This is a genomic window from Colwellia sp. BRX10-9 (genome assembly GCF_014077405.1).
Taxonomy (GTDB): Bacteria; Pseudomonadota; Gammaproteobacteria; order Enterobacterales; family Alteromonadaceae; genus Colwellia_A.
The window spans coordinates 1-50,179 of the sequence record NZ_JACGVV010000030.1 but is presented as its reverse complement, the minus strand read 5'-3'; the positions used below and the strand labels follow the sequence as shown (position 1 = coordinate 50,179).

Sequence of the window (50,179 nt, the reverse complement as noted above, 5' to 3'; positions counted from 1 at the left end):
GATGTAGATAACTTATCAAAACAGCTCTTTCGTGGTTCGTTTTGACTGAACCCCTTGGAACTGGAGCGCATTCTAGACATTTCTCGCTGGGCGTCAACCCTTTTTTGTAATAACTTTGAAATAAATGCTTATTCGCTCGATTAACGTACAAACTGTATTTTTATTGTGGTTTAATCAAACAACTAATGCCTTTTGCTCACAAAGCTGGTGCTACAGATAGTTAATTACTGCTGTTATTTATCTTTCGAGTTATCAACCGTATTAAAGTCTTCATCTTTGTCATCACCGACGACATCTTCTAATTTTAACTTATTAACAGAGCGGATAGTCGTAAACGGCCCCGAGCAAGCATAGAAGCCAAATACGATAAGTAAAACATTCTCTGGGCTAGAAGCGATAATGACAAAGGCGAGTACAATGAGCAAAACCACAAAAAAATTAACTTTCCCCTTCCAATCGACTTCTTTAAAACTGTTGTAACGAAAGTTACTGACCATCAATAATCCTGCAAGCATAGTAATAATGCCAACAACAATGCCATAGTCTTGGCCATTTATTTGATATTCTGCACCAACCCAGACCAAACTGGCAATAACTGCCGCGGCCGCGGGGCTTGCTAAACCTTGGAAAAAGCGTGCATCAGCAATACCAACCTGCGTATTAAAACGTGCTAAACGAAGTGCTGCACAGGCAACAAAGACAAAAGCGGCTAACCAACCAAATTTTCCGTAACTCGATAACGCCCAATTATAAGCGACAAGTCCGGGGGCTATACCAAAAGAGACCATATCAGCCATACTGTCATATTCGGCACCAAATTCACTTTGTGTATTTGTCATCCGAGCAACGCGCCCATCTAAACCATCAAATATCATGGCAATGAATATTGCTACAGCTGCACTAATAAAATGACCATTCATTGAGGAAACTATGGCAAAAAAACCAGAAAAAAGTCCTGCGGTTGTTAATAGGTTAGGTAATAGGTAAATACCTTTCGAAGGAGTACTGGTATTTGTTTTTTTATCATTCATTATTGTTACAACGCTTGTTTAAAAATATATAGGTATAGTTAATCAAATCTAACATAAAAAACTATCATGGGTATATTAGAGAGTAATAGCATAATAATTCCTCGTTATAATTTGTAAAGTCCCAATTGTATTGTTATATAAAGTATTAGGATTTTTTTTTCTATAGTTAATAGGTGACCAATGAGTTTTCGTATTCTGTTATTTGGGCTGATATTTTATTTTGGCTTTTGTTCGGCGAGTGAACTAATGGTCTATCGTTGGGTAGATGAAAACAATGTTGTTCATTTTAGTCAGCATCAACCTGTTGGTGATGAGTACACCCAATTTTTAGTGTCTAATCAGTCAAGTGTAACTAGTCGCGCAGACATTATTACCAACCCGCTAGTTTCTGATGACGATGTGATCTCTCAACAAAATCAAGATAACCTCACGGCGACTATAAACAGACCTGAAAAATGTCTAGAGGCACAAGAAAATATTGCCATGTTAATGGCTTTTGATAAGGTCCAATATACGGATGAAAAAGGTAGTAAACAGATATTAACAAAAACAGAGAAACAACAGCAATTAGCGATAAACCAAAAACGCACAGAAGTTTACTGTGCGTCTTTAAGTGAAATGCCATGATACAAATTAGTTAGTGCGTAAAAACTAATTCACCGTCACTGACTTCAATACTTATCTCTGCCTTGTTTTTAAAGGCTCCTGACAATATTTTCTGAGCTAATGGGTTTTCAATTTTTTGTCTAATTACCCTTTTCAACGGTCTTGCTCCAAATAGGGGATCAAATCCAGCCAAAGAAATCAGCGCAAGTGCTTCTTGGCTAATTGATAGCTTAATATCTTGGTCTGCTAAACGATCTCTTAGACCGTCAATTTGTATTGCTGCTATTTTTTCTATCTGTTGTGATATTAATGGATGAAAAACAACTGTTTCATCAATGCGATTAATAAACTCAGGCTTAAAATGTAAACTCACTTCTGACATTACCTTAGATTTCATTTCTTCATACTGACCGTCATCAGCAAATTTTTGAATGTGATCAGAGCCAATATTAGAAGTCATAATGATAACAGTGTTTTTAAAATCAACAGTTCGCCCTTGACCATCCGTTAAACGTCCATCATCGAGCACTTGTAATAATATATTAAAAACATCACTGTGCGCTTTTTCAATTTCATCAAGAAGAATAACAGAATAAGGTTTGCGTCGAACAGCTTCAGTTAAATAGCCCCCTTCTTCATACCCTACATATCCGGGAGGAGCCCCCACTAATCGAGAAACTGAATGTTTTTCCATAAATTCAGACATATCGACACGAATAAGTGCATCTTCACTGTCAAAAAGATAATGGGCTAATGCTTTCGTAAGTTCGGTTTTACCCACACCAGTAGGACCTAAAAATAAAAACGATCCTATCGGCTGGCTTGGATCGGCAAGCCCAGCTCTTGAACGTCGGATAGCATTCGAAACACTGATAACCGCTTCGTTTTGTCCTATTACACGCTGATGCAAGTTATCCTCCATTTGCAGTAACTTATCGCATTCTTCTTCAAGCATCTTAGAAACAGGAATACCCGTTGCTCGACTTAATACATCTGCAATTTCAACTTCAGTGACTTTATTTTTTAATAACGTCATTTCTTGCATTTCTGCTTGGCTTGCTAAGTCGAGTTGTTTTTCTAATTCCGGTATTTTGCCATATTGTAATTCTGACATTTGGTTAAGATCGCCCAATCGTCGGGCAGCCTCTAAGTCAAGTCGAGCTTGTTCTAGATCTGTTTTAATAGCCTGTGTACCATGTAAAGCAGCCTTTTCGGTTTTCCAAATTTCATCTAACTCATCAAAATTAGTCTGACAAACGCTCAGATCCAATGAGATAAGTCCTAAACGTTTTTTAGAAGCCTCATCTGAATCTTTCTCTAATGCCCGTTGTTCTAATTTCAGTTGAATGATACGCCGCTCTAATCGGTCTAAGTCTTCTGGCTTAGAATCTATTTGCATACGAATACTAGAAGCCGCTTCATCGATAAGATCAATCGCTTTATCAGGTAATTGTCTATCACTGATATAACGATGTGACAAAGTAGCAGCGGCAACTATGGCTGGATCGGTAATATCAACACTATGATGAAGTTCGTAACGCTCTTTTAAACCGCGCAATATGGCAATCGTATCTTCAACACTAGGTTCTTCAATTAATATTTTTTGAAAACGACGCTCTAAGGCTGCATCCTTTTCAATATATTGACGATATTCGTCCAATGTTGTCGCGCCGACACAATGTAAATCACCACGGGCAAGTGCTGGTTTTAACATATTTCCAGCATCCATCGCGCCATCAGATTTACCTGCACCGACCATAGTATGAAGTTCATCAATAAATAAAATGACTTGCCCTTCTTCTTTGGCTAGCTCACTCAATACCGCCTTTAAACGTTCTTCAAATTCACCACGATATTTAGCGCCAGCAACCAAAGCACCCATATCCAATGACAATACCCGCTTACCTTTTAACCCTTCAGGAACTTCATGATTAATGATACGTTGTGCTAACCCTTCGGCGATGGCTGTTTTACCAACACCTGGCTGACCAATTAATACCGGATTATTTTTCGTACGACGTTGTAAAACTTGTATCGTGCGACGTATTTCATCATCTCGGCCAATAACGGGATCTAGTTTGCCCTGCTCGGCAAGCTCTGTTAGGTTCACCGTATATTTATCAAGTGCTTGTCGAACATCTTCAGCATTAGGCTCATCAACTTTTTGACCGCCACGCACATGTAATATTGCATCTTGAACACGTTGTTCACTTGCCCCAAGCGACTTTAATATTTGGCCTAGTTTTCCTTTGTCTTCAATAGCGGCAAGGATAAAAACATCAGAAGATATATACTTATCACCCATTTTTTGTGCGAACTTATCGCAGAGGTTAAGTAAGTTCCCCATAGCAGAAGAAAGTTGTACGTCGCCACCCGATCCAGAAACTTGCGCAAGTTGTTCTATAACCGTCTCGACTTGTGATCGCAGTGAAAGAACATTAATTCCTGCACTTTTCAATAAGGGTATAATGCTACTCGCGTTCTGATTTAATAGCGCTAACATGATATGCACGGGTTCTATAAATTGATGATCCCGACCTAATGCTATTGACTGTGCGTCTGAAATAGCGACTTGAAATGCTTGGGTTAATCTGTCTAAACGCATGAGGCTCTCCTGCCTAACAAAGAAAAATATTCTTTTATACCTTATAGATAAGGATATAATTGAAATTTTTCAAGGAACAAAATGAAAAGCTTTTGATTTGAAATAAGATTTAGTTTGTTTTTTAAACTTATTTTCGACAAATGATGGAAACCATTCGTCCGGTAATGGTATCTCGTCGATAAGAGTAATACTGCTGTTCATTAGAATAGGTACAATGGTTTAAATGATGAACCTTATTAATACCGAGCGTATTTAGTTGGATTCTTGCTATCATTGCTAAATTGGCTAGGTATTTACCTTTATGTTTTTCCAGCGCTAATGGTTCATTTATAGCAGTGAAAGCCGATACAAATTTTTCTGACTGACTTTCAAAGGCACACTTTACTTCTTGCCCTACTTCAAAAGCATATTCACCAATACAAGGCCCCAACCAAGCAATGATATTTTCATTATCTGTTTTCATATTATTGACGGTATTGGTAATAATATTTTTAGCTAAGGGTTTCCAACCACCATGGATCGCAGCAATTTCACTGCCGTCTATTGCAGTTAATAATATCGGTAAACAATCAGCGGTCATCACGGCTAAAGCAATATTCTTTTGCCGAGTGATTATCGCATCAGCTACTAAAGGCGTTTTTGAATAAGATTCTATGGTCACAACTTTATTACCATGAACTTGTTCAAGCCATTGAATTTTTGTATTAAGCGGTAAGTATGCGAGTAACGAAGCTCTATTTTTGTTGACATTAACCAAGTCATCACCAACATGTTCGCCCAAGTTAAATTGGCCGTATACTGAAGAATAGCTATGATTAGAGGATAACGATTTTTTTTGAGGATGGAGTCTTGTCGTAGTAAAAGCCAGTACATTTAGTACTGGCCATTCTATATTGTAGAGACTGTTATAAATAGTCGTCTGTTGCGTTGATTTTCGAATCTTCACGCAAAACATTTGTTAAATTAACCATATCCTCTGGAATAGGTGCATGCCAAGTCATTTCTTCACCCGTTATAGGGTGAAATAATGACAACATTGCCGCATGTAATGCTTGGCGCTTAAAACTACGCAGTAAATCCCGCAAATCTTCTGTCGCATTTTTAGGAGGACGTGGACGACCACCGTAATTAGGATCTCCAATCAATGGATGGGTTATATGCGCCATATGAACACGAATTTGATGTGTACGACCCGTTTCAAGACGTAATCTTAAACGTGTGTGTAAACGGAATTTTTCCATTACACGATAATGCGTTACCGATGGACGTCCAAAAGGACTAACAGCCATGTGTGTTCTTTTGGTTGAATGGCGACCTATAGGTTCATCAACCATACCACCAGCTGTCATTAGACCATTAGCAATCGCTTCATACTCACGCGTTATTTCACGCTCTTGTATAGCATCGACTAAGTTTGTTTGCGCTGCAATTGTTTTAGCAATAACCATCAAACCCGTTGTGTCTTTATCTAGTCTATGGACGATGCCGGCACGAGGGACAACATCAAGCTGTGGGCAATGATACAATAAAGCATTAAGCACCGTGCCATCAGGATTACCTGCACCTGGGTGAACTACAAAACCAGCAGGTTTATTAATAACTATAATATCGTCATCTTCATAAACAATATTTAAAGGAATATTTTGTGGTTCAAATCGCACGTCGCCTTCAACTTCAGTTGATATTTTGATCACTTCCCCGCCAAACATTTTCTCGCGTGGTATTATCAAAATAGCGCCGTTTAAAGTAACGTGACCTGCTAAGATCCATTCTTTTATGCGAGAACGAGAATATTCAGGGAACATCTCAGCTAATGTTTGGTCGAATCGTTTACCTAAACAAGTTTCAGGAACCGTATCTGTATGTTGAATTATTTCAGCCATTAAAATTTCTATTTAACTCTCTATAAATTTACTATGAATTAGCGCTGTGCAAGGCAAGTATGCTAGGTTAGAATGCCAGTGTTTATTTTACCTCTTTGCTCTATTAATTACATTAAGTAATTTGCAAAGGGCGTATATTTATTTAACTAATACCTTTAACTAAAACAAAGTAGTGATAACAAAGTCTATGCAAAATTTGACAATAAAAATGATAATACTAGTGCTTTCATTAGGGCTAGCGGCGTGTTCATCATCAAACAAAACCGACATTGAAAAAGTACCAGACAAGTCAGCACAAGCATTGTTCACCGATGCTAGAACTGCGCTTGATAGTGGCTTATATCAACGAGCTATCCAGATTTTATCAGCAATTGACTCACGCTTTCCATTTGGTCCTATCTCTCATCAAGTGCAATTAGACTTAATTTACGCTTATTATAAGAGTGGTAATTCAGCTCAAGGTATTGCTTTGGCGGATCGTTTCCTGCGTTTAAATCCTGATCATGTCAATCTTGATTATGTTTATTACATGCGAGCGTTAATCAATATTTCAACTGAAGAGAACCTTTTTCAAGAATTAGCAGGCATTGATCGTTCAGACAGAGATCCAACAGCTGCTCGCGAAGCATTCAAAGACTTTAAAACGATTTTGACTGAGCTACCACAAAGCAAATATGCCGCTGATGCACGCAAACGTATGATTGGTATAAAATCACGTTTAGCTAAGTATGAATTAACAGTAGCTCGTTTTTATATGAAACGTGATGCTTGGGCCTCAGCAGCAAATCGTGGTAAGTACATTGTTGAATACTTCTCGCCTAGCCAGGAAGTGGAACAAGCCTTAGAGATTATGATTGAGTGTTACGACAAGTTAGATTTAATGGATTTAAAAATTAATGCGAAGCAAGTCTTAGCAGCAAATTATCCAAATAATAAGTTTTTAACTCGTTAAGTTTTAACTGTTTATTAGCATTGAAATAGAAGCTATAAAAATTTGCCTTATCAATAATAAGGTTTAAATTAATAAAAAGCCCATTGAGATATAATACTCAATGGGCTTTTTTTATGATGGGATTAACTGATAAAATTAAATAGCGGCTTCATCTTCTTCACCCGTTCGGATTCTGATCACCCGCTCAACATCAGTGATAAATATTTTTCCATCACCAATTTTACCGGTTTGCGCTGTTTCTATAATAGCATTAACACAACGCTCAACTTGTTCTGTGGTGACAACAATTTCTAATTTTACTTTCGGTAAGAAATCAACCATATATTCTGCACCACGATAGAGCTCAGTGTGCCCTTTTTGTCGGCCAAAACCTTTTACTTCTGAAACAGTCATGCCTGTGATGCCAATTTCACTTAATGCTTCACGCACATCATCCATTTTAAATGGTTTGATAATTGCTTCTATTTTTTTCATTGTTGTTATCCATTAACCGCGAAATATACTTTGAATTGTACACAATTATATCAAATAAACCCAAGCGCTATATTTGTTGTAAGTCATTTAAATTTCAGATACTGAACAAACTAGCCAATACCGGTTACCTATATATTGAAGTATCACAGGTATACGTTACACTAGGATAATTTAACTTATCAAATAACTATCAAAGGAAGTTGAATGGATCCGCAATTGATCATAAATGAAATGAGAGTTTTACCTCAAATAGATGCTGTGTTTGAGATAAAACGCCGTATTGAATTTATCAAAAAAACACTTAAGGCTGCCGGACTCAAAAATTTAGTGCTAGGCATTAGTGGCGGTGTCGACTCTTCTACCTGTGGACGTCTTGCACAACTTGCTATTGATGAGCTCAATGCTGAAGAAAGAATCGCTAATAATAATTCGACATCACCCTATCAATTTATTGCGGTTCGTTTACCTTATGGCGTGCAAGCAGATGAAGAAGATGCGCAGCTCGCTTTGGATTTTATTCAACCGACACATAGTGTAATAACCAATATTTTGAATGCCGTTAATGGAATTCACATTGAAACGCTTAACGCGCTTAACCAAGCAAATATCTTATCGGCAGACGATGCAAAAATCGATTTTTCAAAAGGTAATGCCAAAGCTAGAAGCCGAATGGTAACGCAATATCATATTGCCGGTATTGTTGGCGCACTTGTTTTAGGGACAGATCATTCAGCAGAAAACATTACCGGATTTTTCACTAAATGGGGCGATGGTGCCTGTGATTTAGCGCCTTTATTTGGTTTATCTAAACGCCAAGTACGGTTATTAGCAGAAAATTTAGGTGCGCCAGACTTATTAATTAATAAAGCTCCAACCGCGGATCTTGAAGAATTGGATCCGGGAAAAACTGACGAAGATGCATTAGGTATCAGTTATGAGCAGTTAGATGATTTCTTGGAAGGCAAACCAGTAGCAGCAGAGGTGCAAGCACTTATCATTAATACTTATCAAAAAACCCAACATAAGCGATTACCTATTCCAACAATCTACGATTAACTTTAACTTGTAAGCGCTAAACTTGTAAATTTAACGTTAACAGCTATACCTAGTAATACATCTACTCTAGCCAACGGACGGCTTAATGTTATGTCATACTTATCGTTTAAAATAATGGGTTTCACTCTCATTGAAACCTTAATCACGCTAGCTATATTAATTTTTCTTACCGCTATAGCTGTTCCTACGTTTGCAGATTTAAGGATAAGAATACGTGTTGATAAAGAGATCACAGCCTTACATCGCCTATTATTATTAACAAGAAATCATGCGGTTAATCAGGAACGTTTTGTTACTGTTTGTCCACTTACCCCTTCTGATCAGTGCTCAAACGAATGGCATAAAACGCTGACTGTATTCTATGATGATAATAAGAACAAAGCGCTTGATGCCTCAAGTGCTGAAGTGATTATAAAAATAAAATCAGCCATAAAGTCAGGCGATAAATTACAGTATGCTCAAGGCAGAACAGCATTAATTTACGCACCCAGTGGACGGCTCGCAGTGTGGGGAGGTAATGGTACTTTCCGCTATTGTCCAAAATCACACAGTAATAAATCAAGAGGAATTATCATTTCAGGCGCTGGGCGGTTTTATTTATCGAGCGACCAAAATATGGATGGAGCCGATGAAAATCGTAGCGGTCGAATCATTAGCTGTCACTAATCTATGACAACAAGCGCTTTTAAAAGGTATAGAGCTTATTATCATTTCAATAATAACAAGCTCTGATATCGATAACAGCAACCTAGCGAAAGAGTGACTTAAGTGATATAACTTAATTATCTTGAAATATTCTCACACAGTTTTGAATATGATGTAATCCCCATAAGACTAACTAATTGCTCTCATGGGTATAACAAGAAATTAAGGCTTATATTATGAAGTATGATTATTTGCAATCAAACAACAAGCGACAGGGCTTTACACTCGTTGAATTGATGATAACTATCGCTATTGGGGCAACGTTAATGGCGATAGCGCTACCAAACTTCAATAGTTTTTTAGTTGAAACACGCGTCGACAATGAAATTTCTCATTTACAAAGACTACTATTAACAGCAAGAAATACCGCCATAAATGCAGAACAATCGGTTACCTTGTGCCCACTTAATGCAAGTAATAGTTGTGATACTAATTGGCAAAACGAAGTCAGTGTTTTTATTGATATAGATGGCGATAAAACTTATGAACCCGCCTCTGACGAAAGAATAGTTGCAGTAAAGGCTAAAATAAAAACTAATGACAAACTTCAGTACGGCCAAGATAGCATTATATACAGACCTACAGGCAACATCACAGGTGGCGTTAGTGCTAGCCCATTTAAATATTGTCCAAAAGACTACCCGGCCAAGTCCAGAGGTATTACAGTAACTACCTCTGGACGTTCATACGTTACCTCAGACACAGATAGCGACGGCATTGATGAAGACCGCTCAGGCAATGAAATTACTTGCAGCTAAGTCTCCTCTTTAACGAGCAGTGTTTTCATCTAATTTTTTTGAAAGAGCATTGGAAAAATCATCATTTGATTTTACACATTCTTTTACTTGATGAACTTGCTGCTTTTGCTTTGAAAAGCCAGTCGCTATTTTTTTACCAACTAACCAATCAGGATATTTTGCCAGTTTATTAGAACCAATAATGCCAAAATGAATAATGTCGTTACCGCCCATTAGTTCAACATGACATTTAATCTTAATTTTTGTCGATTTGTCTGTCGTCTTTGCCACGCTATCAATACTTATAACAAGTAGACTTACAAAAAGTAAGTTGAGCGCTAAGCAATGCTTAAATAACAATTTCATCATATTACTCCCAGCAATTGGTTGATGTTGCTGTTTTCTGACCACTATCGGTTACCGATAAGGTTAAACAAGAAGAATCATTAGTCGCTTGCGTACCTCTCGCCGTAGCTTTAAGGGTATATGTTACCCCAACTACCACAGCATCAATGCTATAAAAGCCCGAGTCTGTAATATAAGGGTCTGCAGACGCACCTAATTTTTTCATATCTGTGGTGTATGCTCGATGATCAATAAAATACTGCTCTTGCAAACTTGCTAAGCGCAACAATTCACGTTGGCCCTCGCTACGATTTGCCCTTGAAATATTATCAATATATGACGGATAAGCAATCGAAGCTAGAATACCCACTATAGCAACCGATATCATTAGCTCAAGCAAAGTAAAACCTTTAACTCGCCGCTTATTTTTACTCACTCTCATTAATTTGACTCCGTTACATAAAGGTAAATTCTTGACGTTTCTAGGCTAACGCCTAACGGAATAATTTTCCCTGCTAATAGTTTTATCGTGGCAATGACTTCTGCTTCCTCTTCATCAGGCGGACAATCGCCTTCGCAAGGTTCTTGAGGCGCTTGTGGGTCTTTAGTTATAATAATTGAAGGAGTATCAGGAATACCGGCCGCTATTTCCCATGTTCTCCAGTCATAGACAGTCGTGCCAAGCGCTAAGTCCACCGCGTATAAAATACCCGAACCATCACTTAATTCACAACTGTTAGGATCAGCAGAGACCGCGGCAGGCGTAAATGAAGTGAAGTAAGCAACGCCATTAATAACAATGGCTGAAGCCGTATTTTTCTCACCATCACCAACGAAATCCATAAACCAACCTTTTTTATTACCGACGTTTATTTCAAGTGTCTGCAGATTGTCGGCAGTTAATGCCTGGCCAAATGGGTTGTTTGTATAGTCATAAAGATCTGTCGCTAAAATAGCCGCGGGTATTGCCAATTGTGGGTGGGTAGGTGAAGCAACAAATGATGTGGTTACAATATTGGCATCTTTAATCATGAAAAATTTATCGTCAGTATCATTGGCCGCAGGTGTTGATCGGTCGCCACTCCCAATAAGTATCGCTTCGTAGGGTCTTTCCTGTTTTGTTACCACGGTTGAACTAGTACCATTAGCATCAACTGATGTAGTTTCTATCGTGTCTGAAATATACGTTCTAGCAATTGAAGGTTCGCTAAAAAAACGGCGATCTGTCGCATGAGTTGTTCCACCCAACTCAGCTAATTTAAAAGCAGTCCACGGCGATGTTCCACTAAAGGGAGCATTGCCTGGCATATCAACACGCCAAAAATTTCCACCGGTATCGCCAAAATAAAGACGATCGGTTAAGCCATCAGAATCACTGTCTAAGATAGCGAGGCTAGAAGGCACGCTATCAGTTATCTCAGTAAATTGAGTATTAGTTGCACTCGTTGCATCAGGGCTTAAACTCCATTTTAGTACACCTGTTTCTGCATCGACCATATAAACAGCTCGGCCTAAGGTATCATCTGCACCAACGGTTAAGTTATCTTTAGTTGTGTCATATCCGCCAGCGAAAAAGAGTACAGGTTTTGGTGTACCATTTTCTATATTAAGCGCTGAAAATCCTATTTTAGGTTGCGACCATGATTGTCCTAAATGGCTAAATCCTGGTGAGCTTGCATCTAGGTGCCACAATAACTTAGGTGTATCGGGGTCACTAACATCCATAGCATAATATGAAGAACCGCCACGACGTAAACCAAAAAATATCCATGCTTTATCACCACTTGTACTATCAATAGACCCATCACCATTGACATCCAGCAAGTATGAAACGGCAGGGCTGTCTATGCCGTATGATTTACCTGATGAAGTAAAGTTTTCACGTAAAGCTTTTATTTTTGAGAAAAATTCTTTAGGCATAAAAGCCCAGTTTTCATCAACCGTTTCACCGTTATCGTCAAACATATGTAAAACACCCGCATTGGTGCCAACGATTATGCGAATATCTTGATCATTACTTGCACCACCATAATTAATAACTAGTGGTTTAGAGTGCAGTGGATCACCAAAAACATCACTACGGATATCTGTGGTTGAACTATCGTTGTCTTCATCATCAACGTCAATTCCCTTGGCCCAATTGAGCATGCCATCAATGTCATCAATTTCAGTATCCAATTCACTTGCTAGCGTCGCTTCGTCACCGTAGGATGTTTCGGCATTCGTTCGTGTTAGTAGCATTAAGGCACCATTAACCCCAATATCACTGACAATAACGCGTGTAGATTTAGTACGTAACATTTCAGCTACGCCACCTTTTTTAACATCGTTACCATCTGGATTGGTATCTGTGCTCCAAAAGGTTTTGGCATTTTTTGAAATATTGCCATTATCATCAATAGCACCAGCACCCGTTCTATCGACTTGTTGGCCATCGGTCACTTTAAGTTTTTTTAAATTTCCTTGCCACCTTGCACCATGATCAGGAACGAACATCGCATAATAAACTGAATCTAAAGTTTCGGTTCTATCAAAATTATTTGAGGCAACCGAAGGAGCTGTAAAGCTAGTATTCACTTCCAAAATATTGGTTAATGCCGATTGAAGTGAAGCCAGTAAGGCACTGGGATCTTTAGCCGGGTAATATTGACCACCCCCCAATTTTGCAGCTTCACGTAATAACGCTCCCGCATCATCAATAGCATCTTGGCCAAACCCAATCGTAAAAAGTGTTGATGATTGCACATCAGGTAAGGTGCTATGTAAATCATGGGTGTGCATCCAACCCGCGAGTGCCGCTAAATAGTTATTAGTACCGTTAACGTTAAACGGTAGGCCGATATCAGGTAAGCTTTGAATATAAGTGTTAGCGGCAAGATCCCTAGTCGGCTCACCATCTGTAATCATAATCACATAAACTTCATTAGTACATGAATTAAAGGGTGATTGATAAACCCCCTCATCTTCAATAGAGGTATCTCTTGGCGGTGTATTACCACGATAAGTATTACCATCATAATTTGAATCATTATCACCAAAATCTACTGACATACCTGCAAAGTAGCGCGAAGCCTCATAAAGTGATTCACATAATGGCGTATTCGTTTCACCATCAATATCTAAATCAATAATATTTACTAATTCAGCGCGAGCTGCTGCGGTCATTTCTTGGATACCAAAAACAATTCTGCCACCATCGCGAACAAATTCGCCAGAATGGTTATAATTAAAAACTTGTAAACCAAAATCAACAGAAGGTGCCGATTCAATTAAATCAGTAACGGTATCTTGTGCTATTTCTAAACGGGTGCGATTAACCTGTTCAAGCGTTTCACTGTTTGCCCAACGCAAATAGTTGTCGGTATAAAGTGTAACAACCTCACCCGACCAAATAACATTTGAATTATTGGCGTTTGCCGTATAATAAACAGGACTTTGTTTCGAACCCTCACCATCGATGGGAAAGCCATCGGGTAAATCAACGACAGAACCGTTATTTGTTTTTATACCTGCATTAACCTCAGGGTTTGCAGGCACTAAATTAACATCATCTTCGCAGTCAATGACATCAATATTAGCGCCATTGTTATCGGGAATTTCTTGCCAGCTACCTGAGTTTCCTTGAAAGGCATATTCACGAATGTGTCCGGTATAAAAGCCAACAGATGCTAAACGTTCACGGGCAGTTGCACAGCTATTAATAGCATCAAGAAAACGACGGCTTTCACCAGGACTATCGGGAACAAGGGAAGAAGAGCCATCAATGCCACCTCGAGTAAAATAAATAAATTTATCTGATAAGGAGTTATCGCTTCCAACCGCGGGGTAAACTGTATTAGGATCATAAGGTTCATCGACTGACTCTAAACTATTCATGCTGCCAGAATTATCAAAAATAATCAGTACTTGTGGTTTATTACCGGTACGCTGTGCTGCATCACCAATATACAGTTCAATATCTTCACTATAAGCAGCAAGAGATGTAAATATCAATGCGCTACATAATAATAATTTTTTCATGATCAGTTCCCCACATTAAGTAGTTGTTGCGATACACCAGAATTAACTTCTATGGTGCTTTTGTTGGTGCGACCATACAGTCGAGTGACCTGCACTTTAAGTACATTACACTTAAATACCTGTACGGAAGAAGCTGCTCGAGAGTGGGGGCAATCGGCTGCAATCTTATACGGATTAGCCAGTGTAATTTCTGCACTGGTATTACTTGCACTACTCACTACGGGTGAGAGTGGAAATTTGGCGATTTCAGAAGCAAAAGCATTGGTTCCACTTATTTGCGTGACTTCTTTATAAATAACTTCATCAATAGTACTAACCGCTTCTTGGGTAGCAACCACTTTTTCTTCACTTGCTCCAGACATTTTCATATCAATGGTGGTATTTTGCATCAATGCAGCAGCAACGGCGGTTAAAGCAATCAAAAAAACTAGTGAAACGATTAGCACAACACCGCTTTGTTTGTGACCTAGTTTTAAATTACCAGAACAAATTAAATAACGGTTTCTTATAACTTTTATGGCCATGAGTCGACCCTCGCATTGTAAAGTGTGATGGTAGAGCTAAATAATAAACGTCGATAATTATCCCCTTTACCTTCACCATCGATAAAGTTGATAGGAAGATCACCAAGCTGATAAGTGTTAAGATTTTCATAATCTCTGTCAGGCAAGATATTTCGCGCTAAGACAAAAATCTTAACGGCAAGTATCCGTACATTACTTTCATTATCCCAGTAAGCTGTTGTCATGTTATCTGCAGAAATAAAAGCATTGACGATACCGTTGTTGGTCGTATCTACGCCATACATAAAGCGGATGTATTCAATGCCTTCAACGACCATATCAAGATTCATCACCGAAGCTTTATTTTGTAATCGACCTTGCACTAGAACCGGCACTTTATTGGTGCCTTGATTGTCTTCACGCACATAGTAAATGTGCTGCTGATATTCCCAGATCTGGCCCAAATTTAGTGTTGGTATGGCAGCGCCACCCGCAAATATCGCAGCCGTATTAGGGTTTGAAATGATATAGTAATTATCACTAGAAATATCGGCTAGCGCTGTCGTTGATGAAACAGCCCTTTTTAATTGCAATACATCAGAACCAATTTTAGCATTGGTAATACAGCCCATTAAGTTGACATTGTTGACTGTTTTCCCCCACAAGGTTCTAAAATGGCCAATAGCTGCAGGGAAACTGGCATTATTAACGCCTTCACCAATACAATCACCAGAAACTGTTGATGGTAAAGGTGAACTTACCAAGCCACTTACATCGAGGTTTCCTGATAAGTCGCCCCAAAAGCTTTGTCGTAATAAGTCATCACTGAGTAAGCTAATCGCATACCTGCCATTTTCTTGTAACTCTCCATAACTGGTGGTCTCAACAGTGGTCGTTTTCATACCAACAAAAACACTTAATATGCCTAGCAGCAACATTAAACCTACCGCAAGCGATATAAATATTTCGATTAAACTAAAACCTCGTTGAGCATTAACCATTATCATCTCTTACTAAACAAAATCAATATTATCTATAATTCGAAGCATTAACATCACGATGAACGTTAACAGTGATTGCTTTGCTTGCCTTAATATATAAAAGCTTCAACCGTAACTTGTCGACGTTTACTGGTACTTGTACCACAGGCGTTGGCCAATGTTGCAGCTGCAGAACTATTGTTATCGGCATCATAACCATCAGCCGTTGCGACTCTGCCCTGCCAGCTGATCACAACAGTAACTGCATTTTTATTATGATCAATACAACCGACAGCACCAACTAAGCCACCAGTATTTTTACCACCAGCAGTAACATCAGCGCCCATAAGTTTGACTTCCCATTCATACAAATCATTGGTGGTCATTTGTGCACTTGTACACAAAGAAGCAACTGAATTACACCTAACGTCAGCGTCAGGCGGAGTATTCAATGCTGCGCCATAAACACCTTGATAACTCTCTAAAGTAAGAATATCAGAATCATTACTGCGCATTCGTTCGATAATATCTTGAGCTAACGCTGAGGCTACTGAGCGTTGCATCGCATCAAAACTGCCTTTCTTAGCTGACGCCTGCATGGCAACCGCACCAAAAATACCCGTCACTAAAATAACTAAAGCGACTAAAACCTCTATTAGTGTCATGCCCTTTTGTACTTGGGCTGGTTTTCTTTTAGGATAACTCGTCCTAAGTGTGCTGTTACCCATGAGACTCCTTAATACACTGACAAAAATTGCTGACTACCCAGAAAAATAATGCTTTAAAATATAGAGTGAATGGGAGATAAATAAAAGAAACAGCATTGATGAGTATACTTTTAAGTGACAAACACAAAACAGACCCAAATAGAATTTTAAAGGCGAGGAGAAGCGAAACTAAGCGTAGCGCTAAGAATTCGATTGAGAACTTATATGTGTTAAAAATCACTAACGTGAACCGCATTAACTCATACCTTAAAAATCTATTATTGAATAGCCTATGTACATAGTTACTATTCAGAATAATAAGGTTAAGTCATGAATATTGTTATTAAAATGCTTTAAATTTAAGCACTCATATAACGGATAAAATTACATTCAACCACTTAACCTGATATTTTAAGATTAGCGCAATTCTATAGGTACCGCAAATACTGTGTTCTCTTCACGACCAGGATATTCGATAACCTCTTGACCACCAAAGTCTTTTAGTGCGTCAATAACTTGCTGGATAAGTATTGCGGGTGCAGAAGCTCCGGCAGTAACACCAATTTTATTAACATTTTCAAGCCATTGTGGTTGAATATCGGCAAAAGTATCAATCAGGTAGGAAGGTGTGCCCAACTTCTCAGAGAGTTCACGTAAGCGATTAGAGTTAGAGCTATTTTTGGCGCCAACAACTAACAGTAAATCAACTTGTGCAGAAATAGTGCGTACCGCGTCTTGACGATTTTGTGTTGCATAACAAATATCGTCCTTGCGGGGGCCTTTAATTAAAGCGAACTTATTTCTCAACGCGTCAATCACTTCTGACGTATCATCAATGGATAAAGTCGTTTGGCTACAATAATACAATTGAGTAGGGTCTTTTACTTCAAGTGTTGCTACATCAGCAACAGACTCAACTAAATAAATCCCGCCATGCTCACTCTCATATTGTCCCATCGTACCCTCAACTTCAGGGTGTCCAGCGTGACCGATAAGAATGCACTCAATATTTTTACGACTGGTACGTGACACTTCCATATGTACTTTAGTCACTAATGGACAAGTAGCGTCAAATACTTTTAGACCACGGTCTTTAGCTTGTTGACGTACCGCTTTAGAGACGCCATGAGCACTAAAAATAACGGTATTATCGTCAGGAACTTCAAAAAGTTCATCAACAAATATCGCGCCGCGGTCTTTTAAGCCATCAACAACAAACTTGTTATGTACTACTTCGTGGCGTACATAAATGGGCGCACCAAATAAGTCTAACGCGCGGTCTACGATACTAATCGCTCGGTCTACGCCAGCACAAAAACCACGAGGGTTAGCTAAAATAATTTCCATAATTTGTTCCTGAAAGACTTAAAAGTCCTAAGAGTTAACGATTATAAAACTTCAACAACGTCAATAACAAATGTTACTGCTTGTCCCGCTAGCGGATGATTAAAGTCAATAGTGACTGATGTACCGATCACTTCTTTGACCATACCAGGTAACTCTATATTGCCAGGTTGTGTGAAAGTAATGATACTGCCCACTTCTGCTGGTACGTCACTACCAAATTTATCTGCATCAACGTAATGGAAATTATCTGGATTAGGTTCGCCAAAAGCATCTTTTGCTTCGAGGGTAAATTCTTTAGAATCTCCAGCGGCAAGGCCTAACAATTGCGCTTCAAAGGCAGGAGAAATACTGGCATCGCCCATAATAATTTTAGCAGGCTTTTTGTTTACTTTGGTACTGTCTGCCGCTGAGCCATCAGATAATTTCATGGTAATATGAGCGATAACTTCAGATTTATCAGTAATTAACATTGTCATTTTATTTCTCGTCTACTTTTGTCTTAGTAATTTCAGTTTTCTTGGCTGAATCACCATTTTTAAAGGAATCAAAAATCATCAATGCCGCGCCAATAAAAATAGCAGAGTCTGCGACATTAAAGGCTGGCCAATGATTATCGGCAATATAAAAGTCTAAAAAGTCGATAACATAGCCAAATAATGCCCGGTCAATTAAGTTGCCCACTGCGCCACTGAGCATAAACGCTAAAGCGATACTTAATAGTGCATTATTCTTTGGCGTTTTAGCCAACCACACTAAAAAAACCACACTGGCAATAGCAGCAATAATGGTAAAGAACCAACGTTGCCAACCGTCTTGGTCGGCAAGAAAGCTAAAGGCTGCACCTGGGTTTTGTACATATCTCAAATCAAAGAAAGGTAAAATGTTCATCGACTCATATAAATCAAATGAGTTAACAACCAGTTGCTTGGTTACTTGATCAATAATCAAAAATAAAACGGTTAACCATAACCATTTAAAACCCGTTTCTGTAAAAAGTTTATTAATTTTCATATTTCTACTGTGCTAATAGTTGTTGTTATATAACTAATGAGATAGTTAGCATGTTTTGTGAATGTCTGACTAAGGCTTTTCAACAAAACTAATCGATGAAATATTGGCTTATTCAAAGCTAGTTCATTCAAGAATAAAGCTAAAGCACACAGCCTAGTTAACTAGCTGAGTACTTTTCTGCAATTCTTGGATGAAATAGCAAAGAATACACAAATATTTAGGCGAATTGGCGTTTCTCGCCCTCACCCTCTACGTTGGTAATACAACGTCCACAAAGTTCAGGATGTTTTTCATCTTCCCCGATGTATTCAGTTACATGCCAACAACGCTCACATTTGGTGCCTGTTGCTGGTGCAACCGTTAACCATAAGCCTTCAATCTCAGTTGCTAAAGCGCCCGTTGGTGCACTGTCAACTACTTCAACCGTAGCTTTAGAGGTGATCAAAACAAAGCGAAGTTCTTCGCCTAATTGTTGTAATTTTTCAGCAAGCTCTGCGTTGGTATATAAAATAACCGCTGCTTCAAGCGCTTTACCCACTTGTTTTTCTTTACGGGCATTTTCTAGTGCTTTGTTTACTTCGGTGCGCACAAGTAAAATTTCATTCCAGTAATCATTGTTTAAAGTATTACTTGTTTCTGCCTTAGGCAAACCATTAAACCAAACACCGGTGAAAACGAATTCGTCACGCGTTTCACCAGACGGAGTCGGTAGCGCTTGCCAAATTTCTTGTGCAGTAAAAGATAAAATAGGGGCCATCCAACGAGTCATCGCTTCAGCGATTAAATACATAGCGGTTTGACAAGAGCGACGAGCCGTACTGTCTTCTTTCGCTGTATATTGACGGTCTTTAATAATATCTAAGTAGAAGCCACCTAATTCTGTGGTACAGAAGTTCATCAGCTTATGAACAACAACATTAAATTCGTAGTCATCATAAGCGCTAACAATTTCTTTTTGCAATTGTGCAGCTTTATCAACAGCCCAACGGTCAAGTGCAACCATATCGTCAAAAGCGACTGAATCAGTTTTAGGATCAAAACCATTAAGGTTTGATAATAAAAAGCGCGAGGTATTACGAATACGACGGTATGCATCGGCTTGACGCTTAAAGATTTCATCAGAGACAGTAATTTCTTGCGTATAGTTAACTGAAGCTACCCATAAACGCAAAATGTCTGCACCTAACTTACTGGTGATTTCTTTTGGTGTAATAACATTGCCTAATGACTTAGACATTTTGTGACCGTTAGTATCAACGGTAAAGCCATGTGTTAGTACTTGCTTATAAGGCGCTTTACCATTCATCGCTACCGATGAAATCATTGACGACATAAACCAACCACGATGTTGATCTGAACCTTCAAGGTATAAATCTGCAACGCCATCAAATTCTTCACGTGCATTAACAACGGAGTAATGAGTCGTTCCAGAGTCAAACCATACATCTAAGGTGTCTGGTACTTTAATATATTCTTTAGCGTCATCACCAATAAGCTCAGCAGCGTCTAGATCAAACCATGCTTGAATGCCTTTTTCTTCAACACGCTTAGCAACCGTTTCAATCAGTTCAATGCTGCGTGGATGTAAAGCACCCGAGTCTTGATGAATAAATAATGCCATTGGCACGCCCCAAGTACGTTGACGTGAAATACACCAGTCAGGGCGACCTTCAACCATCAATTCGATACGGCGTTGACCCCAATCAGGGATCCATTGCGTTTTTTCAATTTCGTTTAATGAATCTTGGCGTAAACCTTTTTTATCCATGCTAATAAACCATTGTGGTGTTGCACGAAAAATTAAGGGTGTTTTGTGGCGCCAGCAATGCGGGTAAGAATGCTCTATTGCATGGTGATGTACTAAAGTGCCATGTTCTTTCAATGTTTCAACGACATTGGCATTGGCTTTAAAAACATGTTGGCCAGCAAATAATGGCGTATCTTCTAAATAAACACCATTAGCGCCAACAGGGTTAGCTACTTCAAGGTTATATATTTTGCCTACCACGAAATCTTCAACACCATGACCAGGTGCTGTATGTACACAACCCGTACCAGAGTCAGTCGTTACATGCTCGCCTAAGATCATTGGTACAGTAAAATCATAAAATGGGTGTTTAAGTTGCACTAAATCTAAATCGCTACCTTTACAAAACCCTAATGCATGATATTTATCAATTCCAAAACGGTCCATACATGCTGTCACTAGGTCCGACGCTAAAATATAACGTACTTTGCCCTGCTCGGTTTCACATTGTACTAAAGTGTATTCAACGTCGGCATTAACAGAAACTGCTCGGTTAGCCGGAAGTGTCCAAGGTGTAGTGGTCCAAATAACAACCGATACTTCACCTTCACCTTGATGATTTTCAGGGTGATCAAACTTATCAGCAACACTTTGGTCAACTACGGTGAATTTTACGTCAATCGCTGGCGATTGTTTATCTTTGTATTCAACTTCAGCTTCAGCCAAAGAAGAACCACAATCAGTACACCAATGCACAGGTTTGAACCCTTGATGTAAATGACCATTCTCAGCTATTTTACCTAAAGCACGTATGATATTGGCTTCAGTACCAAAATCCATAGTGAGGTAAGGTTTTTCCCAATCAGCAAAAATCCCTAAGCGTTTAAAGTCTTCACGCTGCCCAATAACTTGCTTGGCTGCATATTCACGACATTTTTCTCGAAAAACACTGGCAGAAACTTTATGACCTGGCTTACCAATTTTTTTCTCAACCATTAATTCAATCGGTAAACCATGGCAATCCCAACCAGGCACGAACGGTGCGTTAAAGTCAGATAACGTTTTTGATTTAACAATAATATCTTTAAGAATTTTATTAACAGAATGACCTAAGTGAATATCACCATTTGCATACGGAGGACCGTCATGCAAAATAAATGATTTCTTACCTTTTTTAGCCGCTCGAATTTGGCCGTACAGATCTTTTTCAGCCCACTCTTTTAGCATGTTTGGTTCACGGTTTGCCATGTTACCTTTCATCGCGAAAGAAGTAGCTGGCAAGTTTAGGGTTTGTTTATAATCACTCATTTAAATCATTATCCGTTGTTATATTCGCTAACTGGTGGTTAGCCTCTAATAAGTTAATAGTAAAATCGACATTGGCTTGATATTAATTTTACTATTAACTCACGTATCTGTTTATTTATAAATCTTGAACAAAGGCTTTCGCCTGCTCACTATCTTGTGATATTTGCTTAGTTAATTCATCTAGTGATGAAAATTTTATTTCATTTCTTAATTTATTTAGCATAACCACTTCAATGGTTTGACCATAAATGTCTTCATTGAAATTAAAAATATGTACTTCTAGCTGTTGCCTAATACCAGACACTGTTGGCCTTGAACCAATATTAGCCACACCATAAAAGCATTCTTTAACCGTATTTACTTTTACCACGAAAACACCGGAAATAGGTGAAACGCGTCTTTTTAATAAAACATTTGCGGTAGGAAACCCTAGTTTTCGGCCTCGCTTATCACCATGAAAAACCCGACCGATAATAGAGTAAGCCCGACCTAGCATTCTTTCTGCGTCAGCTAATTGATTATTCTCTAAAGCATTACGTATTTGGGTACTGCTGATCCGACAATTTTCAAGTTTGAAACTTGCGGTATCAGAAACAGCAAAATCAAATTTTTCACCGGCTTGTTTTAGCAGACTAAAATTGCCTAAACGGTTCTTTCCAAAGCGGAAATCGTCACCAATAATTAAATGTTTAATACCTAGCTGTTGAACTAATAAAAGTTCGATAAACTCTGACGCGCTTTTATTGGCAAATTCTCGATGAAAATTAACACAAATCAAACGTTCTACACCCAAATTTTTCAAAAGAAAATATTTATCTCTTAAACGTGTCAATCTTGCAGGAGCCGTCTCAGGAGAAAATAACTCTTGCGGCTGAGGCTCAAAAATCATCACTGCTGGTGTACAATTCAATGCTTTAGCTTTTGCAATTAAAGCCTTTATAACGCGAGCATGTCCTAAATGAACACCGTCAAAATTGCCTATGGTTAACACACAGCCATGATCTTCAGCTTGAATATTGTGGATACCGCGTATTAACTGCATTTAATTAAAAAACCTAAATTTGACTGACATTAGTAGACAAGTGTCGCCATTAATGAATAAAAACCGATAAATTATATATCACTCAGGCTTAAGAATCAGCACCTGAAGCTAATTTCATCAATTTATTTTTCAGTTACTTTAACTTTGAAATCTTTCACTCGAATTCCCAGTGCAGCAATAGAAATAAAATAACTGAGCATACCTAAAGTAATGCAAATAAGTAATTGTTGAATTTGCAAGGTGGTTTCCATCGCTAACCAAACTTTAAACGGGGGTGATAACGTAAAAACAACCACTGCCATTATCCCTGCAGAAAAGATAAGCCGCGCAAAAAACCACCACGTTGTTTTAGACAATGCAAAGATATTATTACTTTTTAAACCATGGTAAAGCATTAACGCATTGAGTGTTGCCGACATAGCTGTCGCGATGGCCAAACCTACATAACCAAAAAAAGGTGCCAACATCAGATTGAAAATCATATTGGCTGCCATCGCTTTAATACCTATTTTTACGGGGGTTTTGGTATCTTGGCGTGCGTAATAAGCCGGCGCTAATATTTTAATAAACATAAAGCTGATTAAACCCGAAAGGTAAGCAAATAAGGCATAAGAGACTTGTAAAACAGTTTCTTGAGAAAACTCACCACGCATAAATAAAATCATAATAATCGGCTGAGCTAATACCATTAACCCTGCAAGTGCGGGCCAGCCAAATAAAGAAACAATTTTTAAGCCCCAAGTAATCGTCTCACTAAACTCTTCTTTGTCTTGCTTAGTATGCAATTTAGCTAAACTGGGCAAAATAACGGTAGCTATACCAATACCAAATAACCCTAAGGGAAATTCTAATAAACGGTCGGCGTAATAAAGCCAACTAATCGAGCCAGTGACTAAGATACTGGCTATTAGGGTATCAAGCAGTAAATTAATTTGCGTAACGGAAACGCCAAACAAAGCAGGAACAATAAGTTTACGGATTTTTTTTACACCTTTCGCGTGCCAAGCCCATTTTGGTTTAACAAAGACACCGGCTTTAATTAAAAAAGGTATTTGAAATAAGAACTGAGCTAAGCCCCCTAAAAATACGCCCCAAGCTAATGCAAAAGCAGGATTGTCGAATAAGGGTGACAAGTAGATTGCACAGCCAATAATGCAAACATTAAGTAAAACGGGTGTAAAAGAAGAAACAGCAAATCGACCAAAAGTATTTAAAATCGCGCCGGCAAGTGCGGTAAAGCTGACAAACCATAAATAGGGGAAGGTAATTTTTAGTAGTGATGAGGCTAACTCAAACTGTTGGGCTTTGGGACCATCGTTAAGCCAATCTACAAACCAACCAAAACCAAATAAAATCACAAATAACGGCGAGGCTATCATGCCAATAAGCGTTACTATGGTAACAATTACACCTAAGGTGCCTGAAACTTGAGCGATTAATTTACGTGTTTCACCTTCTTTCAAACTCAGCCCATCGGCCTCATCTTTGGTATGATATTCACTCAACACGGGGACAAAAGCTTGTGCAAAAGCACCTTCGGCAAATAATCGACGTAGAAAATTGGGAATTTTATTGGCAAAGAAAAAAACATCAGACGCTAAACCTGCACCAATAATGTTCGCAATAACAACATCTCGAACCAAGCCGAGCACACGAGAAATCAAGGTCATAAAACTCACTATAAGACCTGATTTTATTAACTTTTTACTCAATGCATAGCTCCAATAAATCGATATAAATCATCATATTCCAAGATGTAATTTTTCATTAATATTATGCAGCTTTTTACCTGTGATAAACAAGTAAATGCAAAGAAGTTTTTAATCTATTTTAAATCCTGTAAATAACAGGTAAAATAGCGTCATTATTTAGTAACCAATAATGATAATTATTATATAATGGTAAATTCATCGTTATTAAGTAAATTAAACCGGTAAAAGGTTTGACAATCGAGCTAAAAAAAGGCATATTTCCTCGCCTTAAATTTAGGCTATATATACAATCATATTTTAGGAGTTCACCTTGGCTAATTCAAAGCAGGCGAAGAAACGCGCGGTTCAATCAGAAAAACGCCGTCAACATAATGCAAGTCGTCGTTCAATGATGCGCACTCTATTCAAAAAAGTACTCGCTGCAATTGAAGCTGGTGACAAAGACACAGCATCTAAAGAATTTGCTGCTGCACAACCGATCTTAGATCGTTTTGCAAGCAAAGGTCTTATTCACAAAAATAAAGCTGCTCGTAGTAAGAGTCGTTTAAACGCTGCTATTAAAGCGCTTTAATTTTTGTTATTGAATTAAAAAACCAGCTTATGCTGGTTTTTTTTTGCCTATTATTTAATTTTTTACCCCGCCAATAAAACAAACTCACTAAAACCTGATCCCATCCCATAGATTAAGACCTTGCGCATCCTGCCATTTTTGGTAATCTCTTTGCGTTATATATACATATTCAAAAAATACGTGAGAATAAAAATGAGACTAACAAAACTCGCTACTGGCCTTTTGCTTGCCACTAGCCTATTAAGCGCTTGTAGTGAAAATAATAAACAACCACGTTCAGCGCCTACTTTATTAGCAGAAGCCAAAAGTCGTTTAGACATATATAAGCCAGTAACACTTAGTGCTGATTTGAGCCACTTGTCTGAAAACCAGAAAAAAATGATCGTATTGCTTATTGAAGCTTCAGATATTATTGATGAACTTTTCTGGCAACAGGCTTTTGGTGAAGACAAAGCAAGCTTCCTTGCTAGTATTGATGATGAAAAGGTCCGTGAATTTGCCCGTATCAATTATGGTCCTTGGGATAGATTAGATGGCGATAAACCTTTCCTTTCTGGATATCAAGCAAAAGCGGCTGGCGCAGAGTTTTACCCTAATGACTTAACCAAAGCTGAATTTGAGCAAGCAGACTTTGCTGACAAGAGTGGCTTGTATTCGGTAGTTAAGCGTACCAGCGATGGCCAATTAACGTCAGTGGCTTTTTCTGAGCTTTATAGCGATAGCATTAATCGTATTGCGGCTATATTAGAAAAAGCATCAAGCTTTGCTGATGATAAAGAATTTGCAAATTACTTAAATTTACGTGCGACAGCAATCCGTCATGATGACTTTCAAGCGTCTGATTTTGCTTGGATGGATATGAAAAACAATCCTATTGATGTCGTTATTGGCCCAATAGAAACCTACGAAGATCAGCTTTATGGTTACCGCGCTGCTTTTGAATCTTATGTGCTGATTAAAGATTTAGCCTGGAGTGAAAAGCTCGCTAAATATGCTGAATATTTACCCGAATTACAAAAAGACTTACCCGTTAAAAAAGCTTATAAAAAAGAAGTACCCGGCTCTGATGCAGACTTAAACGCATATGACGTCATTTATTATGCAGGTCATTCTAATGCCGGTAGTAAAACCATTGCGATTAATCTCCCCAATGACGAAAAAGTACAGTTAGAGAAAGGTACGCGCCGCTTACAACTTAAAAATGCGATGCAAGCCAAGTTCGATAATATTATGTTACCCATTGCTAGTACCTTAATCGTTGCTGAGCAACGTGAAAATGTAACATTCAATGCCTTCTTTGCTAATACGATGTTTCATGAGGTTGCCCATGGTTTGGGTATCAAAAATACCATTAATGATAAGGGCACAGTACGCCAATCATTAAAAGAGCATGCTTCGGCACTAGAAGAAGGTAAAGCCGATATCCTTGGGCTTTATATGATCCGCCAGTTACTCATTAAAGGCGCCATTGAAGAAGGTACATTGCAAGATTATTACACAACCTTCTTAGCGGGAATTTTCCGTTCAGTGCGCTTTGGCGCAACATCTGCTCACGGTAAAGCCAACATGGTACGGTTTAATTACTTTGCTGAGCAAGGGGCGTTTACCCGTAACTCGCAAGGGTTATACTCTGTCAACATTGATAAGATGACTGCCGCTATTGATTCGTTGTCTGAGCTTATTTTAACCTTACAAGGTAATGGTGATTATGAAGGTGTGGCTGCACTTGTTGCAAAAAGCGGTGTCATTAAAGCCGATTTAGCAGAAGACTTAGCGCGTATTGAAGCGGCTAATATTCCTGTTGATATTACCTTTAAGCAAGGTAAAAAAGTGTTAGGTTTATAACACTTTTAAATGAAGTGTCAAAAAGCCTATCAATACGATAGGCTTTTTTGTTAATAAAAAGCTCGAAATAATTTCGCCGTAATCAAGGTCTCCTAAAGTAGTTAGTCATATAAATAAAAGTAGGTTGTTTCATGAAAGCATTTTTATCAATTATTATAATATTCGTTAGCATATTGTCGTTCAACGTTAACGCCAATGACAATAAAGCCAACCAAGCCCCAGACTGGACACTAAAAACCCAAGCCGGTAAAAGCATTTCATTAGCAGACTATCAGGGCAAGCCGGTGATTTTGCATTTTTGGGCAACATGGTGTCCCTATTGTAAAAAATTGCAGCCTAAATTAGTCGAGCTAACTGAAAAGTATAAAAATACCGGCATTGAGATTGTTGCTATTAGTTTTAGTGAAGATGAAGGAGCAAAACCACAAGACTCGATTACTCAACGAGGTTATCAATTTATTACCGGTGTTGAAGGTGAAAAAGTTGCTAAGTTATATGGCGTAAAAGGTACACCAACGACATTTTTTATCAATAGAAGTGGACAAGTTGTTTTCAAATCTACTAGCTCAAATATTAACGATCCAAAATTAGAATTGGCGGTTAAAGAAATCATTAAACCCGCATAAGCACAGTAATAGGCACAGTAATAAAAACTAAAATACCGGTACTGACATCATATCAAGTCAGTACCGGTTATAAACTAAAACAAAGCTGCTGTGTTTCTTTGTTATTATGCTCAGCAAAACCTAGCGTTAATCCTATTAAACGTATTCCCCTAGATTGACTACGCAACAGTGCTTTTAACAGTAATTGTTTAAAGGTGTTTTCATCACAGTGGCTGCTTTGCTGCTCAACTGTTGTTTGGGTAAAGTCATTAAACTTAAGTTTAATCCCTTGCTTACTAATAACCATATGTTGATGTTTTTCTAATCTCACTAAAAGCTTCTCATATAAAAGCTCAACGGCACTTTCACACTCTTTTTCACAAGACAAGTCTTGAGAAAAAGTGGTTTCTATCGCTAATGATTTTCTAACTCTGTCGGTTTCTAATTGGCGATGATCAATACCAAAACTTCGTTGATACAATGCAGGGGCAAACTTGCCGACAATAGGTGTTAATACGGCGACAGAACTTGCTCGTATATCTGCACATGACGAGAAGCCGTAACCCAATAATTTTTGTGCTGTTTTTGGGCCAATACCCGGAATTTTTTTCAGTGGTAATTTTTCAACGAAACCACTCACGTCTGCGGGCGTAACAACACATTGACCATTAGGTTTATTTTCATCACTGGCAATTTTAGCAATAAATTTATTAGGAGCAACACCTGCCGAGGCGGTTAGATTGAGTTCATTAAAAATATCACGACGTATTTGCTCCGCAATAAGCGTCGCACTGCCGTTAAACTCTTTGTTATGGGTAACATCAAGAAAGGCTTCATCAAGCGACAATGGTTCAATCAACTGAGTGTAACGTTGAAATATCGCCCTTATTTGTGCAGAAACTTCTTGGTAAACAGCCATTCTGCCTGAAACAATAACTAGCTCAGGGCAAAGTTGCATCGCCTTAATTGCTGGCATTGCCGAGCGAACACCAAATTTTCTTGCTTGGTAATTACACGTACACAAGACGCTTCGGGGCCCTGTACCGCCGACCGCAAGTGGCACATTACGTAAAGACTCATTGTCACGCATTTCAACAGCGGCATAGAAACAGTCCATATCTATATGTATTATTTTTCGGCTTTGAGTCATGTTTTAGTCATGTCTTAATTATAGTAATCATGTTTATCAAAAGTCCCTTATTTCGTTGTGAAAAAATAAAGCATATTTTCGCTATGGGCAACTCAACCTAGACTGTATACAAACACAGTATAAACTTTTAAGTTAATAGTTCAATACTGAAATAATAATTTGACCACTGTTAATTTCATGCTAAATACGTTAATTTGTCGCTTTATTTTTTATCAATGACTAGCTGATATTACTTTTATGATTACGCGCCTTTTACAAACAACTTTTGCCCTATTACTACTTTTATCACCTGCACTAGTGAATGCTCACACCAATGAAGCTAACCAAGCAGAGCTAAAATTACTTGTAGACAATAACTACCAACTTAGTATCGATATTGATGTTTTGCATGTTATTAAAAGTCATCAAAAATCATCAGTAGATGAGGCAGATTTAATTAATCATCTAAAAAACCTCTCTTTAATTGAAATAAAGCAATTACTCTCAAAAATATTGCAAATAATAAATCAACAAAGCGCTTTTATTATTGATGAAGAAAGTGTGCTTGTTGCCCCTTTTTCAGGGCTAACGGTATTTGAATTAAAAGCAAGACTTCGCGCTGACTCACCGACTAAAACCATTAAGCTATTGTCGCAGGGTCAATTGCCACAAAAAAGTAACAACGCAGCCTTGATATTTTCGCCCATCTTAGGGGATGTCTTATTAACAGTCAGCCGTTCAGAGAAATCTTTAGTGCTATCCGGCCAGAACAGCCATCACTTTTCTATTGATGATATCAAGGGTGGTGTACGTAAACTTTCAACAGCCGAAATTAAGCTGCTTAATATTGTTGAGTATATCTATCAGGGCTTTGTACATATTCTGCCGCAAGGGCTTGATCATATTCTATTTGTGCTCGCGCTATTTTTATTAGCCACTAAGACATCGACACTGCTCTGGCAGGTAAGTGCCTTTACTCTTGCCCATACCATTACGCTAGCTTTGGGTATCTTTGGTATTATCAACCTACCTAGCAGCATTGTAGAGCCGCTTATTGCCTTATCAATTGCTTACGTGGCTATTGAGAATATTTTTTATCACAAACTAACAAAGTGGCGCTTACCCATTATCTTTGCTTTTGGTTTACTGCACGGTTTAGGGTTTGCAGCAGTACTTGTTGAACTGGGCTTACCCAAGAGTGAGTATGTCAGTAGCTTAATTTCATTTAATATTGGCGTTGAGTTGGGGCAAATAACGGTCGTTGCCTTAGCTTTATTAGCGACGCGCTGGTTTGCTAAAAAACCTCAATATAGACAATACGTGGTGATACCGTTAAGTGCGCTTATCGCCGTTATCGCTATTTATTGGTTTATCGAAAGAACCTTTTAATACACAACACAGGTCATCTCGTCGTTTAACATTGAGTAGTCAAATGAACAACGGCCTTAAACCTACTTTACAGAGATTTAAGGCCGTTGCCGTATAAACTAAATGATAATGGCTCTATTAATTACTCAGGTTCATAATCCAAGTTAGCTGACAGCCAACGCTCTGCTTGTGGCAATGTCATCCCTTTGCGAGTCGCATAATTAATCACTTGGTCTTTAGCGACTTTAGCGACCGCAAAGTATTTTGATTCTGGGTGAGCAAAGTACCAACCACTAACCGCGGCGCCAGGCCACATGGCAAAACTTGAGGTGAGCTCCATGCCGATGTTTTCTTCAACATTGAGTAGTTCCCACAACAAACCTTTTTCGGTATGTTCTGGACAGGCAGGATAACCCGGCGCAGGTCTAATACCTTGATATTTTTCACGAATTAAATCGTCATTAGCAAGCGACTCTTGTGGGGCATATCCCCAGTATTCTTTGCGAATTTTTTCATGGAGATATTCAGCACTCGCTTCTGCTAATCGGTCGGCAACAGCTTTAACTAAAATACTATTGTAGTCATCATGTTGAGCGGCGAACTCCTTCACTAGCTCGTCGCAACCATAACCTGCAGATACCGCGAAAGCACCAACATAATCTTTAATACCCGACGTTTTATCCGCGATATAATCAGCCAAACAACGGTTAAACTGCCCTGCTGGTTTTTTACTTTGTTGACGCAATTGATGCAATTTCATCAATTGCTTATCTCGGTTTTCATCTGCAAATAATATTAAATCATCTTTTTGACGATGAGCTGGAAACAGACCAAAAACCGCTTTTGCGGTTAACTTTTTACTGTTAATAATATCGTCTAATAAAGCATTAGCATCATTAAATAGATTAGTTGCTTCTTCGCCGACCACTTCGTGTCGTAAAATAAGCGGATATTTGCCTGATAACTGCCAAGTCATGAAAAATGGCGTCCAATCGATGTAGTTTCGAATGACATTTAAATCAAGATCATCAAGTACCGTAACACCAAGTTTATTGGGTATTTTAGGGGTATAGTTTTCAAAACTTATCGGCGCAGCATTGGCGCGTGCATCTTCTAATGATATTAAGCTTGAACGTGGTCCTTTTTTATAATGACGCTCTCGCACCCGCGCATATTCATCATCTTGACGCGCTAAAAATGCCGCACGTTTCTCACTATCATCTGAAAGTAAGGTACTAACGACTGAAACTGAACGTGACGCATTAGGCACATATATAACCGGATGTTGATATTGTTGCTCTATTTTAACGGCAGTATGAGCTTTTGATGTTGTCGCGCCACCAATAAGTAACGGCAAGTCAAAATTAAGACGTTTCATTTCTTTAGCAACATGCACCATTTCATCAAGTGACGGTGTTATCAAACCTGACAATCCAATCACATCGACCTTTTCGGCTTTCGCCACGCGTAAGATGTCATCACAAGAAACCATGACACCTAAATCAATAATTTCGTAGTTGTTACACTGTAAGACAACACCGACTATATTTTTACCAATATCGTGGACATCACCCTTTACTGTTGCCAGTAAGATTTTGCCGTTTGATTTTATTTCAGTTTTTTCAGCTTCAATGAATGGATTTAAATGAGCAACAGCTTGTTTCATCACTCGGGCTGATTTTACCACTTGTGGCAGAAACATTTCGCCAGCACCAAATAAATCACCAACGGTATTCATACCATCCATTAATGGTCCTTCAATAACATCAAGAGGTCGTTCAGCCACTAGCCTTGCTGCTTCAGTATCTTCGACAATAAATTCATTAATGCCTTTAACCAAAGAGTATTCTAAACGCTCTTTAATCGGTAGCTCACGCCAGGTTAAATCAGCCTTATTGTTTTTGCTCCCCGCTTGCCCACGATAAGACTCAGCCACATCAAGTAAGCGTTCTGTTGCATCGTCATCGCTATTTTGTATAACATCTTCAACAGCAAGGCGGAGATCGTCAGGAATATCTGAATAAATAGCTAACTGACCTGCATTTACAATGCCCATGTCCATACCATTTTTTATTGCGTGGTATAAAAACACCGCATGAATCGCTTCACGTACTGGGTTATTACCACGAAATGAAAATGATACGTTAGAAACACCGCCCGAAATCATCGCATGAGGCAGGTTTTCTTTTATATCGGCAACCGCTTCAATAAAATCTACCGCATAGTTATTATGCTCTTCGATACCGGTTGCTACCGCAAAAATATTGGGATCAAAGATAATGTCTTCTGCAGGAAAGCCTATTTCATTGACTAAAATTTCATAAGCACGTTTACATATTTCATACTTACGTACCCGTGTGTCTGCTTGACCTTGTTCGTCGAAGGCCATAACAATAACAGCCGCACCATAACGGCGTAATAGTTCAGCTTGTTTACGGAAGTTTTCTTCGCCCTCTTTCAAGCTGATTGAGTTAACAACCCCCTTGCCCTGAATACATTTCAAGCCTTCTTCTAAAATATCCCATTTAGAAGAATCAAGCATAATAGGCACTTTCGCGATATCTGGCTCACCAGCAATTAAATTCAAATAACGGATCATCGCCGCTTTTGAATCAAGCATGCCTTCATCCATATTTATATCTATAATTTGCGCGCCATTGGCAACTTGTTGCAGGGCAACAGCGACGGCTTGTTCGTAATTTTCTTCGGTAATTAAGCGCTTAAATACAGCAGAGCCAGTAACATTAGTTCGTTCGCCAACGTTAACAAATAATGAACTTTCCTCTATGGTTAACGCTTCAAGCCCGGACAAACGACAAGCAATTTTCCTGGCGCTAATTTCCCTAGGTTTTACATTGGCAACCGCATCCGCCATACCTTTTATATGCGCTGGCGTTGTACCACAACAGCCACCAATAATGTTAAGGAATCCCGATTCAGCCCACTCATTGACATGAACATTCATATCTTCGACGCTGAAATCGTATTCACCAAAGGCATTAGGCAAACCTGCATTAGGATGAGCTGAAACAGCAAAGTCTGATATTCGACTCAATTCTGCCACATATTGTCTTAGTTCAACCGGACCTAATGCACAGTTCAAACCAAATGAAATAGGTTTTGCGTGGCGCAATGAATTATAAAAAGCTTCGGTGGTTTGTCCTGACAATGTTCTGCCTGATGCATCAGTAATGGTACCCGAGACCATTACAGGTAAACGTAACTGTAATTCATCAAAAACAGTTTCAACCGCAAAAATAGCCGCTTTAGCATTTAAGGTATCAAAGATAGTCTCAATAAGAATAATATCTGAGCCACCTTCAATCAGTGCTTTCGTTGATTCTATGTAGGCATCTTTTAATTGATCAAAAGTCACATTTCGATAAGCAGGATCGTTAACATCGGGTGAAATAGAACATGTTCTGTTCGTTGGCCCTAAAACGCCGGCAACAAACCTTGGTTTATCAGGGTTTTTAGCGGTGAATTCATCCGCTGCTGCACGGGCTATTTGTGCCGCCGCTAAATTGATTGCCGCACTGTACGACTGCATATCGTAATCTGCCATCGCAATCGTGGTGGCATTAAAAGTATTCGTTTCAATAATATCAGCACCCGCTTCAAGGTATTCATAGTGAATAGCTTTAATTACCTCGGGTTGTGTAAGCACTAACATATCATTATTGCCTTTGACATCAAGATGCCAATCAGCAAACTGTTCACCTCGGTAATCTTGTTCTTCAAATTTATAGGCTTGGATCATCGTCCCCATAGCACCATCTAAAATAAGAATTCTTTTTTGTATTTGTTGCTCAAGACGACTAAATGATGCTGATTTTTTCATACGATTTCTCTACTTTTACTTTCAAACTTAATTTAATGACTAGATATATCCGACACTGTTTATATTTCTGCGTCTGGGTGTATTGCTTTAATATTTGTTGCATCTAGCTTGTACGGTGTGATCTGATAAACATAATAGTTTAACCAATTAGTAAATAATAAACTGGCATGACTACGCCATGAACTGTGTGGCACTTTTGTTATGTCATCATCAATATAATAATTATTGGGCATAACTGCATTAACATCAGCCTTAAGATCACGTTGAAACTCTTCATCTAGCGTGGTTGAGTCATATTCTGGATGTCCGGTTAAATAGACTTGTTGTTTATTTTTGCTCGCGACCACATAAACGCCTGCTTGTGGAGATTCAGCTATAATTTTTAATTCAGGAATTGATAGGTAATCAGACTTATCAATATATCCAAATCGTGAGTGTGGGACATTAAAAAATTCTTCAAAGCCGCGGGTAAGCTGTTCTTTTTGGTCGATGGGGCTATGCTGAAAAACACCAGATAATTTTTCTTTTCTTAAATGTCGTCGCAATCCATAGTGATGATATAGAGCGGCATGAGCAGCCCAACAAGAAAACATTGTTGAGGTGACATTTTCTTCAGCCCAATCAAATATTTCACAAATTTTATCCCAAAAAGTTACTTTCTCGTATTCCATTAACGCCAATGGTGCACCGGTTATAATTAAGCCATCGTATTGAGTATTTTTAATGTCATCAAAGAGGCGGTAAAAATTATCTAAGTGCTCTTTCGGCGTATGTTTCGATTCATTGGCGTGAATACGCACAAAATCGACATTTATTTGTAAAGGTGTATTAGACAATACCCGTAATATTTGAACTTCTGTTTCAATTTTATTAGGCATTAGATTGAGAATAGCGACTTTCATTGGGCGAATTTCTTGACTTGCCGCTCTACGCTCAGACATTACAAAAATATTTTCTTCACCTAAAATAGACAAAGCAGGTAATAAATCTGGAATTTTAATGGGCATAGCGTTTACCTAATCAAATAATGTCAAACAAGCATGAACACTTCGTTCTCTACTTTCATTTATTAACTTATATTCTGGCTACCAATCAACATACAGGTTTCGACTAACTCAAGTACTACGAATGATAACGGATATATAAATATTATCATTTTATGGTACGTGGATTTTTAGCTATGTCAACATCTAAACGTATAGACGTCTATAATGTTTTTTACGTTAATATTATTTGTCATCTATAACCCTAGCGAGTAAATATTGGTGGAACTAGCCTAATAGAGTGCTACGTAGATAAACGGGGGGTATTGGGCAGTAAAGATGCTTAGGTAAAATACTATATAGCACATTAAATAACGATAGCATAAGAGAGCAAAGTCACTAATTAGATATAAAAAAGCCACTGTAAATACAGTGGCTTAATAATTGTTTAAACTTTTATGTTTAATGTGTAATGTGTAATGTTTATTCTACAGCTTCTTCTTCTTTAGCTGGTTTTTCACTTGCTCTTACACTTTTAATTAACAGTAAGTCGCGTAAACGCTTATCAAGTTCTTTTGCCATTTCAGGTTTTTCTGCTAAAGATTTAGCCGCATTTGCTTTACCTTGGCCAATACGATCGCCATTGTAGCTATACCAAGAACCGGCTTTTTCAACCATGTTATGCAAAACGCCTAAATCAATTAATTCACCTAAGCTGTTAATACCTTCGCCATATAAAATCTGAAATTCTGCTTGTTTAAAAGGAGGCGCTATTTTGTTTTTAACCACTTTTACGCGGGTTTCGTTACCAATAATTTCGTCGCCTGCTTTTACAGCACCGATACGTCGAATATCTAAACGAACAGAAGCATAAAACTTAAGTGCATTACCACCCGTTGTGGTTTCAGGAGAACCAAACATTACACCAATTTTCATACGAATTTGGTTAATGAAAATAATCATGGTATTAGATTTTTTCAAGTTACCTGTCAACTTACGCATTGCTTGTGAAAGCATACGGGCTTGTAATCCCATATGAGAGTCACCCATATCGCCTTCAATTTCTGCTTTTGGTGTAAGTGCAGCAACAGAATCGACAACAATAACGTCTATAGCACCTGAACGCGTTAGCATGTCACAAATTTCCAATGCTTGCTCACCGGTATCAGGCTGAGAAACAAGTAATTCGTTAATGTTAACACCTAACTTTTCAGCATAAATAGGGTCAAGTGCATGCTCAGCATCAACAAAGGCACAAACTTTACCGTTACGCTGAGCTTCAGCAATAACTTCAAGCGTTAACGTTGTTTTACCACTTGATTCAGGACCATAAATTTCAACAACACGCCCAAGTGGCAAACCACCCGCACCGAGTGCAACATCAAGCGCCAATGAACCTGTAGAAATGGTTTCAACATCCATGGTGTTATTATCACCAAGCTTCATAATTGAGCCTTTACCAAATTGTCTTTCAATTTGACTTAATGCTGCTGCTAATGCTTTTTCTTTATCGTCTTTCATGTTTGTTCCGCCGATGTTGCTAAGATTTCGTTTTGATGAAGCAAGTATACTGTATGACCGTACAGTATCAAGCTTTTTTACAACTATTTTAATTATATTATCAAAAACAAAACAAGGTGACTTATAAGTTATTGATAAAAAAAAGAATAACAAGCACCGATAACTTTTAACTATTACTCATCAAAAAGTTACTATTTATATTATCACGGTAAAATCCTTGCCTAAACTTTATCGTATTCAGTAAAAATTTTAGTTAAATAAATAGAGTCTAAATTTGCCAGTTATGACATAATTGCCACCTTACTCTTTCATTGAACTTATGAGTTACCGCATAGAAATGACCACAGCAAACTTAGACTTATCCTCACACACCCCTATGATGCGCCAGTACTTAACCATTAAAGCTGAGTTCCCTCATATTTTAATTTTTTATCGCATGGGTGACTTTTACGAGTTATTTTTTGATGATGCGAAAAAAGCATCTGATTTGCTCGATATTTCATTAACCGCTCGCGGCAAGACAGGTGGCAATGCAATACCTATGGCAGGCGTTCCCTATCATGCGGTGGAAAATTATCTAGCAAAATTAGTACAACTGGGTGAATCTGTTGCTATTTGTGAACAAATTGGTGACCCAGCAACCAGTAAAGGCCCTGTTGAACGTAAAGTTGTTAGAGTTATTACCCCAGGTACGGTGAGTGATGAAGCATTATTACTTGATAAGCATGACAATCTAATTGTTGCGGTAAGTGAAGGTAATAATAAGTCATCGCAACGCTTTGGGCTGTCTTATCTTGATATGACCAGTGGTCGCTTTGTACTGACTGAGCCAAATACCATTGAACAGTTACAAGCTGAACTACAGCGTTTATCTCCTGCTGAATTACTCTACAGTGAATCGTTCTCAGTGCCAGGGTTACTAAAAGGCTATCAAGGATTAAGAAGAAGACCTGAATGGGAGTTTGATTTAGACACAGCTACTAATTTACTAAATACACAATTTGGCACTAAAGAACTTTCTGGCTTTGGTGTTGGTGATAAATCATTAGGCTTAATGGCCGCTGGTTGTTTATTTCAATATGTAAAAGAATGTCAACGCAGTGCGCTTCCTCACATTCGAGCCATTATTTGTGAGTCTTCTGCTTCTGGTGTCATTTTAGATGCGGCAACTCGTCGTAATTTAGAACTCACGCAAAACTTACAAGGTGGCTTTGAAAATACCCTAGCATCGGTATTAGATAAGTCAGCGACACCAATGGGTTCTAGATTACTAAAACGTTGGTTACATTTTCCTTTACGTGATTTAAACATATTAACTGCACGTCAAAATGCAATTAGTGAACTATTGTCACAAGATTTAACGACTGAATTATTTAGCCAACTTAAATCTTTTGGTGATATTGAGCGTATTGTTTCTCGCATTGCCTTACGCTCTGCGCGTCCAAGAGATTTTGCTCGTTTACGTAATGCTTTAAATCAATTGCCTGAACTTCAGCAACATTTACAAACTTGTCAGCAAGCACATATCACTGAATTAGCGTCAAAAAGCTTTCCAATACCCGACTTACACGACTTATTACAGCATGCTTTAGTTGAAAACCCACCCGTTCTTATCCGTGATGGTGGCGTTATTGCCAAAGGCTATCATGAAGAACTTGATGTCTTACGTGACTTAAGTGATGGAGCAACTGAATTTCTTGCCCAACTCGAAGCGCGTGAAAAAGAACGTACCGGTATTAGTTCCTTAAAAGTAGGCTATAACAGGGTTCATGGCTTCTTTATTGAAATGAGTCGTACTGCCGCGAACGATGTACCTGATGATTATATTCGCCGACAAACCTTAAAAAATAACGAACGTTTTATTACCAATGAACTAAAGCAACACGAAGAAAAAGTGCTTAGCGCACAGAGTAAGTTTCTCGCCTTAGAAAAACGTTTATATGATGAATTGTTCGATTTAGTGTTACCTGATTTAGAAAAACTGCAATTACTTGCTCAAGCTGTCGCAGAACTAGACGTTTTAAATACCTTTGCAGAACGCGCAGAAAGCCTAAATTATGTTAAACCAAGTCTAAGCCAAAATGACGGTATTGAGATTAAAGCCGGTCGTCATCCTGTCGTTGAGTTAATGACTAGTGAGCCCTTTATTGCTAATCCTGTTACCTTAAATAATGAACGTAAGATGTTGATCATTACGGGTCCTAATATGGGCGGTAAATCAACCTATATGCGTCAAACAGCGCTCATTGTTTTATTGGCTCATATTGGTTGCTATGTCCCTGCTGATGCGGCAAACATTAGTATGGTTGATCGAATATTTACCCGTATTGGCGCTTCTGACGACCTAGCGAGTGGTCGTTCAACCTTTATGGTTGAAATGACAGAAACCGCAAACATTCTCCATAATGCAACAGAAAAAAGTTTAGTGTTACTTGATGAAATAGGCAGAGGAACCAGTACTTATGACGGTTTATCTCTTGCTTGGGCTTGCGCTGAAATGCTGGCGATTAAAACTAAAGCCTTTACTTTATTCGCTAGTCATTATTTTGAGCTAACCCTGTTAGCCGATCAGATACCAAGCTTGGTTAATGTTCATTTAGATGCGGTTGAGCATGGTGATACCATCGTCTTTATGCATACCGTTCAAGAAGGCGCTGCAAGTAAGAGCTTTGGCTTACAGGTTGCACAACTTGCCGGTGTGCCTAAGACCGTTATTCAACGGGCTAAACAACGCTTGGCTGAACTGGAAAGACAACAAGCTCCTTCTGTTATCAATGTCGAACAACAACCCTTTGAGCAACTTTCATTTATTGATAACACTCACCCCGTACTCGAGTCATTGTCATCAATTGATGTAAACGATTTAACCCCCAAACAAGCATTAGATTTATTATTTGAGTTTAAAAGTAAAATGTAGCCCTTAATAATAAGTAAAAAAAACCAGCAATTGCTGGTTTTTTGTTTTATCGAAGCTAAAATATCTACGCTTGAAACAAGGCTTCAATCGATAAGTCTTGTTGACTTAAAATATCACGTAAACGCTTAAGCGCTTCAACTTGAATTTGACGAACACGTTCACGTGTTAAACCAATTTCTACGCCAACATCTTCTAATGTTGCCGCTTCATATCCTAATAAGCCAAAACGACGGGCAAGTACTTCACGTTGCTTAGAGTTAAGTTCGTTTAACCAGTGAATAATATTATTTTTAATGTCAGATGTTTGCAAGCTACCTTCTGGACCACCACTTTTATCATCCGGGATAACATCAAGTAATACTTTATCGTTTTCACCACCGAAGGGTGAATCGACTGAGGTCATACGTTCATTTAGACGCAGCATTTTAGTGACATTAGCGACTGGCACATCAAGCGCTTCAGCAATATCTTCAGCGGTAGGTTCGTGATCAAGCTTTTGTACTAATTCACGCGAAGTGCGTAAATAAATATTGAGTTCTTTAACGACATGGATAGGGAGACGAATAGTGCGTGTTTGATTCATAATGGCACGTTCGATCGTTTGACGTATCCACCATGTTGCATAAGTTGAAAAACGAAATCCTCGTTCGGGATCAAATTTTTCTACTGCGCGGATCAAGCCTAAATTACCTTCTTCAATAAGGTCAAGTAAGGGTAAACCACGATTATTATAACGACGGGAAATTTTAACAACTAAACGCAGATTACTTTCGATCATCCGTTTTCTTGAGGGTTCATCACCTTTAAGGGCAAGGCGAGAAAAGTACACTTCTTCTTCAGCGCTAAGTAATGGAGAAAATCCAATTTCGCTTAAATATAATTGAGTGGCGTCTAAATTCGATGGTACATCTTCTCTATCTTTAGATGATGATCTAGTTGATTCTTTTTTATCTACACTAGTACTTACCAATTCTTTTTCTATACTCATGCTGTATCTCCCAAGATTTAGCAAAGCCAACTATCAATGATTAAATATGCACACTAACTCCAATTTATTATTATTATTATTTGTTGTTATTTAGACAGGTACTTCATAGGGTTTACTGATTTACCACGAAAGCGAACTTCAAAATGAAGCATGACTCTTTCAGCGTCTGTATCACCCATTTTCGCTATAACCTGACCCGCTTTTACCGACTGTTGTTCTTTCACTAAGATACTATCGTTATGAGCATAAGCACTAAGGTAATCATCATTATGTTTAACAATAATTAGCTGACCGTATCCTCGTAAAGCATCTCCGGCATAAACCACCACGCCATCAGCTGTCGATTTAATCGAGTCACCACGTATACCTGCGATGTTTATTCCTTTGTTACCTTGTTTTGCTGTAGAAAAACCTTCAATAACTTTTCCTTGAGCAGGCCACAACCAATTTCTTATTTTTTGAGAAAAACTTGTGCCATTTGCAGAGGTTTTATTGTTTACTTTTTGCCCTCTTACATTTTTACCATACGCCTGCTTTTTATTTGATGCAACAGGTTTTTTTACCCTTGTTGGTATGTTACTTTTCGGCTTTTCATTGCGCGCTATATTACTAGTGGCTTGGCTCGAATTTTTAACTAAAAATAATTTTTGTCCAGGGAATATTTTGTAAGGAGATACCAGATTATTAAAAGTGGCTAAGCTACTAATATCAACATTAGCTCGCCAAGCAATAGAATATAAGGTTTCACCTTTTTTAACGATGTACTCGCGACCTTTTAAGCTATTTTTAACACGCTTACTTAATGGAACTGAGCCTTGAACATCAACAACGGGGGCCGGTTTATGGTTAGAAGAACAACTTACCACAGACAAACTAAGCACTAAAAAAACCACATAAGTGATTTTTTTAGTGCTTAATAGAGCATAATTTTCACGATTTAAAATCAAAAAACCATCCTAGTGTCGTCTGTATTGATTTAACGAAAAACAAAATAGGCCACAATAATAAGCGCAACAATTAGCCAACCCAGTATATCTACCCATTGTCTTATCTTTTGTTCCATGGCGGCCCCTCCCCAGCGAATAATACCGGCAACCAAGAAAAATCGCATTCCACGACCAATTGCTGAAGCAATTAAAAACGGCAGAAAAGCCATATGTAAGAAGCCAGCACTGACTGTGAATAATTTATAAGGGATCGGTGAAAATCCAGCAATAAAGACGACCCAAACACCCCACTGCTGAAACCACAGCACAACGGCGTCAAAAGCGTCTTGCTTACCCATAGCGGTAATTGCCGGTTGTATCCAAGGTTCAAACATATAATAACCGAGTAAATAACCAACAGAGCCTCCCAAAATTGAAGCTATCGTTGTTAATGTGGCGTAAGACCATGCTTTGTGTGGTTTAGCCAGCACCATGGGTGCTAGAAGCACATCAGGGGGAATAGGGAAAAATATAGATTCAGCAAAAGTTAATAGTGCCAACATTCTTGGCGCAAATTTATGTTCAGCAAAACGAAGTGTCCATTCATACATTTTTGAAAAAATTTTCAATTAAATCATACCTTTTTTTCAGATAATAAAGAGTGAGTAATATTGTTTAGTTTATTTATGCAAAGACTGCAATACTCTGCAGCTAATTTAGGGCTATGGCATTAACGTACCGGCACAATTTTTTATATTAAGCGATGAAAAATTAAATTAACGCCCCGGGCACAAGCGGTACAAATTTAACCATTTCAACTTGTTGTTCTTTGTACTCATCGCCATGACGAGTAATAACTTTCAGTATTTGCGTATCTGTGCCAACAGGTATCACTAAGCGCCCACCATCAGCTAACTGTTCCAGTAATGCCTTAGGCACTTCGGTTGGCGCTGCAGTAACAATAATCGCTTGAAAGGGAGACTTACTACTCCATCCTTGCCAGCCATCACCGTGCTTCATTGAGACGTTATTTAAATCTATTGATTGCAAGCGACGTTTCGCCTGCCATTGTAATGCCTTAATACGCTCGACCGAAAAAACTTTAGCGACCAATTGTGTAAGGATGGATGTTTGATAACCAGACCCTGTCCCTATTTCTAGAATGCTGTCAGGGACACCGTCCGCTAATAATAATTCTGACATTTTTGCCACTATATAAGGTTGAGAAATAGTTTGTCCCTGCCCAATAGGCAAAGCCGTATTGTCGTATGCTTTATGCGCTAAGATTTCAGGAACAAAAATATGACGAGGTGATTGAGCAATCGCTTGCAACACCCGCTGATCACGTATCCCTTCTGCGTATAATTTTTGCGCTAATAGCTCGCCGCTACGACGTGATTTACCGCTCACATTGCTCCCTACCCTTACATTCATAACCTGCTCTTTTTATTTTTTTTATTTTAAAATTAACATGTGATTTATCTAAAATTTAGCAATAACTCAACGGTAACTTAAATGATTAAGTCGCCGACCCAACGAGTGATCGATGCCAAACTATCATGGGCGGTCATATCAACAGTTAACGGGGTTATCGATGCATAACCATTGGCAATAGCATGAAAGTCTGTACCTTCGCCACAGTCTTGCTCTTGGCCTAATCGACCGTACCAATATATATCACGTTGCCATGGGTCTTGAGTTTTTTCCATCATTTCTGCTTTATGACGATTACCCAAGCGTGTCACCTTGACACCTTTTAATTCACTAAGCGGAATATCAGGGACATTAATATTGATAATTTGATCGACAGCTAATGGGTGAGATTGTAAACGTTGAATAAATTTTGCCGTAACCACGGCAGCTGTTTGGTAATTTTGTTCACTTTGACCCACCAAGGAAACAGCGATTGCTGGCATTCCCATATGGCGCCCTTCTGTTGCCGCCGCTACCGTACCTGAATATAAAGTATCATCGCCTAGGTTTGCGCCACAGTTAATACCGGCAACAACCAAATCAGGTGTAACCAGCTGACTGATACCAAGATGAACTGAATCGGTTGGCGTGCCGTTTACTGAAATGAAACCATTGTCTAACGTTTGAATGCGTAGCGGGTTCATTAGTGTTAAAGAGTTACTGGCACCACTACAGTTTCTATCGGGTGCGACTACCGTTACCTCAGCCATTTTTACTAATTCGTCGTGTAAAACTTTAATGCCTAAAGCATGAACACCGTCATCGTTACTGAGTAATATTTTCATTAGTTTACCGCTCGCTCTGTCATATCTTGATAACTGATTAATTCACGCAAAATGGTGGTTGCATAACAACCAGAAGGCAAAAAGAAGCTCAATGTTATGGTGTCATCAACCGATTTTATACTGCCTTCAGTTAACGACAACCTAATTCTACGTCGTTCTTGCTTTAAGCCAAATTTAGCTAAACCTTGGCAAAAGTCAGCGTAACCATCGGCAACCTGCTGCTCTAGCTGTTGTGATTCACCTTGCGACATTAATTCGCCAGCGCCCCACAACGCAGCCGTTAGGTCGATATCTTTTTCTTGAAAGCGTTGACGAATGGTTGCGTCAATTTCATCAGCCAAAAATACCGACTGTGTACCGCTTAACATAAAAACATCACCCGTTTGTAAAGATTCAAACTGATTTTTTTCAATACGAGTACTGATTATTTGATTAAATATTTCTGAGCGAGCCGCCGATAAATACAGGCCTCGTTTCTTTTTATCTTTTACTTTCTTACCTTGAAATAACTCCAACGCTCTTTCAAGGTTGCCGCCATTAATACCAAAGCGTTGTTCACCAAAGTAGTTAGGCACACCAAATTGGCTAACCGCAGCCCAGCGGCGTAAGACATCATCGGTATTACTGACATTACGTAACACTAATTCGAAGCGATTACCTGACAACGCACCGATGCGTAATTTTTTGTTATGACGTTGTTGGGAAAGAACTTCAACACCTTCAATGGCTAAGTCACTTAAATCATAAATCGCTTTGCCTGGTAGGTGAATACCGAACCACTGCTCGGTAACAGCAAATCTGTCTTTTAAGCCGGCATAAGATACTAAGCCTTCTTTTACCTTAAAGTATTTAGCCAACTCTCGGGCAACAACCAGCGTATTGGCGCCAGTTTTTCTCAGGTGAATAAATAAATGTTCGCCTTCGCCGCAAGGTTCAAAAGGTAATTTTTCAAAGACCTTAAAATCAGACATTTCACTACGAAGTTGGCCAGTTGCATTCGGTTGGGTATATAAATATTGTAATGAATTGCTCATTTTATTGATTATTCTCTATAACGGCTGCAGAAGATTTTGTCAGTAAGACCACAGCGTGAACAGCCACACCTTCTTTACGACCTGCATAACCTAACTTTTCAGTCGTGGTTGCTTTTACATTAACTTGATCTAGCTCTGCTTGTAAGTCTTCACTTAAGCAAGTACGCATCGCCAATAAATGTGGTGCTATTTTAGGGGCTTGTGCAACGATAGTAATATCGGCATTACCGAGTTGATAGCCTTTTTCAATCATTAAACCGACCACATGCTTTAATAAAATTCGACTATCGATATTTTCATACTGACCATCTGTATCGGGAAAGTGATTACCAATATCGGCTAAGCAAAGCGCACCCAATATTGCGTCACACAAAGCGTGAATAGCAACATCACCATCCGAGTGAGCAATAAAGCCTTGCGGATAATCTATTTCTACACCGGCTAAAACAATAGGGCCTTTGCCACCAAATTTGTGTACATCAAAGCCGTGACCTATTCTCATGGTGTTTCCTGTAATGTTGGTTTTTGTTGCTGTTGTTTTTGCTTAGCTAAGAAAAAAGCGGCTAAAGCGAGATCATCTGGATGAGTAATTTTTATATTTTCACTGCTTGCCGAAACTAACAGACTAGGTAAATTAGCCCGTTCAATTGCTGATGATTCATCAGTGAGTTCAGCTCCCTGATTAAGGCCATTAATAATCGCTGCTTTTAATTCTCGCACGGGAAACATTTGTGGTGTTAGCGCGTGCCATAAATGCTCTCGCGCTACCGTTGATAAAACTTGCTGACCATTTAACGTACTCAAAACCGATCGTTTCATGGTGTCTCGCACCGGTGCAGCTAATAATCCGCCCACTTCTTTTGCTAGGCAACGAGCAATTAACGTTGAAATATCATCATGAGTAACACAAGGTCTCGCGGCATCATGCACTAAGACCCAAGAATGGTGCTCAGGGTCAATCGCTGTTAATCCAGCCAGAACTGAGTCAACTCGTTCTTTGCCACCAATAACCGTTTCAACCTGAGCATTATTGATCAATGAAGTTTGTGGGTAATATTCATCATTTGCACTAAGCGCGATAATGACTTTATTTATCGACGGATGACTTAACAAGCGTTCAATGGTGTGTTCTAAAATCGTTTTATTATCAATAGTTAAATATTGCTTAGGGCAATTTGCCTGCATACGTTTACCTGCACCAGCGGCAGGGACAACAGCAATAAATTGTTGAGTGAGCTCTGTTGGATTAATTAGCATAACGTTATTATTCCGGGTCTATTTGCATGGTGTTTTTTTCAGAGGGTATTAAACGAAAGAATGTTTCGTTTTCTTTTATCATCCCTAACTCATTTCGAGCGCGCTCTTCAATAGCTTCGACGCCTGATTTCAAATCGTCGGTATCAGCATATAATAATTTATTACGTTGTTTGAGCTTGTCATTGTCTGCTACTTGACGTTGAACTTCTTGTTCCAAAGCTAGATAGTCAGGCACACTATTTTTCCCGAACCATAGTCGGTATTGTAATAACATCAAAAAAACCAGTAATAGTACGGTTATAGCGCGCATAAAAACCTAATGTAAAGCCTAAAATTTAGTCAGAGAAGTACCAGTACGGTTGCCATTATAAATGGGTGTTTGCTGGTGTAAACATTATTAACGCATTTATAATTTTTAAAAATTAAATTGCTAACGATTGCTTAAAGTTGCGCCAGTTAATGGCACAAGATAATAACAACTCACGCAAACTCGGTGTTAAAGGGTTTGCTCGATGGGCATTTAACCAACAATGGCCACTACAAGCTGCCGTCATCACTTTCTTATTCGGTTTGAGTAACTGCCCTATTGCCTGGTTTTGTTCAAGCTCGGTTAAAGAGAACCAACCATGAAGATTGGTTCGAAAACGCTGTTGCTCAAGATCAATTCTGTCAATAGAGTCTAATAATATCGTGGAATCTTTGGCAATAGGCACCACTAGGCCATGATGCAACGTTGCCGATAAATACCACTGTTTTACTGACTCGCTGTCTTGACCATTTAATGGCATCTGTACACCTTGTTTAGCTGACCAAGTTGCATTTTGCACATCAAGCTTTAGGGGTGTTTGCACCTGTAACATGGAATTTGCCGTACGCTTGATATAATGAGGCAAGCTTTTTAATCGCCCTTGCATCAATGAGGCTGATAAAAGAGGATCTATACTCAACTGCCCCAACTCTCTTTCATATAGCGCATTACAAAGCTCAGCAAAATCAGCTGATTGATAGTCTCTTTGCCATATTGAGGTTTGTTCATTCATGAATAATTGAGTGCTTTTTAATACGTTACTGGGTAGAATTCAACCTGAAGTTTAAGCATAACCTATTGGGTGAAAAAGATAAAATAAAGCGATAGTCTTTATTTATGGCTATTACCATGCATATTATTAGCTTTATCGCCCTTAACATTAACCAATAGCGCTATGCTGTTAATTGAACTCCACATAATCTAACACCGAAAACTCATGGAAAATATATGTTTGAAAAAGTAGCAAGTGAAAGCCCAGTAGTAGAAAAAACACTCTCTCTAGCGCCAACCGATTTATTACGACAAGAAATAGATCAGGTAAGTTATATTTATAATATCATTGTTGATTTTTTTGCTAATTATACCTTCCAATTAATTGGCGCCTTCATCATTTTCGCGCTCGGTTATATCGTCGCAGGCAAAATATCCAATGTTGTATTGAGACTATGTACAAAACATAAACTTGATATCACCTTAAGTCAGTTTTTGGCCAGTACCACCAAAATGCTTATCGTCATTATGATAACCGTTATCTCGCTAAGTAAATTAGGCATTAGTGTTACGCCATTTATAGCTGCCATTGGTGCCATTTCTCTTGGCGCAGGTTTAGCCTTACAAGGTTTATTAGCTAACTATGCTGCTGGTTTTAATATTATTATTATTCGCCCCTTCGTGGTTGGTGATACCATAACGGTGCGCGGTGTTACCGGCATAGTCAAAGAAGTTCTTCTGGCTTATACCATAATTCATGACCAAGACAGTGTTGCGATCACCATACCGAACAAACATATTGTTGGCGAGATATTACACAATTCTAAACATGACTCATTATTAGAGTTAACTGTGGGTATCGCCTATAAAGAAGACCCATTACAAGTGGTTACTATTTTAGAAAAAACGATAGATGAACTCAATATCGTTGGAGAATCACGCGAACCACAAATTGGTATTAGCGAATTTGCTGACAGCTCTATCAATATTTCGATACGCTTATGGACACCCACGGCTAATTATTATGATGCTAAATTTAAAGCCTACAAAGCAATTTACTTAGCCCTGAAAGAAAACAATATCGAGATCCCATTCCCACAACGCGATGTTCATTTAATCTCACAAGCTTAGTATAATGGTTAGATAAGTCTTACTTTCCAGCATAAATTTAACGCATAAAAAAACCACTCATTGAGTGGTTTTTTTTTCGAGGAAAATTGTAGCTGCGGATAATGTTCGAAACTAGCACTCGTTAAATGATGATTGAGTCTCAATGGAAAATTTTGCCACATTCGAGACATTAAACTGTGCGTGGGTTAAGTTAATTAATATTAGATTTTGTATCGATAGCTCCCGTATAAAGTGAAAGTTTTATTTAGTACTTTTCGCATAAATCAAACTACACTTGTTATTAGTTGTAGGGACTAGTAAGGAGAATGACATCGAAATTTATACAGCTAGACAGCCAATTCTTAATAGGAAAAAAAATGTCGTAGCTTATGAATTATTATTTAGAGATAGCCAAAAAAATTGTTTTCCCACTGACGTTACTCCGGACATCGCCACTGCAAAATTATTAGTTAACAGTTATCTCAGTATCGGCCTTGATGAAATGACAGAAGGGAAACCCGCATTAATCAATTTTCCAATGACCATGCTTACTGACCATTTGGTGAATTTGGCTCCATATAAAAATATTATTATTGAAATACTCGAAACAGCAGAACCAAGTGATGAGAATTTTGACGTTTTGACTAAACTTTTCCATCAAGGATATGCGTTGGCACTCGATGATTTTATTTATAGTACTGCATGGGATCGATTTTTACCCCTTGTTAAGCTGATAAAAATTGACATTATTGAAACACCGCTTTCGTCCATTGCTCATTTGTTACCTCACTTTCGAAAATACAAAATTAAGTTACTCGCAGAAAAAGTAGAAACACATAAAGAATTTTTACAGGCTAAAAAGCTTGGTTTTGAATATTTTCAAGGATATTTTTTTTATAAGCCAGAAATACTCACTGGCGTTGAAATTGAATCATCGCACCCTTTTTTAATGTCAATTTATCATGAGGTGATGAAAGAGGGTTCTAGCTATAAAAAATTAGAAGGTTATTTTGAGCATGACATGGATTTAACCTACAAGTTATTGCGCTTTGTTAACTCTATTTTTTTCGGTCACACCAACGAAGTCAAATCTATCAAGCAAGCGATTGCTTATTTAGGAGAAGTTCAACTACGTAAATTTATATGTCTGATAGTTATGGTAGAACTCAACCCACAAAAACCGACAGTACTTATTCAAAATACTATTCTAAGAGCCCGACTTTGTGAGCAGTTTGCTAAAATAATGGGATTAAAGCAACTCACTGAGTATGCATTTTTAACAGGATTATTTTCTACCATTGATGCGATCCTAGATCGACCAATGGAGAAAGTTTTGTTGTCGATGCCACTTGCCAAAGAGATAAAAATTGCCTTAATCGATCAAACAGGTAGCTTGGCAGAGTGTCTCGCATTTGTCGTTGCTTATACCGAAGGAGACTGGGATACCATTAATATTTTCATTGATCTTTACAATGTAGATCCTGCCAATTTAATATCAACTTGTAATAAGGCCTATCAATGGTTATCAGCCTACAAAACATCATAAAATATTCATTAGAAAACATATGGAAAATAAATCCCCCCCTATTAAGCCACCCACAATAACTTGTTTGTTTTTTCAACAATAAACTACACTTAATTTACCCTCTTATAAGTGTGGTGATTGTTATGCCTAAGCCTCGTTCACAACAAATTAGTTTATCTGATACGCCGTATTATCATATTTGCAGTCAAACCGTTCGAAAAGCCTTTTTATGTGGTGTTGATAAAGAAACCGGTATCAGTTATGAGCACAGGCGTCATTGGATTGAACAACGCATTTTTACATTATCTCAGGTGTTTGCTATTGATATTTGTGCTCACGCTGTCATGAATAATCACTTACATTTAGTCCTTCATGTTGATAGTGAAAAAGCTAACAACTGGACGACGCTAGAGGTACTGTCCCGTTGGCATAAGTTGTTCAAAGGCACCCTATTAACCCGTCAATATCAGCAAGAGCAATCATTAACGACATTCGAAATGGAAATGGTTGAA

General features: G+C 38.5%; 43 protein-coding genes and 1 pseudogene. 13 read left to right on the top strand and 31 right to left on the bottom strand.

Going from position 1 to position 50,179, the window contains the following annotated elements:
• Positions 1-233: 233 nt before the first annotated feature.
• The gene (gene pssA, locus H4J69_RS15505) at positions 234-1,031 is read right to left on the bottom strand and encodes a CDP-diacylglycerol--serine O-phosphatidyltransferase (RefSeq protein WP_182216982.1); all 798 of its coding nucleotides are present in this window, start codon (positions 1,029-1,031) and stop codon (positions 234-236) included.
• Positions 1,032-1,211: 180 nt separating this feature from the next.
• Between pssA and H4J69_RS15500 the strand changes: the two genes are divergently transcribed.
• Positions 1,212-1,658 (top strand): DUF4124 domain-containing protein, encoded by a 447-nt coding sequence (locus H4J69_RS15500; protein ID WP_182216980.1) that lies wholly within the window; start codon positions 1,212-1,214, stop codon positions 1,656-1,658.
• Positions 1,659-1,668: 10 nt separating this feature from the next.
• On the opposite strand, the gene clpB is transcribed toward H4J69_RS15500, so the two are convergent.
• The 3 genes from clpB to rluD all read right to left on the bottom strand — a co-directional run bounded on the left by clpB (position 1,669) and on the right by rluD (position 6,125).
• A complete protein-coding gene (gene clpB, locus H4J69_RS15495) occupies positions 1,669-4,242 on the bottom strand; it encodes an ATP-dependent chaperone ClpB (protein ID WP_182216978.1) in 2,574 nt (857 codons plus the stop codon).
• A 127-nt stretch (positions 4,243-4,369) separates the two neighbouring features.
• A complete protein-coding gene (gene pgeF, locus H4J69_RS15490; protein WP_259366445.1) occupies positions 4,370-5,197 on the bottom strand; it encodes a peptidoglycan editing factor PgeF in 828 nt (275 codons plus the stop codon).
• Positions 5,148-6,125, bottom strand: coding sequence for a 23S rRNA pseudouridine(1911/1915/1917) synthase RluD (gene rluD, locus H4J69_RS15485; RefSeq protein ID WP_182216975.1), 978 nt, complete (start codon positions 6,123-6,125; stop codon positions 5,148-5,150). Before rluD ends, pgeF begins: the two co-directional genes overlap by 50 nt.
• A 187-nt stretch (positions 6,126-6,312) precedes the next feature.
• Here rluD and H4J69_RS15480 point away from each other — a divergent pair, with 187 nt between their 5' ends.
• The gene (locus H4J69_RS15480) at positions 6,313-7,077 is read left to right on the top strand and encodes an outer membrane protein assembly factor BamD (RefSeq protein WP_070374470.1); all 765 of its coding nucleotides are present in this window, start codon (positions 6,313-6,315) and stop codon (positions 7,075-7,077) included.
• Positions 7,078-7,212: 135 nt separating this feature from the next.
• Here H4J69_RS15480 and glnB read toward each other — a convergent pair whose 3' ends face one another.
• A complete protein-coding gene (gene glnB / locus H4J69_RS15475) occupies positions 7,213-7,551 on the bottom strand; it encodes a nitrogen regulatory protein P-II (protein WP_070374471.1) in 339 nt (112 codons plus the stop codon).
• 204 nt (positions 7,552-7,755) lie between these two features.
• On the opposite strand from glnB, the gene nadE reads away from it, so the two are divergent.
• The 3 genes from nadE to H4J69_RS15460 all read left to right on the top strand — a co-directional run bounded on the left by nadE (position 7,756) and on the right by H4J69_RS15460 (position 10,070).
• The gene (gene nadE / locus H4J69_RS15470) at positions 7,756-8,607 is read left to right on the top strand and encodes an ammonia-dependent NAD(+) synthetase (protein WP_182244764.1); all 852 of its coding nucleotides are present in this window, start codon (positions 7,756-7,758) and stop codon (positions 8,605-8,607) included.
• Between the two features lie 90 nt (positions 8,608-8,697).
• Complete coding sequence (locus tag H4J69_RS15465; RefSeq protein ID WP_182216973.1) at positions 8,698-9,273, top strand: GspH/FimT family pseudopilin; 576 nt, start codon at positions 8,698-8,700, stop codon at positions 9,271-9,273.
• 215 nt (positions 9,274-9,488) lie between these two features.
• Complete coding sequence (locus tag H4J69_RS15460) at positions 9,489-10,070, top strand: GspH/FimT family pseudopilin (RefSeq protein WP_182216990.1); 582 nt, start codon at positions 9,489-9,491, stop codon at positions 10,068-10,070.
• A 9-nt stretch (positions 10,071-10,079) separates the two neighbouring features.
• Here H4J69_RS15460 and H4J69_RS15455 read toward each other — a convergent pair whose 3' ends face one another.
• The 12 genes from H4J69_RS15455 to murJ form a co-directional block, all read right to left on the bottom strand.
• On the bottom strand, positions 10,080-10,418 hold the full coding sequence (locus tag H4J69_RS15455) for a TapY2 family type IVa secretion system protein (protein WP_182216972.1): 339 nt from the start codon (positions 10,416-10,418) through the stop codon (positions 10,080-10,082).
• A 1-nt stretch (position 10,419) separates the two neighbouring features.
• On the bottom strand, positions 10,420-10,836 hold the full coding sequence (locus H4J69_RS15450) for a type IV pilin protein (protein ID WP_182216971.1): 417 nt from the start codon (positions 10,834-10,836) through the stop codon (positions 10,420-10,422).
• Entirely contained in the window at positions 10,836-14,414 is a 3,579-nt protein-coding gene (locus H4J69_RS15445) for a pilus assembly protein (protein ID WP_182244762.1), read from the bottom strand. The genes H4J69_RS15450 and H4J69_RS15445 overlap by 1 nt, the downstream gene beginning before the upstream one ends.
• A gap of 2 nt (positions 14,415-14,416) precedes the next feature.
• Positions 14,417-14,938: a PilX N-terminal domain-containing pilus assembly protein gene (locus H4J69_RS15440; protein ID WP_182222735.1), complete on the bottom strand. Its 522-nt coding sequence runs from the start codon at positions 14,936-14,938 to the stop codon at positions 14,417-14,419.
• On the bottom strand, positions 14,929-15,918 hold the full coding sequence (locus tag H4J69_RS15435) for a PilW family protein (protein ID WP_182241585.1): 990 nt from the start codon (positions 15,916-15,918) through the stop codon (positions 14,929-14,931). Before H4J69_RS15435 ends, H4J69_RS15440 begins: the two co-directional genes overlap by 10 nt.
• A gap of 89 nt (positions 15,919-16,007) precedes the next feature.
• Positions 16,008-16,625: a type IV pilus modification protein PilV gene (gene pilV / locus H4J69_RS15430; RefSeq protein ID WP_182216967.1), complete on the bottom strand. Its 618-nt coding sequence runs from the start codon at positions 16,623-16,625 to the stop codon at positions 16,008-16,010.
• 396 nt (positions 16,626-17,021) lie between these two features.
• A complete protein-coding gene (gene ispH / locus H4J69_RS15425; RefSeq protein ID WP_182216966.1) occupies positions 17,022-17,951 on the bottom strand; it encodes a 4-hydroxy-3-methylbut-2-enyl diphosphate reductase in 930 nt (309 codons plus the stop codon).
• A 41-nt stretch (positions 17,952-17,992) separates the two neighbouring features.
• Positions 17,993-18,427 carry an FKBP-type peptidyl-prolyl cis-trans isomerase gene (gene fkpB, locus H4J69_RS15420; RefSeq protein WP_070374483.1) on the bottom strand — a complete coding sequence of 145 codons (435 nt, stop codon included), beginning with the start codon at positions 18,425-18,427 and terminating at the stop codon, positions 17,993-17,995.
• Position 18,428: 1 nt separating this feature from the next.
• A complete protein-coding gene (gene lspA, locus H4J69_RS15415) occupies positions 18,429-18,962 on the bottom strand; it encodes a signal peptidase II (protein WP_182216965.1) in 534 nt (177 codons plus the stop codon).
• 217 nt (positions 18,963-19,179) lie between these two features.
• Entirely contained in the window at positions 19,180-22,017 is a 2,838-nt protein-coding gene (ileS, locus tag H4J69_RS15410; protein WP_182244761.1) for an isoleucine--tRNA ligase, read from the bottom strand.
• Positions 22,018-22,132: 115 nt separating this feature from the next.
• On the bottom strand, positions 22,133-23,059 hold the full coding sequence (gene ribF, locus H4J69_RS15405; protein ID WP_182231050.1) for a bifunctional riboflavin kinase/FAD synthetase: 927 nt from the start codon (positions 23,057-23,059) through the stop codon (positions 22,133-22,135).
• Positions 23,060-23,181: 122 nt separating this feature from the next.
• Positions 23,182-24,771 (bottom strand): murein biosynthesis integral membrane protein MurJ, encoded by a 1,590-nt coding sequence (murJ, locus tag H4J69_RS15400; RefSeq protein WP_182231051.1) that lies wholly within the window; start codon positions 24,769-24,771, stop codon positions 23,182-23,184.
• 310 nt (positions 24,772-25,081) lie between these two features.
• On the opposite strand from murJ, the gene rpsT reads away from it, so the two are divergent.
• The 3 genes from rpsT to H4J69_RS15385 all read left to right on the top strand — a co-directional run bounded on the left by rpsT (position 25,082) and on the right by H4J69_RS15385 (position 27,813).
• Positions 25,082-25,342 carry a 30S ribosomal protein S20 gene (rpsT, locus tag H4J69_RS15395; RefSeq protein WP_070374488.1) on the top strand — a complete coding sequence of 87 codons (261 nt, stop codon included), beginning with the start codon at positions 25,082-25,084 and terminating at the stop codon, positions 25,340-25,342.
• 192 nt (positions 25,343-25,534) lie between these two features.
• Positions 25,535-27,187, top strand: a complete 1,653-nt coding sequence (locus H4J69_RS15390; protein WP_182216962.1) for a dipeptidyl-peptidase 3 family protein — start codon at positions 25,535-25,537, stop codon at positions 27,185-27,187.
• 131 nt (positions 27,188-27,318) lie between these two features.
• Positions 27,319-27,813 (top strand): peroxiredoxin, encoded by a 495-nt coding sequence (locus tag H4J69_RS15385; protein ID WP_182216960.1) that lies wholly within the window; start codon positions 27,319-27,321, stop codon positions 27,811-27,813.
• A 67-nt stretch (positions 27,814-27,880) separates the two neighbouring features.
• On the opposite strand, the gene dinB is transcribed toward H4J69_RS15385, so the two are convergent.
• A complete protein-coding gene (gene dinB / locus H4J69_RS15380) occupies positions 27,881-28,942 on the bottom strand; it encodes a DNA polymerase IV (protein ID WP_182244760.1) in 1,062 nt (353 codons plus the stop codon).
• A 237-nt stretch (positions 28,943-29,179) separates the two neighbouring features.
• On the opposite strand from dinB, the gene H4J69_RS15375 reads away from it, so the two are divergent.
• Positions 29,180-30,310 carry a HupE/UreJ family protein gene (locus H4J69_RS15375; RefSeq protein ID WP_182244759.1) on the top strand — a complete coding sequence of 377 codons (1,131 nt, stop codon included), beginning with the start codon at positions 29,180-29,182 and terminating at the stop codon, positions 30,308-30,310.
• A 121-nt stretch (positions 30,311-30,431) separates the two neighbouring features.
• Here the strand turns inward: H4J69_RS15375 and metH are convergent, their stop codons facing one another.
• From metH to recA, 3 genes are all read right to left on the bottom strand, one after another.
• Positions 30,432-34,130, bottom strand: coding sequence for a methionine synthase (gene metH, locus H4J69_RS15370; protein WP_182244758.1), 3,699 nt, complete (start codon positions 34,128-34,130; stop codon positions 30,432-30,434).
• Positions 34,131-34,189: 59 nt separating this feature from the next.
• Complete coding sequence (gene metA, locus H4J69_RS15365; RefSeq protein WP_182216953.1) at positions 34,190-35,137, bottom strand: homoserine O-succinyltransferase; 948 nt, start codon at positions 35,135-35,137, stop codon at positions 34,190-34,192.
• Between the two features lie 459 nt (positions 35,138-35,596).
• A complete protein-coding gene (gene recA / locus H4J69_RS15360) occupies positions 35,597-36,634 on the bottom strand; it encodes a recombinase RecA (RefSeq protein WP_182216951.1) in 1,038 nt (345 codons plus the stop codon).
• A gap of 337 nt (positions 36,635-36,971) precedes the next feature.
• Here recA and mutS point away from each other — a divergent pair, with 337 nt between their 5' ends.
• Positions 36,972-39,551, top strand: coding sequence for a DNA mismatch repair protein MutS (gene mutS, locus H4J69_RS15355; protein ID WP_182216988.1), 2,580 nt, complete (start codon positions 36,972-36,974; stop codon positions 39,549-39,551).
• A gap of 64 nt (positions 39,552-39,615) precedes the next feature.
• Here mutS and rpoS read toward each other — a convergent pair whose 3' ends face one another.
• The 10 genes from rpoS to H4J69_RS15305 form a co-directional block, all read right to left on the bottom strand.
• Positions 39,616-40,539, bottom strand: a complete 924-nt coding sequence (rpoS, locus tag H4J69_RS15350) for an RNA polymerase sigma factor RpoS (RefSeq protein WP_182216949.1) — start codon at positions 40,537-40,539, stop codon at positions 39,616-39,618.
• Between the two features lie 86 nt (positions 40,540-40,625).
• Positions 40,626-41,486, bottom strand: coding sequence for a peptidoglycan DD-metalloendopeptidase family protein (locus H4J69_RS15345; protein ID WP_220465347.1), 861 nt, complete (start codon positions 41,484-41,486; stop codon positions 40,626-40,628).
• Positions 41,487-41,515: 29 nt separating this feature from the next.
• Positions 41,516-42,094: a YqaA family protein gene (locus H4J69_RS15340; protein WP_182216947.1), complete on the bottom strand. Its 579-nt coding sequence runs from the start codon at positions 42,092-42,094 to the stop codon at positions 41,516-41,518.
• Positions 42,095-42,236: 142 nt separating this feature from the next.
• Positions 42,237-42,899 carry a protein-L-isoaspartate(D-aspartate) O-methyltransferase gene (locus H4J69_RS15335; RefSeq protein WP_070374500.1) on the bottom strand — a complete coding sequence of 221 codons (663 nt, stop codon included), beginning with the start codon at positions 42,897-42,899 and terminating at the stop codon, positions 42,237-42,239.
• A gap of 77 nt (positions 42,900-42,976) precedes the next feature.
• Positions 42,977-43,723, bottom strand: a complete 747-nt coding sequence (gene surE, locus H4J69_RS15330; protein ID WP_182244757.1) for a 5'/3'-nucleotidase SurE — start codon at positions 43,721-43,723, stop codon at positions 42,977-42,979.
• Positions 43,723-44,757, bottom strand: a complete 1,035-nt coding sequence (gene truD / locus H4J69_RS15325) for a tRNA pseudouridine(13) synthase TruD (RefSeq protein WP_182244756.1) — start codon at positions 44,755-44,757, stop codon at positions 43,723-43,725. The genes surE and truD overlap by 1 nt, the downstream gene beginning before the upstream one ends.
• A 1-nt stretch (position 44,758) precedes the next feature.
• The gene (gene ispF, locus H4J69_RS15320) at positions 44,759-45,259 is read right to left on the bottom strand and encodes a 2-C-methyl-D-erythritol 2,4-cyclodiphosphate synthase (protein WP_070374503.1); all 501 of its coding nucleotides are present in this window, start codon (positions 45,257-45,259) and stop codon (positions 44,759-44,761) included.
• A complete protein-coding gene (gene ispD, locus H4J69_RS15315) occupies positions 45,256-46,014 on the bottom strand; it encodes a 2-C-methyl-D-erythritol 4-phosphate cytidylyltransferase (RefSeq protein WP_182216940.1) in 759 nt (252 codons plus the stop codon). Before ispD ends, ispF begins: the two co-directional genes overlap by 4 nt.
• 7 nt (positions 46,015-46,021) lie before the next feature.
• Positions 46,022-46,324 carry a cell division protein FtsB gene (ftsB, locus tag H4J69_RS15310; protein WP_070374505.1) on the bottom strand — a complete coding sequence of 101 codons (303 nt, stop codon included), beginning with the start codon at positions 46,322-46,324 and terminating at the stop codon, positions 46,022-46,024.
• Positions 46,325-46,436: 112 nt separating this feature from the next.
• The gene (locus H4J69_RS15305) at positions 46,437-47,054 is read right to left on the bottom strand and encodes a hypothetical protein (protein WP_182216938.1); all 618 of its coding nucleotides are present in this window, start codon (positions 47,052-47,054) and stop codon (positions 46,437-46,439) included.
• Positions 47,055-47,269: 215 nt separating this feature from the next.
• Between H4J69_RS15305 and H4J69_RS15300 the strand changes: the two genes are divergently transcribed.
• The 3 genes and pseudogenes from H4J69_RS15300 to H4J69_RS15290 form a co-directional block, all read left to right on the top strand.
• Complete coding sequence (locus H4J69_RS15300) at positions 47,270-48,163, top strand: mechanosensitive ion channel family protein (RefSeq protein WP_182222725.1); 894 nt, start codon at positions 47,270-47,272, stop codon at positions 48,161-48,163.
• Positions 48,164-48,437: 274 nt separating this feature from the next.
• Positions 48,438-49,688 carry an EAL and HDOD domain-containing protein gene (locus H4J69_RS15295; RefSeq protein ID WP_220467892.1) on the top strand — a complete coding sequence of 417 codons (1,251 nt, stop codon included), beginning with the start codon at positions 48,438-48,440 and terminating at the stop codon, positions 49,686-49,688.
• Between the two features lie 122 nt (positions 49,689-49,810).
• A pseudogene (locus H4J69_RS15290) lies at positions 49,811-50,179 on the top strand (transposase); the annotation flags it as partial.

Excerpts from the sequence above, each read along its gene's own strand:
- clpB (WP_182216978.1), bottom strand. The coding sequence starts at position 4,242 with ATGCGTTTAGACAGATTAACCCAAGCATTTCAAGTCGCTATTTCAGAC.
- surE (WP_182244757.1), bottom strand. The coding sequence starts at position 43,723 with ATGAAAATATTACTCAGTAACGATGACGGTGTTCATGCTTTAGGCATT.
- H4J69_RS15465 (WP_182216973.1), top strand. The coding sequence starts at position 8,698 with ATGTCATACTTATCGTTTAAAATAATGGGTTTCACTCTCATTGAAACC.
- H4J69_RS15335 (WP_070374500.1), bottom strand. The coding sequence starts at position 42,899 with ATGAATGTAAGGGTAGGGAGCAATGTGAGCGGTAAATCACGTCGTAGC.
- ileS (WP_182244761.1), bottom strand. The coding sequence starts at position 22,017 with ATGAGTGATTATAAACAAACCCTAAACTTGCCAGCTACTTCTTTCGCG.
- H4J69_RS15305 (WP_182216938.1), bottom strand. The coding sequence starts at position 47,054 with ATGAATGAACAAACCTCAATATGGCAAAGAGACTATCAATCAGCTGAT.
- lspA (WP_182216965.1), bottom strand. The coding sequence starts at position 18,962 with ATGAAAATTAATAAACTTTTTACAGAAACGGGTTTTAAATGGTTATGG.
- H4J69_RS15440 (WP_182222735.1), bottom strand. The coding sequence starts at position 14,938 with ATGGCCATAAAAGTTATAAGAAACCGTTATTTAATTTGTTCTGGTAAT.
- H4J69_RS15480 (WP_070374470.1), top strand. The coding sequence starts at position 6,313 with ATGCAAAATTTGACAATAAAAATGATAATACTAGTGCTTTCATTAGGG.
- ispD (WP_182216940.1), bottom strand. The coding sequence starts at position 46,014 with ATGCTAATTAATCCAACAGAGCTCACTCAACAATTTATTGCTGTTGTC.
- rluD (WP_182216975.1), bottom strand. The coding sequence starts at position 6,125 with ATGGCTGAAATAATTCAACATACAGATACGGTTCCTGAAACTTGTTTA.
- H4J69_RS15460 (WP_182216990.1), top strand. The coding sequence starts at position 9,489 with ATGAAGTATGATTATTTGCAATCAAACAACAAGCGACAGGGCTTTACA.
- nadE (WP_182244764.1), top strand. The coding sequence starts at position 7,756 with ATGGATCCGCAATTGATCATAAATGAAATGAGAGTTTTACCTCAAATA.
- fkpB (WP_070374483.1), bottom strand. The coding sequence starts at position 18,427 with ATGACAATGTTAATTACTGATAAATCTGAAGTTATCGCTCATATTACC.
- H4J69_RS15390 (WP_182216962.1), top strand. The coding sequence starts at position 25,535 with ATGAGACTAACAAAACTCGCTACTGGCCTTTTGCTTGCCACTAGCCTA.
- truD (WP_182244756.1), bottom strand. The coding sequence starts at position 44,757 with ATGAGCAATTCATTACAATATTTATATACCCAACCGAATGCAACTGGC.
- ftsB (WP_070374505.1), bottom strand. The coding sequence starts at position 46,324 with ATGCGCGCTATAACCGTACTATTACTGGTTTTTTTGATGTTATTACAA.
- H4J69_RS15300 (WP_182222725.1), top strand. The coding sequence starts at position 47,270 with ATGTTTGAAAAAGTAGCAAGTGAAAGCCCAGTAGTAGAAAAAACACTC.
- pgeF (WP_259366445.1), bottom strand. The coding sequence starts at position 5,197 with ATGTTTTGCGTGAAGATTCGAAAATCAACGCAACAGACGACTATTTAT.
- metA (WP_182216953.1), bottom strand. The coding sequence starts at position 35,137 with ATGCCCATTAAAATTCCAGATTTATTACCTGCTTTGTCTATTTTAGGT.
- pssA (WP_182216982.1), bottom strand. The coding sequence starts at position 1,031 with ATGAATGATAAAAAAACAAATACCAGTACTCCTTCGAAAGGTATTTAC.
- H4J69_RS15455 (WP_182216972.1), bottom strand. The coding sequence starts at position 10,418 with ATGATGAAATTGTTATTTAAGCATTGCTTAGCGCTCAACTTACTTTTT.
- H4J69_RS15500 (WP_182216980.1), top strand. The coding sequence starts at position 1,212 with ATGAGTTTTCGTATTCTGTTATTTGGGCTGATATTTTATTTTGGCTTT.
- H4J69_RS15445 (WP_182244762.1), bottom strand. The coding sequence starts at position 14,414 with ATGAAAAAATTATTATTATGTAGCGCATTGATATTTACATCTCTTGCT.
- metH (WP_182244758.1), bottom strand. The coding sequence starts at position 34,130 with ATGAAAAAATCAGCATCATTTAGTCGTCTTGAGCAACAAATACAAAAA.
- glnB (WP_070374471.1), bottom strand. The coding sequence starts at position 7,551 with ATGAAAAAAATAGAAGCAATTATCAAACCATTTAAAATGGATGATGTG.
- mutS (WP_182216988.1), top strand. The coding sequence starts at position 36,972 with ATGACCACAGCAAACTTAGACTTATCCTCACACACCCCTATGATGCGC.
- H4J69_RS15435 (WP_182241585.1), bottom strand. The coding sequence starts at position 15,918 with ATGGTTAATGCTCAACGAGGTTTTAGTTTAATCGAAATATTTATATCG.
- pilV (WP_182216967.1), bottom strand. The coding sequence starts at position 16,625 with ATGGGTAACAGCACACTTAGGACGAGTTATCCTAAAAGAAAACCAGCC.
- ribF (WP_182231050.1), bottom strand. The coding sequence starts at position 23,059 with ATGCAGTTAATACGCGGTATCCACAATATTCAAGCTGAAGATCATGGC.
- ispF (WP_070374503.1), bottom strand. The coding sequence starts at position 45,259 with ATGAGAATAGGTCACGGCTTTGATGTACACAAATTTGGTGGCAAAGGC.
- rpoS (WP_182216949.1), bottom strand. The coding sequence starts at position 40,539 with ATGAGTATAGAAAAAGAATTGGTAAGTACTAGTGTAGATAAAAAAGAA.
- dinB (WP_182244760.1), bottom strand. The coding sequence starts at position 28,942 with ATGACTCAAAGCCGAAAAATAATACATATAGATATGGACTGTTTCTAT.
- recA (WP_182216951.1), bottom strand. The coding sequence starts at position 36,634 with ATGAAAGACGATAAAGAAAAAGCATTAGCAGCAGCATTAAGTCAAATT.
- H4J69_RS15385 (WP_182216960.1), top strand. The coding sequence starts at position 27,319 with ATGAAAGCATTTTTATCAATTATTATAATATTCGTTAGCATATTGTCG.
- H4J69_RS15375 (WP_182244759.1), top strand. The coding sequence starts at position 29,180 with ATGATTACGCGCCTTTTACAAACAACTTTTGCCCTATTACTACTTTTA.
- H4J69_RS15450 (WP_182216971.1), bottom strand. The coding sequence starts at position 10,836 with ATGAGAGTGAGTAAAAATAAGCGGCGAGTTAAAGGTTTTACTTTGCTT.
- ispH (WP_182216966.1), bottom strand. The coding sequence starts at position 17,951 with ATGGAAATTATTTTAGCTAACCCTCGTGGTTTTTGTGCTGGCGTAGAC.